The organism is Brevundimonas sp. Root1423, from assembly GCF_001426805.1.
Window position 1 is genome coordinate 1 of sequence record NZ_LMFL01000018.1, and the last position, 40,450, is coordinate 40,450.

The following is a 40,450-nucleotide window of genomic DNA, read 5'->3' on the forward strand; positions in this document are numbered from 1 at the left end:
ACCATGGGCATGAAGAAGTCGGTGGTGGCGACCAGAGCCTGATCGTCGTTCAGCCGCCAGACGGCCGCGTCGTCGCTGGTCTCGTTCCCGACCATCAGGTCGGCGAAGGGGGCCGTCTGAGGGACGCCCTTGAGGATATCCTGCAGCACCGTCGGAGCCAGCTTGCAGCCGCAGCCGCCTCCGTGGGCCAGAGAGGTCAGGCGGGGCTCGGGCGTGTCCATGCGTCGGGTTTGGGCGAAACCGCTGGCGAACTCAACAGTCGCGCGGCGGCGCGCCCGCCCCTTTTGCGTTGCCAACCTCCGATGCGCGGACCAAGCTCCGGTCGTTCATGACGGGGCAAATGATGCGACTTCCTGCAACAACGGCCGCGCTGGCCCTGCTGGCGTTCGGCCCGGCCCATGCGCAACAGGACGACGACCTCCGGCTGGCCGTGGCGCGCGACTATGACGCCAACCTCGGCGCCCTGTTCGACGACTTCCACCGCAATCCCGAACTGTCGGGGATGGAGGTCCGCACCTCCGGCATCATGGCCGCCCAGCTGACCGCGCTCGGCTATGACGTCACCACCGGCGTCGGCGGCACGGGCGTGGTCGCGGTGCTGCGCAACGGCGACGGCCCCACGGTCATGATCCGCGCCGACATGGACGGCCTGCCGCTGAGCGAACAGTCGGGCCTGGCCAACGCCTCCACCGTCAAACAGGTCGACAGCGACGGCGTCGAGAAGCCGGTCATGCACGCCTGCGGCCACGATGTTCACATCACCGCCCTGATCGGCACGGCCCGCCAGATGATGGCGCGGCGCGCGGACTGGTCCGGCACCCTGGTCCTGATCGCCCAGCCGGCCGAGGAACGCATCTTCGGCGCCCGGGCCATGGTCCAGGACGGCCTCTATTCCCGTTTCCCCAAGCCCGATTACGCCCTGGCCTTCCACGTGTCGGCGGATCTGGCCAACGGCCTGATCGACCTGCCGCTGGGCATCACCTCGTCAAGCTCGGACAGCGTCGACATCGCCGTCCACGGGGTGGGCACGCACGGGGCCTATCCGCACATGGGGATCGACCCGATCGTGGTGGCCTCGGCCATCGTGATGAACCTGCAGACCCTGCCCAGCCGCAGCATCAACCCTCTGGAAGGCGCGATCGTCACCGTCGGGGCCATCCACGGCGGCATCAAGCACAACATCATCTCCGACCGGGTCGACATGCAGCTGACCGTCCGCGCCGACAATCCGGAGACGCGCCTGGCCCTGCTGGACGGGATCGACCGCGTCGCGCGCGGCACGGCCCTGGCGCTGGGCGTGCCCGAGGACAGGCTCCCCACCGTGGTTCGCTCGACCACCGAAACCACGCCCGCGACCATCAACGACGCCGCCACCGCCGCCCGCCTGCGAGCCGCCGTCGGCGCGGCCATGGGGGCCGACCGCGTGGTGGATGTCGACCGCACCGGCATGGGGGCCGAGGATTTCGCCTGGTTCGTCACCCCCGAAACTGGCGTGAAGGGGGTGTATTTCAGCGTCGGCGGCACGCCCGCCGATCAGGTGGACGCCGCGCCGGGCCATCACTCGCCCCTGTTCCGCATCGATCCCCGCCCGTCGGTCACGACCGGAGTCGAGGCCATGGTGGTCTCGGCCCGGGCCCTGATGCCGAAAGGCTGAGCCGGGCCTGAACCGTTCCCGACGCTGTCCGTTTCACCTCCGAACCGGAGAGCCTCATGCCCATTCCCAAGCTCGCGACCCTGATCGGCGGCCTGCTGCTCAGCAAGGGCGGACGGCGCATGGCTGGCCGCCACGCCGGCAAGCTGGCCCTCGCCACACTGGCCTTCCAGCTGTGGGAACAGCGGCAGGCGGGGAAACATCCGGAGCGTCCGCAGGCCGGAAAGGCCCACCCTCGCCAGCGCTGGAGCGGTCGGCGCGTCTGAATCCGCTGGACCGACGCGGCGTCAACCGCGTTCACTGCGCCGGCCAAACGGAGCCGACGCCATGATCACCGTCCATCACCTCAACGATTCCCGGTCCCAGCGCGTGCTGTGGCTGCTGGAGGAGCTGGGCCTTCCCTATGAGGTCAAGCGGTACCAGCGCGACCCGAAGACCATGCTGGCCCCGCCGGAGCTGAAGGCCATCCACCCCTTGGGCAAGTCGCCGGTGCTGGACGACGGCGACGCCCGCTTGGCCGAAACCGGGGCGATCATCGAATATCTGCTGGAGACCCATCCCGAGTCCGGCCTGCGCCCGGCGCCCGGTACGGAGGCCGCGCGGCGCTTCACCTACTGGCTGCACTATGCCGAGGGCTCGGCGATGACACCCCTGCTGCTGAAGCTGATTTTCAGCGCCATTCCGAAACGCGCGCCCTTCCTGGCGCGCGGCGTGGCCCGGGGGATCAGCAAGGCCATGAACGCCAATATGATCGACCCGCAGCTGGCGGCGCACACCGCGTACTGGGAGGCCGAGCTGACGCGGTCAGCCTGGTTCGCGGGCGACGCCTTCTCGGCGGCCGACATCATGATGAGCTTCCCGGTCGAAGCGGCGGGGTCGCGAATGGGCTACGGCGCCGACAAGCCCCGGCTGAAGGCCTTCCTCCAAGCCATCCACGCGCGGCCGGCGTACCAGCGGGCGCTCGAACGGGGCGGGCCGTACAGCTACACGTGAGACGATGGCATGGGCGCCACAACCGCTCCTGAACCGGGCGGGAGGCTGGAAAGGGCGCAACCCTCGTTCCGCACAAACGTTAATCGCTCCATGCGCCCGAGAACCGTTCAAGTCATCGCCGCCCTTGTGGCCGCCGTCGCCTTCATCCTCGCCTTCATGGCGGCGGGCGTCGTTCTGCTGTCCAGCCTGTTCATGGCCCTGGGCCTGGCCGCCGTCGCCTGGCTGGCCTGGAGCCTCGTCGGCAGGGTGAAACTGTGGGGCAGCATCCAGCAGATTCGCGAGCGTCGCCGCAAGGCTGTCACATAACGACAATCTGTCGGAAACGTCTTGCCTCTTGAACCTTGAGGCCGGGCGCCCTACCCTCTTGGGCCGGTCGCGAGCGCCCAGCGACCCTTGGCGTCACCAACCTCTAGTCGGGCGATAGCTCAGAAATTCACGACATATGGAAAAAGTGCTCTTGGGCCGGTCGCGAGCGCCCAGCGACCCTTGGCGTCACCAACCTCTAGTCGGGCGATAGCTCAGAAATTCACGACATATGGAAAAAGTGCCGATGACGGCCGAGGGCTACCGTGTCCTCGACGATCAGCTGAAGCAATTGAAGTCCGTSGARMGGCCGAGCGTRATCTCGGCCATYTCGGARGCGCGCGAGCATGGCGATCTKTCTGARAACGCCGAGTATCATGCGGCCAAGGAGCGGCAGGGCTGGATCGAAGGCCAGATCGCCGACATCGAGGACAAGATCAGCCGCGCCCAGGTCATCGACGTCTCCAAGCTGAACGGCGACCAGGTCATGTTCGGCGCCACGGTCACCGTGGTCGACGAGGACACCGAGGAGGAGAGCCGCTACCAGATCGTCGGCGAGCACGAAGCCGATGTGAAGGCGGGCAAGGTTTCCGTCGCCTCGCCGATCGCCCGTTCGCTGATCTCCAAGGAAGTCGGCGACGTGGTCGAGGTGAACACCCCCGGCGGCGTCAAGGCCTACGAAATCCTCAAGGTCGAGTGGAAGTAGGGGCAGACCAGCCCCCGCTCTCCGTCTGGGTCGTCTCCGACGGCCGCGCCGGCATGGAAAATCAGGCGCTGGGTCTGGCGGAAGCCGTCCAGCGCCTTTTTCCATCCGACATCACCGTCAAACGCATCCGCTGGCGGGCCGCTTTCGACAAGCTGCCCTCGGCCATGAAGACGTCGTGGATGCTGGACCTGTCCTCCGATCCCACGGAACCGGCCGCGGGCGAGGCCTGGCCTGACCTGTGGATCGCCACCGGGCGCGCCACCCTGCCGATATCCGCCCGCGTCCGGGCGGCCTCGGGAGGGCGGACCTTCGTGGTCCAGACCCAGGACCCCCGCTGGCGCAACGCCGCCTATGACCTGATCGTCGCCCCCGCCCATGACCCGGTCGAAGGCCCGAACGTGCTGTCGATCACCGGATCGCCGCATCGCGTCACGCCCGACCGGCTCGCCGAGGGCTCGGCCACCTTCGCGGACCAGCTGGCCGCCCTGCCCCATCCCCGTGTCGCGGCGCTGATCGGGGGGCGTTCCAGGGCCTTCGACCTCACCGACGCCCATGCCGCCGATCTCGCCGACCGGATCGCCAGGGCGGTCGAGGCGACGGACGGCTCATTGATGCTGACCTTCTCGCGCCGCACCCCCGGGACGGCGAAGGCGGCGATGATGGAACGGCTGGCCCGTCTGCCGGGCCTGATCTGGGACGGCGCGGGCGCGAACCCCTATTTCGCCTTCCTCGACCAGGCCGACCATGTGCTGGTCACAGAGGACAGCGCCAATATGGCGGCCGAGGCGGCCTCGACCGGCAAGCCGGTGCACATCCTGCCGATGATCCCGCTGAAGCCGGCGGACAAGTTCGCTCGCCTGCACGCCGACCTGCATGCGCACGGCGCGGCTCGGCCGTTCGACGGGACGCTGGAAGCCTGGACCTATGCGCCGTTGGACGAGACCGCGCGCGCGGCGCGAACCGTGCTCGAGCGGATGAAGCGCGCCTAGTCGCCTCCCCCGCCGCCGTCTCCGCCGCCCCCGTCCGAGCCGCCGTCGGAGCCGTTCCCGTCCGAACCGTCATCCTTGCTGCGCCCGCCGTCCGAGCCATAGACACCGGCGTTCGAGCCGTCATTCCGGCGATCGCGCTCCGCGCCCCCGGCCTTCTTCTGCTGGGCGGCGTCCAGGGCCACGCCCAGCCCCATCCCGATGGCCACGCCCATACCGATGCCGATCGCCAGATTGTCCATGGCTATGCCGATGGCTGTGCCCACGGCGATGCCGATCGCCAATCCCACCCCGATGAAACTGCGGCCTTCCATATCGTCCCCTCCATCACACCTGTGAACAGTCGGAACCTACCATCGCGCGAGACGGAATCAGCGCCTAAATAGGGGCATGAGCACCTTGAGAACCGTCCGCGTCGCCATCATCGGCTCCGGCCCCGCCGGCTGGACCGCGGCCATCTACGCCGCGCGCGCCATGCTGAAGCCCGTCGTCATCGCCGGCCTGCAGCCCGGCGGGCAGCTGACCATCACGACCGATGTCGAAAACTATCCCGGCTTCGCCGACGTCATCCAGGGCCCCTGGCTGATGGAGCAGATGCGCGCCCAGGCCGAACACGTCGGGACCGAGATCATCGAGGACATCGTGGTCAAGGCGGACCTGTCGCAACGGCCCTTCCGCCTGACGCTGGATTCCGGGACGGAGATGCTGGCCGAAACGGTGATCATCTCCACCGGCGCCCAGGCCAAATGGCTGGGGCTGGAGAGCGAGGCCAGATACCAGGGCTTCGGCGTCTCCGCCTGCGCCACCTGCGACGGCTTCTTCTACCGCGGCAAGGACGTGATCGTGGTCGGCGGCGGCAACACCGCGGTCGAGGAGGCGCTGTTCCTGACCAATTTCGCCTCGAAGGTCACCGTCGTGCACCGCCGCGACGAGTTCCGGGCCGAGCGCATCCTGCAGGACCGGCTGTTCTCGAACCCGAAGGTCGAGGTCGTCTGGGACAACGCCATCGACGAGATTCTGGGCGAGACCAACGCCATGGGCGGGGTCAACGTCACCGGGGCCCGGCTCAAGAACGTCAGGACGGGGGAAACCCGCGACCTGTCGGCGGACGGGGTCTTCATCGCCATCGGTCATGCGCCGTCGTCGGAACTGTTCGCCGGCCAGCTGGAAACCAAGCAGGGCGGCTATCTGGTAGTGAAACCTGGCACGACGGCCACGGCCATCGAAGGCGTCTGGGCCGCGGGCGACGTGACCGACGACATCTACCGCCAGGCCGTCACCGCCGCCGGCATGGGATGCATGGCGGCTCTGGAAGCCGTCCGCTTCCTCGCCGAGGAAGACCACGCGAAGGCGCACCAGCCCATTTCGCACAAACAGGCGGAAAAGATCGGCGTCTGGTAGCCGGCGTCAGCCGAACAACTGCAGTTCAGGCGGCGCGTATTCGACCGGCCGTCCGGCCCGGCGGCGCAGGGCGTAGTCGACCGCCGTCTGCACGGCGCGCTCGTCGGTCGGCTTGGACAGCACGCCGATCGTGCCGGCCACGCCGCTGCGCACCATGCCGGGGTTGGCGGTCATGAACAGAACGGTCACGCCCAATTTCTGTCCGAGCTCGCGACCCAGTTCGATTCCGGTCGGACCGTCGGACAGATGGATGTCAACGAGGGCGAGATCGACGTCAGTCTCGTGAACCAGGCGGAGCGCGGTCTGCGCGTCGGCCGCGGTCCCGACCACTTCATGGCCGAGATCTTCCAGGACGAAGCGCAGCTCCATGGCCACCAAGGCTTCGTCTTCAATGACAAGGATACGCGCACTCATCGGTGTTCAGACGTTTCAATCTCGTTCGGCCGTCCGTAACCGTACGGACTAACTGGTTAAATCAACGCGACCCGCCGATGGCGGTTGCGACGAATCGCGGTTATGCGACAATTTGTGCAGCGCGGCGTCGTGACAGGGCGGTGGCCGGCAGGTCGGCGGTCACGCGCAGTCCCTCCGGCGCCCATACGCGTTCCAGACGCCCGCCGAGCTGGTTTTCGACCGACAGGGTGGCCAGCGAGGAGCCGAACCCCACCCGCGTCGGCTCGCCCCCGACCGGCGGCCCGCCCCGCTCTTCCCACACCAGGATGAACCGGTCCCCCTCGGTGCGCGTGTCCAGGGTGACCGTCCCGTCCTCGGCGGACAGGGCCCCGTATTTCGCGGCGTTGGTGGCCAGTTCGTGGAACAGCAGGGCCACCGAGGTGGCGGCCTGGTCGTCGAACACGGCGTCGTTGCCGGTCACCGACACCCGCATCCGGCCATCAAGCGCCGCATAGGGCTTGAACAGGTCGTTGAGGAAGGCATGCAGCGTCATCGTCCCCACGGTGGGACGCGAGGCGTCCGTATGCGGCCGGACGAACTCATGCGCCCGGGCGAGGGCGTTGATGCGCGTCCGCACCGCCGCCGCGAACGCCTTCGCCTCGGGGAACTGGCGCGCGGACAGGGCGATCAGGGCCGAGACGACGGCGAAGATGTTCTTGATGCGATGGCTCAGCTCCTGGCTCAGCAGGTCCTTGGAATCGACCATCCGCTTGAGATCCTCGATGTCCGTGCAGGTGCCGAACCAGCGCGTGATCTCGCCCTTGTCGTTGCGGATCGGCGAGGCGCGGCCCAGCGTCCAGCGATAGACGCCGTCGGCGCGCCGCAACCGGTATTCGATCTCGTAAGGTTCGCCGGTTTCCAGCGAATGGCTCCACCGGGCCCAGGCCCGCGCCTGATCGTCGGGATGGAACATGCCGTTCCAGCCCTCGCCGTCAGTCGATCCCGCGGGCACGCCGGTGAATTCGTACCAGCGCGCATTGTAGTAGTCGTGGAAGCCGTCCGGCTGCGTTGACCAGACCATCTGCGGCATGGAGTCGGCGATGGCGCGGAACCGGGCCTCGCTTTCCGCGAGGGCGGCGGCGGTCGTCACCAGATCCGCGTCGGCGCGACGGCCCGCCGCCAGCGCCTTGCGCAGGTTCAGCAGATTCATCACCTGGCGGGCCAGCACCTCCAGCGCCTCGGTCTGGAGCGGCGTCAACCCCTCGGGCCGTGGCCGGGCGTCCAGCACGCACAGCGTGCCGAGCGGCAGGCCGGACTCGTCCTTCAGCAGGACGCCGGCGTAGAATTTCAGGCCCTGGGGCGCCGTCACCAAGGGATTGCAGGCGAACCGCGGGTCCTGCGTCGCGTCCGGGACGACCAGCCGGTCCTGTTCCAACAGGGCGTGGCGACAGAAGGAGGTTTCCAGCGGCGTCTCGCGCACGCCCAGGCCGACCTCGGACTTGAACCATTGCCGGTCGGCGTCGATCAGGTTGACCACGGCGATCGGGGCGTCGCACAGCCGGGCCACCAGGGCCGTGATGTCGTCAAACGCGGGCTCACGTTCTGAATCGAGGATGTCATAGGATTTGAGGGCCGCTAGGCGATCCGTCTCGGTCCAGGCGGTCGTGGTCATCCGCAGGTAATGCCCAAATGCCGTCGCCGTTGCAAAGCTTGAAGGCGTGGCGGACGTCAGGCGCCCGGGCGACCGACTTCCTCGACCGCCATGGGCGTCACGCCTGGAGCAACCGCACCCGGCGTCTCGGGTGAGGGTGCGGCCGGGGCTTCGAAGGCTGCCAGCCGCTCGTTGATGGCCGCGATGTCGGACGCCGAGGCCTGACGGCGTCCGCCCAGGGAGGCGACGCCGACGACGCGGGTCTGGCCGTCGATCTCGACGGTCCGCATCGCGGTTTCCCCATTGGCGGCGGCCTCGGCCAGCGCCTTTTCGGCTTCCGCGGCGGTGGCGAGCTGGATGCGCGGCCGCGAGAAGCGGGCTTCGTCGATCAGGGGCTCGCGGCCGGAATAACGCTGGCTGAAGGCGGCGGGTTCTCCGTAGACGCCCTTCCAGCGGTAGAAGATGTGCGCGCCGATCTGGGTCAGCTTGTTCAGCGTCGGCGACCACCACGGATGCACATAGTCGGCGTGATAGTGGGTCGCCGTGCCGACCGCGGCCGACACATGACCGGCCAGGGCCTGTTCCGCGACCCGTTTCGCGCGCTGCCACGCCCAGCCGACCGGGGCCTGGCCCAGGGCGCCGTCGCAGGTGAAGCTGAACTGACAACCCGTCGTCCGCTCAGCCCCCTCGAACACCACGCCGCAGATGGTGTTGGCGTAGTTCGGGTCACGCACGCGGTTCAGGATGACCTGGGCCACGGCCTCCTGGCCCGCGGTGGGTTCCAGCGCCGCCTCGTAATAGACGCCCTGGGTCAGGCAGCGCAGGGCCCGGCGGCGATCCTCGGCCGTGGCGGGCTTGAAGATGAAGGGGGCGGCCACGCGCAGATACTGCGAGGCGTTCGGCGTCGCGGCGTTCAGCTTCATGGCGTCCAGGCCCGTGGCGCCGAACTCCAGCGTCGGCCGGCCCGCCAGGGTCAGGCTTTCCCAGCCCGGCGTCAGGCCGTACAGCGCGGGCTGGCGCTCACCCGGATCGTGACGCAGCGCCACGGCCAGTTGCGACGGATCCATGCGGCCCGTGATGGCCGCCATGCCGTGGGCCCCCAGGTCGCCCCTTGTCAGGGCCCGGACGACCTCGGCGCGGCGGTCGATTTCGGGTCGGGGAGTCGAGCTGGCGGCCATGGCCACGCCGAAGGCGGCCACCACCACGGGCGCGCCGGCGGCCAGCCGTCGCGTGCCTTTCAGCATCGATCTCCAGTCGATTGCGGCCAAATCCAGCTCCAGAGGCGGCCTGGGCCACCCAATGTCTTCCATGCCCGGCAAGCGGGGCGCTTTTCAGGCGGAAAAGCGCCGTTAGGTCAAGCCTCAACGTCCCCCGAGGGTGGACCGCAGCATCCAGGCGAACTTCTCATGCGCCGCCAGCCGCTGCGTCATCAGGTCGGCCGACGCCTCGTCGCCGGCTTCGTCGGCGACCTCAAGCGCCTTGCGCGTGGTGGCGATCAGGGTTTCGTGGTCCTGCATCAGCTCCTTGAGCATGGCGGTCGCCTCCTTCTCGGGGTCTCCATCCTTGATCGAGGTCAGGTTGCCGAATCCCGAAAAGCTTTGCGGCGCCAGGACGCCCAAGGCGCGGATGCGTTCGGCGAGGTCGTCGAGCGCGGCCCAGATGTCGCGGTACTGCTGCTCCAGCAGATTGTGGAAGCTGAAGAACTCGGGCCCGCGGACGTTCCAGTGATAGCCGTGGGTCTTCAGATAGACGGCGAAACTGTCGGCCAGCACCTTGGTCAGTTCCTGGGCGACGTCGGCGCGCTCGGTCTTTGTCAGGCCGGTGTCGATCGTGGCGGTCATGCGGGCTCCTCGGGGGATTGAAACGGTCAGTACGCAGGTGGGCATGGCGGGGGCATTCGCCAAGACCGGGCGTTCGTGCGACAGCGGGGCGAATGGCGACGCTTGAGGGAACGTGATGCTTCCCAATACGTTGCAGCGGATCGCGCAGGGCGCGAGCGGGGGCTGTTGAGTGAGCGGGGCCGGGTTTCCCAAACATTTGTCGAGTGCTGACGCCGCCCTGAGCGGACTGGCGCGGATTCCGCCCCGGCCGTGGTGGATCAACATCCTGATCGGCCTGGCCTTCGCGGCCCTGGTTCTGGCGCTGCGCTGGGCGCTGTCCGGCTTCTATGGCCAGATAAGCGGCTTCATCATTCTTCTGCCCGGCGTGGTTCTGGCGGCTCTGGCGGCGGGCCGGCTGGCGGGCGCGACCACGGTCGTCGCCGCGCTGCTCGGCGGCTGGGCGATCGCGGGGCCGGGCGCCCAGGGTGTGGGCATCTCGACGCCGATGGGCGTGATCGCGACGACGAATTTCATCGTCGTAGGGCTGTTCGTCGCCGTCGTCGCCGCCTCCCTGCGCAAGACGGTGGCGCAGCTGAACCAGTCGGTCGCCGAGCTGTCCGCCGCGGACGTCCGCGTCGGCGAGAGCGACGCCCGCTTCCGCCTGATGGCCGATACGGCGCCCTCTCCGGTGTGGATGACCAATGCGAACGCCGAGGTCGAATTCGTCAACACGGCCCTGGTGGAATATTACGGCCGGCCCGCCGAAGAGATACTGGGCCACGTCTGGAAACAGACCGTCCATCCGGACGATCAGGCCGCGGTCGAGGCGGTGATGGCGGCCCATCGGCCGCAGCATCTGCCCTATGGCTTCGAGGCCCGGTTCCAGCACGCGAACGGCAAGTGGCGCTGGATGCGCGTCTCCGTCAATCCGCGGTTCGGCTCCGACGGGACCTTCCTCGGCTATGTCGGCATGGCCTTCGACGTCAGCGAGACACGCGAGGCGCTGGATACGCTGGCGGCGCTGGAACGGCGCCAGAGCTTCCTGCTGGAGTTGGCCGACAGGCTGCGCGACCTCGTTTCCCCCGAAGAGATCATGGTCGAGGTCGGGCGAGCGGTGGGCGCCGAACTGGGCGCCGACCGCGTCGGCTACGGCGAGGTGGATGAGGAACGCGGCGTGGTCTCCATGACCCGCGACTGGACCGCGGGCGTCGTCAGCGCCCAAGGGAAATTCCGCCTCGAGGATCTCGGCGGGGACCTGATCGCGGACCTTGCCGAAGGCCGGCTGATTCGCATTCCCGACGTTCAGATGGATGAGCGGACGAGGGACGCCCTGGACGTCTTCCGGCGGCTGGAAACGCGGGCTCTGCTGCGTGCGCCGGTTATTCGGGCTGGACGCCTGCGGGCCTTCATGTACGCCCACCATGCCAGCGTGCGCGAATGGAGCGAGGCGGAAGCCAGCCTTCTGCAGGAGGTCGCGGTCCGCACCTGGACCGAGATCGAACGGGCCCGCGCCGAGGCCGAGGTCCGCGAAAGCGAGGCGCGTTTTCGCGCCATCGCCGACACCGCGCCCGTTCTCATCTGGGTCACCCAGCAGGACCGCACGCGCGCCTTCGTCAACCAGGCCTATGTCGCCTTCAATGGCGGGACCTATGAGGAGGCGCGGCTGGCCGACTGGCGCAGCATCGTCCATCCCGACGACCAGGACCGGATCATCGCCGAGTCGCTCGCCGGCGAGTCGACGGGTCAGCCCTTTTCGATGGAAGCGCGCTACCTGCGTCACGACGGCCAGTATCGCTGGCTGAAGTCCTTCTCCAGACCGCGGCTGGGCGCGGGGGGCGCGGTTCTCGGCTTCGTCGGCGTCGCGTTCGACGTGACGGACATCCGGGAAACCAGCGACCGGCTGGTGGAGTCCGAGACCCGGTTCCGCACCGTGGCCGACAGCGCGCCCGCCCTGATCTGGATGCTCGACGCCGAGGGCAAGCCCAGCTTCATCAACCGCCGCTACCGCACCTTCTTCGGCATCGAGTCGGAACTGGACGTCGCCGAGGGCTGGCGCCGTCTCGTTCACCCCGACGATATCGAAGCCTTCACCGCCGCCTTCGCCGACGCGGTCGACCGGCACGACCGCTTCGAGAGCCTGATCCGCACGCAACACCCGGTCATGGGCGAACGCTGGCTGCGCTGCGAGGCCCTGCCCCGGTTCGACGGCGCCGGAAAATTCCAGGGGTATGTCGGCGCCAACGTGGACGTCACCGAAGCCAAGCGCGCCGAGGACGATCTGAAGCGCATCAACGAACTGCTGGAGGAGCGGGTCGGCGAGGCGATGGCGGAGAAGGCCAAGGCCGAGGCCGACCTGATGCACGCCCAGCGCATGGAGGCCGTGGGCCGCCTGACCGGAGGCGTGGCGCACGACTTCAACAACCTGCTGACGGTCGTCATCGGGGCGCTGGACATCATGTTGCGCTCGCCCAACGACGCCGCCAAGCGCCAGAAGCTCGGCGAGGCCGCCCTGGCCGCCGCCCGACGCGGCGAGGGCCTGACCCACCAGCTGCTCGCCTTCTCGCGCCGGCAGGCCCTGCGTCCCGAGCCCGTCGACCTGAACGCCCAGATTCGCGAGAGCGAGCCGCTGCTGCGCCGGGCCGTCGGCGAGGCGGTCGAGTTCAAGCTCAAGCTGCGCCGCGGCGGGGCCCGGGTCAGCGTCGACCCGTCCCAGTTCGAGGCCGCCCTGCTGAACCTGGTCGTCAACGCCCGCGACGCGGTCGGGGACAAGGGCCGGATCACGGTCCGGACCATGTCCTGCCCCGTTGCGGCCGGGGAGGTCGCCGACCTCCCTCCGGGCGACTATGTCTGCGTGACCGTGTCGGACAACGGGACCGGCATGCCGCCCGACGTCATCGCCCGGGTGTTCGAACCCTTCTTCACCACCAAGGCGGTGGGCAAGGGCACCGGCCTGGGTCTGAGCCAGGTCTACGGCTTCGCCCGCCAGAGCGGCGGGGCCGCCCACATCGCCTCGACCGTCGGGCGCGGAACCGAAATCAAGCTGTATCTGCCGCCGCTGGCGGACGGCGCGACGCCGGCGATCGAACCCGGGCCCGCCGCCGCCCAGGCGATGACGGCGGGGCGCCGTCTCCTGCTGGTCGAGGACGACGTCAGCGTCGCCGTGGTCGTGCTCGAACTGCTGGAGGGGCTGGGACTGGAGGTCCGCGCCGTCGAAACCGCGCCCCAGGCGCTGGATCTGCTCAAGCGCGAACGGTTCGACATCATGCTGAGCGATGTGGTCATGCCCGGCGGCATGACCGGGATCGAACTGGCGCGCCGGTGCGAGCGCGACTATCCGGGCATGCGCATCGTCCTGACGTCCGGCTACGCGGGAGACGACGTCGACGCGGCTCTGTCGAACGCACCCTGGCCGTTCCTGCGCAAGCCCTATTCGGGTGAACAGCTGGCGCACATCCTGGGCGATCTCGCTCCCGGGGATGCGCCGGCCGGCGAATAAATCAGCGGGTGCGGGCCTTGCGGGCGGCGTACCGCGCGTCGCGGGCGGCCTTTTGTTCTTCCTTGGTGAGCGCCTTACGCTCCTTGCGGGCGGCGCGCTTCTCGGCCTCGATGGCTTCCTGGGCCTCGGCGTCGGCCGCCATGCGCGCGGCTTCCTTGTCGGCCTTTTCGCGACGGGCTTCCGCCTTGGCCAATTCGTGCTGCTGGCGCAGGGCTTCCTTCTCGGCGGCGCGCTTCAGCGCCAGCTTCTCGAATTCGGGGTCGGGAGCGGCGGGCTTGGCCTTGAAGCGGGCGAGCAGGGCCTTCTTGGCCTCCTGCTGGGTGGTGAGGCGGTCGGCGAAGCCGGTTTGTTTCAGATCTCTCATGCGGAGGTCGTCGATGTCCTTGATCGGTTGTCGGAGTACGCGGAACGGCCTCGGGGCGAGCATCACCCGGCCCCGGGCCGTCGGCTAACCCTATATAGGCGGCGAAATCAAGGTTGCGAGGCGGGATCCGACCCGCCTCGCTCACTCGACGAGGAAGTGTGTCAGTTCGGCTTCTCGGCCTGGCCGACGGCCGCGCCCGCCGCTCCGCCCACTGCGGCGCCGACGGGACCGGCGACCAGTGCGCCGGCGATCGCGCCTGTGGCGGCCTTCTGTTCAATGGTCTGCCCGCAGGCGGCGGCGGAGACCGCGGCGAGGGCGAGGACGAGGGTGACAGCCATGCGTTTCATACGAAATTCTCCCGGTAGTGCAGGCGGAACGCGGTTGCCGCTCCGCCGGTTCCGGCTCCGAGAGCAAAGTTAAAATCGTCAACGAAACCATAACGACGACAATAGATGCTAGTCCTGTTAATCGTCATTATGCAGATTCATCGGATGATCATGTTGTTTCTGTGTTCCGCAATACAGATCACGTGAGATAGATTATCAACCTCATACATAGCCAGCTCATCAGAAACACTGGACGTTGCACATTGCGTCCCTCGCGATGTTGCGTCGCACGCGAATCTTGCGAATCAACCACATTGGCGCCACAAACGGCTGGCTTAAGGCGCGTCCTCGACGGCCGGCCCCATTCGCCGACCGCCGATTTACCGCAAACGGATCGCGACGCCGATCTCCACGAGATTGGAGAGGGTCGCCCGGTTGCGAGACTACCCGGGGGCGGCATTGCGCCCTGCCGAACAGGACTGAGCCCTTGCCGAACGCCCCGCACACGTGCGCGAAGACCCCTGTCGAACGTCTGGCCCGTATCCGGCCCGGCTCGGCGGCTGCGGCTTTCGGCGTTGTGATGGGGCTGGCCGTGGGCTGCGCCTACCTGGGCGGCACGGCGGCGAAGGCCACAACCGTGCGGAATCAGGCGGAACGGATCGAGGGCGCCACGGCGGCCGGATTTACCGAGGAAGCCTTGGCCGCGGCGGCCGGCGGTCTCGACGAAAGCGCCCTGGCCATCGCCCGGCGCCACGATCCCTACACCGTCGCCGGCGGCGCCCAGCGCGACCGCCAGGCCGAACTGATGACCGCGCGCCTCGAACAGCTGCGCGCCCAGCCCGGCAACGCCGCCCTGCGCCAGGTCAGCCTGACCGGCCCCGTCGCGGCCCAGCCCTTCCGCCTCGGCGGCGCCCTGGACGCCTCGCGCGATCTCGAGTGCCTGACCCAGGCCGCCTATTACGAAGCCCGCGGCGAGGGCCGCGATGGCATGCGCGCCGTGACCCAGGTGGTCCTGAACCGCGTCCGTCACCCCGCCTTTCCCAAGAGCGTCTGCGGCGTCGTCTTCCAAGGCGCCGGCCGCCGCACGGGTTGCCAGTTCAGCTTCACCTGCGACGGCTCGATGCGCGGCGCCGTCAATCGCGCCGCTTGGAACCGGGCCCGCGAGGTCGCCTCCAGCGCCCTGTCGGGCGGCGTCTTCGCGCCCGTCGGCAACGCCACCTTCTTCCACACCACCGGCGTCTCGCCCGGCTGGCGTCATGCCATGGTGCGGGTCAACCAGGTCGGCGACCACCTGTTCTACCGCTTCGGCGGCCGGACGGGCTCGCGCGGAGCCTTCACCTACGCCGCCCGTCCCTCAGCCCCCGTCGAAGGTCCGCGCCTGATCCAGGCCAGCATGGACCCGACCGGCACGGTCCGCGAGGCCGGCGCCGTGGCCTACAATCTGCTGGTGTCGCAGGACAGCCGCAGCGCCCCGGCCGAGGCGCCGCCCGCCCCCACGTCGTCCCCGGCCCCCGCTCCGGCCGAATCCGCGGTCGTCACGGTCGAAGCCGCCGCACCTTCGTCTCCCGCCTGATCCGTCAGGCGTCCCGGTCGCCCTTCGACGAGCGATGCGCGTCGTCGTGACTGTGTTTCAAATCCCGCTCGCCGCCGCCGCCGGAGACCTTGCTGTTGCGCGGATTGGTAGGACCGCCCTGTCGCGGGTCGCTGAACGTCGGCGGCTCCCTGTCGGCGTTCTGATGGCTTGAGCCGGGACCGCCCCAGCGCTTTTCATCGACCGGTTCGGGTGTGTGCTGGTTGTTGGCCATGATCAGCGATCCTGCACCTTCCACTGGTTGGTCAGGTTCTGCTTCAGATTGCCGAACCGTCCCTGCTCATCGAGATTGACGTCCGAGTCGCCGGGCTGGCCCGTCTGGATTTCGGTCTCGAGATCGCGGCGGTCGCTGTCGCCGGCGTCCGGGGCCGCATTGGCGCCCTTGTCGGCGTAGCTGCGCTGTTCCTTGGGAATTCGGGGGGCGTGGGTCATCGAAGTCTCCTTCTGTCCCCGGATAAACCCCGTGCCGAACGCGCCGTTCCGTAGCGGCGTTCGCCGTCCGGTCAGATGTCCAGACCGATATCCAGCGACGGGGCCGAATGGGTCAGGGCGCCGACCGAGATCACGTCCACGCCCGTCTCCGCGATTCCGCGCACCGTTTCCAGATTGACCCCCCCCGACGCCTCAAGCACCGGCCGGCCGAAGGGCGAGACCTTGGCCCGCTCCACGGCCTCGCGCAGCATGGGCAGGGTGAAATTGTCCAGCATGATCACGTCGGGCCGCTCAGCCAGCGCCTCGTCCAGCTGATCCAGCCCGTCGACCTCGATCTCGACCTTCATCAGATGGCCCGCCGCGGCCCGGGCCCGGCGGATCGCCTCGCCGACGCCGCCGCAGACCGCGACGTGGTTGTCCTTGATCAGGATCGCGTCATCCAGGCCGAAGCGGTGGTTGACGCCGCCGCCGCACAGGACGGCGTGCTTCTCCAGCGCGCGCAGGCCGGGCGTGGTCTTGCGCGTATCGGCGATGCGCGCCTTCGTCCCCGCCACGGCCTCGACATAGGCCCGCGTCAGGGTGGCCACCCCGCACAGACGTCCCAGAAGATTCAACGCTGTCCGCTCGGCGGCGAGGAAGGCCCGCGCGTTGGCCTCGACTTCGGCCAGCACGGCCCCTGCCTCGAAGGCGTCGCCGTCCCGACGTTTCAGCTCGATCGTCGCCTCGGGATCCATGGCCAGCACGGTCAGGCGGACGCAGTCGATCCCGGCCAGAACGCCCGGCTTGCGCGCGACGAAGGCCGCCCGCATGTCGGCGCCTTCCGGGATACAGGCCTGGGCCGTCACATCGCCGGCGCGGCCCAGATCCTCGGTCAGGGACATCAGGATCACCGGCTCGATCAGCAGGTCGGGCAGTTGTCGGATCATGGCTCTATCCTGCGGCGGCCAGAACGCCGGACTCCACAGCGGAGTCGGGCGCGTGAGTCAGGCGGGTATGCCGCGCCGCCGCGACCGGCGCCGGATGGTCGCGGCGGAAATGCCCGCCCCGGCTTTCGCGCCTGGCCAGCGCCGCCCCGGCGATCAACCGCGCCGTGACCAGAGGCAGGGCGGGCCCCGCGATCCGCTCAAGGTCGGCGATGAGCCTCAGCGCCCGCGTCAGCCCGGCCGCATCGCGCACCACGCCGACGTCGGCGCTCATGGCCGCGCGCAGACGCTGCAAGCCGGATTCGGACAGGTCAGGCGCCGGCGCGACCGCAATCGGCGCGCCGGCTGCGCCATGTTCAGCCGCCGCGGCCCGGCCGGTGCGCCGGCCGAAGGCCGCCGCCTCCAGCAGCGAGTTGGACGCCAGACGGTTGGCCCCGTGCACACCCGTCGCGGCGCATTCGCCGACCGCGAACAGCCCGGGCAGCGTCGTACGGCCGTCCGGCCCGGCGACGATTCCGCCCATGTGATAGTGGGCCGCCGCCGCCACCGGAATCGGCGTCTCGCGCGGGTCCAGCCCGGCGCGCATGCAGGCGGCGAAAACGCCCGGGAAGGCTTCGGGGAATTCGTGGCCGACGGCTGTACGGGCATCGAGGAAGGCGCCGCGGCCCTCGGCGCAGGCCGCGTGGACGGCCCGGGCCACGATGTCGCGCGGCTGCAGGTCGGCGTCCGCCGCCGGGCCCAGCAGGAAGCGGCCCTCGCGGTCGATCAGCCGCGCCCCCTCGCCGCGGAGGGCCTCGGTCGCCAGCGGCATGGGGTCCAGCCCAACATCGATGGCCGTTGGGTGGAATTGCACGAACTCGGGATCGAGAATCTCGGCGCCTGCCGCCCAGGCCAGGGCCATGCCTTCGCCCAGCAGGGCCGCCGGGGTGGTGGTCTGCGCATACAGACCGCCCGCTCCGCCGGTGGCCAGCACCACGGCGGGGGCCGTGACCTCGACCATGCGACCGGCCCGCCGTTCGATCAGGGCGCCGCAGACCCGGCCCGAGGCGTCCTGGATCAGGCCGCGCAGGCGCGCGTCTTCCCACACCTCGATGTGCGGCGCGGCGCGCACCGCCGTCACCAGCGCCGACAATATGGCCCGCCCTGCCCCGTCGCCGCCGACGCGGGCGACCCGGGCCTGGGAATGAGCCGCTTCCAGACTGACGGCGAAACCACCGGCGGCGTCGCGGTCGAAGGGCGCGCCAAGCGCGGCCAGCCATTCCACCGTCTCGCGCCCGTCGCCGGTCAGGGCGCGCGTGGCCTCGATCTCGACCAGGCCGGCGCCGGCCGCTGCGGTGTCGGCCGCATGCAGGGCCGGCGCGTCGTCCGCCGACAGGGCCGCCGCCACTCCGCCCTGGGCCCAGGCCGAGGAACAGGCCTCAAGCAACGGCGCGGGCGTGACCAGCAGCACCTTGCGCGGCGCCGCTTCCAGCGCCGCCGACAGGCCCGCCAGACCGCCGCCGATGATCAGCGGTCCGTCATGACGGATGCGGTTCACCGGCCGAACTCGAAATAGCTGGCGCCCAGCGCCAGCGCCTGCTGCAACGATCCGGCGCCCGGCATCAGCCCGGCCAGGGCGACGCCGGCGCAGGCCGCGGCGACCAGCAGGAACAGGCCCACGCTGCGCCCCGCCTCGGGCCAGGTCAGCGGACGCCCGTCGGGACGCCATGCCCCACGCCGCAGATGGCCGATCAGGGCCAGGGCCAGGAAGGCCGCGAAGATATAGCTGCCGTTGGTCACGCCCCAGATCACCACCACCGCGCCGACGACGACCATCGCCGCCTTCTCGACCATGGGATGGATGAGCGCCAGCACGGGTCCCAGCGCCTTGGAGCCATCAAGCGGCGGCGCGGGCGCGAGGTTCACCAGATTGATGATGGCGATGATGAACACCCCTTGCAGCCACAGCCCCTGTCCCGTCGCGATGTACAGGCCGAAGAAGGGAATGGCGGCCAGCAGGCCGAACGCGGGACCGGCCAGCGAGACCAGCACGCCGTGCCATTCGCTGACCGGCAGGCGCTGGCTCTTCGCCACGCCGCCGAGGAACGGGATGATGTAGATTTTCGCGGGGCCCATGCCGAGCGCGTTCATCGCCAGCACATGGCCGTACTCATGCACCAGCAGGCCCCAGATCGCCGCGACGGCGATGACCCAGCTGCCCGAGACCCACCAGATGAAGCCGCCCAGAAGCAGGGTCGAAACCACCGCCCAGACGGGATGCTGACCCTTGTCCAGAGGCGGTTCGCCAGCCTGCGGACGCGCGATTTCCCGCTCGGCCGGCGCGGCCGGGGGCAGGTTTTCCCAGGGACCGGGGCGGCGCGTCTGATCCGAATCTGTCATCGCGAAGACGTGGCCTTCTCCGTCCTCAGCCACAAGGCCAGGAGGGCGAGAAGCCGCAGGCTCTTCGGATCGACATTGGCGACCATCCGCACGGGCGCGACGTAGTGCATCAGATCAGCTCCACCGCGACGTGGTGTTTCGCCTTGAACAGGTCGTAGCGGGCCGGGACCGCCGGCGGCGGCAGGTCGATCATCCGCTGCACGGCCAGACGCGCGCGCTCGGCCATCTCTTCCGGCACGGTCACCTCGAACTTCATGTCCCGCAGACAGTCGCGGATGTTCTCCAGCGTGATCCGCTTCATGTAGGGGCACAGGTTGCACGGGCCGATGAAGCTGACCTCGGGCACGTCGCCCTGGATGTTGGCGGCCATCGAGCATTCGGTGAGCAGCACCACCTGCTTCGGCTTGTGACGGGTGATGTAGTCCGTCAACGCCGCGGTCGAGCCGGCGAAATCGGCGGCCGACAGAACCTCCTCGGGACATTCCGGGTGGGCCAGGATTTCCGCGCCCGGATAGGCCTCGCGCATCTCGGCGATGTCCGCGGCGGTGAACCGCTCGTGGACGATGCAGCGGCCCTTCCAGGCGATGATGCCGACATTGGTCTGGGCCGCCACATTGCGCGCCAGGAACTCGTCGGGGATCAGGATGACCCGGTCGACGCCCCATTCCTTCGCCGCCCATTCCACCACCTGGACCGCGTTGGCGGATGTGCAGCAGATGTCGGTCTCGGCCTTCACATCGGCCGTGGTGTTCACATAGGTCACCACCGGCAGGCCGGGATAGCGCTGCTTGATCAGCCGCACGTCCGCGCCAGTGATCGACTCGGCCAGCGAACAACCGGCCTTCAGGTCGGGGATCAGCACCGTCTTGTCGGGCGATAGGATCTTCGAGGTCTCGGCCATGAAATGCACGCCGGCCTGGACGATCACCTTCGCCGGCGACCGCGCCGCCTCCTTGGCCAGGCCCAGGCTGTCGCCGACATAGTCGCCGACGCCATGGAAGATTTCCGGCGTCATGTAGTTGTGGGCCAGGATGACGGCGTCACGCGACTTCTTCAGCGCGTTGATCTCGCTGATCAGCGCGGCCTGCGCCGGCCACTCCATCGGGGTGACGTGATCCTTGACCTTGGCCCAGACCGGCGCGGTCTCCCGCTCCAGTTCCTTCGACAAGCCAAACATGCCGTCCGCCATCGCTCGTTTCCTCCACTTATGCTCAAAGTTAGCATAAGTCGGGATGAATGTAGGCGGCTGGCCGGAAAACGCAAGCGCGATGCCGGGTATGCCGATTATGGGAAACGCGATCTTAACCGGAACCGGCTGCAAGGGATGAAACTGCCTGAGAAACCCCCATGCGCCTGATCCCCGTCGTCGCCGTCGTCCTGCTTCTGTCCGCCGGATCGGCGATGGCGCAATCGTCCGAGCCCGGCATCGCGGTCGGGGCCACGGCGGGAACCACCGGTCTCGGCGTCGAGGTCCAGGTCAAGGTCGGTCCCATCTTCACGCTTCGCGGATCCATCGACCGCCTCACCCACAGCGCCGACGAAAGCTATGACGGGGTCGACTACAACGCCGACCTGGCCTTCGACACCATCGGCGGCTTCATCGACATGCACCCGATGGCCAACGGCCTGCTGATCTCGGGCGGCGCCTATATGGGCGACCGCGACATCGACCTGGCCGCGACACCGACCGGGCCTGTGGAGATCGGGGGCCAGACCTATACGCCGTCCCAGGTCGGAACCCTGAACGGCGCGGTCAAGCTGCGCGACGTCGCCCCCTTCGTCGGCATCGGCTGGGACGACACCTTCTACCGCCGCGGCCGCTGGGGCTTCCGCGCCGTCGCCGGCGTCGCCTGGAGCGACGAGCCCGAGGTCGCCCTGACCTCGACCGGCGGCAGCCTGTCCAACGACGCGGCCTTCCAGGCCCGGCTGCGCGACGAAAGCCAGCGCATCACCGAGGAAACCGAAGGCTACGGCCTGTTCCCGGTCGTCCAGGTCGGCCTGAACTACAAATTCTAGACGGCGGCGCGGGCGCTGGCCCGCTCGTGCTCCAGCAGCCAGCGCTTGCGCTCGATTCCGCCGGCATAGCCGGTCAGCGTTCCGTTGGCCCCGATCACCCGGTGGCAGGGGACGATCACCGCGACGGGGTTCTGGCCGTTGGCCAGGCCCGCAGCCCGCACCGCCTTCGGCGAGCCGATCGCCGCCGCAAGCTGGCCGTAGGTCCGCGTCTCGCCCGCCGGAATGGCGCGCAGGGCGTCCCAGACGGCGCGCTGGAAAACGGTGCCGCCGGTCTTGACCGCCAGTCGGTCCAGGGCGGTCAGATCGCCGCCGAAATACGCCTCGACCGCCGCCCGCACCCTCGCCGGCGCCCGGCCCTCAACCAGCGCCGCCTCGCCCCAGTGGCGGCGCAGCAGCCGCATCATCCGCTCCTCGTAGCCGGCGAAGTCCAGCGCCCTCACGACGCCCTCCGCATCGGTGACCAGCAGCACCTCTCCGGTCGGCGTGGCGACCCGGTCGAGCGTCAGGGTTTCAGGCTGCGCGTTTCGCATCGTCTCTCTCCATCAACTGGGCGCCGTTGATCCCCGCCATCGCGAGATACAGCGCGCCATAGGCCCGCCACGGACGCCAGGCTTCGGCGCGGGCGGTCAAGGTTTCGTCCTTCAACCGGTCGCTCGGCGCCTCGACTCCGTCATCGATCCACTGGCCCGGCAGCCTCAGCCCCGGCCGCGCCTCGACCAGCGGCTTCAGCACCGCATCGGCGGACAGGTCGCGGGCGATGGCCTCCGGGTCGGCCGACAGGTCGAACACCCGCCGCACCCGCGCCAGCACCCCCGGCAAGGCCTTCAGATCGGTCGCCTCGATACAGATCGAGACCTTGCCGGCCTCGGCCGGTTCGACCGTGACCGAGCCGTCGGCTCCCTCCCCATCGAGCGTCAGCCGCCGCGACCAGCGCGTCCCCGCGACCATGTCGCCGCGCCCGGTCAGGGCCGCGAACATGGCGTCCCAGTCATAGGGCGGGCGGTAGGACAGGCTCAGCTTGACCCCGCCCTCATGCACCCGCTCGCCGCGCCGGCGCAGGGCCGAGGGCGGGCGGTCGTAGAGGGCCTGGAACGTCTCGTTGAACCGCCGTACGCTGCCGAAGCCCGAGGCCAGGGCCACCTGCGCCATGCTCAGGTCCGTCTGGTGGATCAGCGCCTTGGCCAGCAGCACCCGCCGCGTCTGGGCCACGCTGACCGGCGCGGCGCCCAGATGCTGGCGGAACAACCGCCGCAGGTGCCGCTCGCCCACCCCCAACCGCGCGGCCAGACCGTCGACGTCGCCCTCATCCAGCGCCCCCGCCTCGATCAGGGCCAGGGCCCGGCTGACCGTGTTCGAGGTTCCCCGCCAGGCCCCCATGTCGGGCGCCGTCTCGGGCCGGCAGCGCAGGCAGGCGCGGAAGCCCGCCTCCTCGGCCGCCGCGGCGGTGACGACGAAAAACATGTTCTCCCGGTTGGGCGTCCGCGCCGGGCAGACCGGGCGGCAGTAGATGCCCGTGGTCTTGACGCAGCCGAAGAAGCGCCCGTCGAACCGCGCGTCCCGCGTCAGCACCGCGCGGTAACAGGCCTCCTGATCGAGCTCGCCAGCGTTTTCCATGCCCGCAGAATGAGCCCGAGCAGGCCGGATGTCTCGCGGTTTTCGGACATTTGAGTGGGATCACCCCCGCGCCAGCCGCCACAGATTGGCGAAGAGGCTGAAGATCAGGCTGATCGCCGAGAAGGCCAGGGCCCAGACCATCACCACCGAAAGGGTGTCCGCCACCCCGGCCAGATCGCGGGCGCCGTCGCCCAGCGTTCTCAGGCGCTCCGCGTCCAGCATGCCCCAGTCGCCGGCCACGCGCGCGGTCTCGCCGTCGTCGGCGGTCAGGGTGAACCAGTGTCCGGCCTGCAGGATCATCCACGTCAGCCACAGGCCGCCGGCCGCGATCCCCAGTCGCGCCGCGGCCCGCAGCCGCACCGCATGGGGACGGAACAGGCTGTTCAGGTCGACCGTCATCTGCATCAGGGCGTAGATCAGGATCGGCGCGAACAGGGTGGTCCAGACCGGCGCGGGCGTCACGGTCGCATCGGCGCCGAGCAGTTCGACATGCACCAGGCCCGGGAAGTGCAGCAGACCGACCCACCACAGGCAGAACATGCCCACGGCGATGAACGAGAAGGCGTATTCCGCGCCAGGCCAGGCCTTGGCGGGCCGGAGCCTCCACGTCTGTTTCGCCGTCTCGGTCCCCGCCACCGAAGCGCCCCAGGCGGCCGGATCCGACAGACCGAAGGCCCCCAGATCCTTGACCCGCCACTGCGTCATCCATTTCGGCCGGATATCGTAGTGTTCGAACACCGCGGCGGCGACCGTCGCCACGCCGATCAGGGTCAGGCCCGAGCCGAAGAAGCCGTGGAAGGCCTGCGCGATCGCCTGACCCGAATCCGCCGTCCCGCTGATCAGATGGATGAACAGGCCGATCGCCTGCACCGCCAGCAACACCAGCAGTCCCGCCTTCACTCCGAACAGCCAGTAGGGAAACAGTTCGGGCCCCACCAGATGGTCCGGCCCCTTGCGATATCGCGCCGCCACGACCAGCGGATGGCCGATCTCCCTCAGGATGGCCTCCTGCTCGTCCTCGGTCAGCGGCCGGCCCAGTTCCTCCTCCTTCGCCTCGAAGCGGCTCAGGATCAGATCGCGCAGCTCGGCGACGATGTCGGCCCGTTCGTCCTGCGGCAGTTGCGCGGCGACGGCGTTCAGATAGCGGTCGATCATGTCCATGGCTTTTCCCCTTCAGCCCGGTTTCAGAGAATCTTGTCGAGCGAGGCGTTGATGCCCCGCCATTCGTCGGTCAGGGCGGCCAGCATCGAGACGCCGCCCGGCGACAGGACGTAGAAGCGCTTCTTCCGCTTCTCCTCCTCGCGCCATTCGCTGTTCAGCAGGCCTTGGCTCTCGAGCCTTCGCAGCAGCGGATAGAGGGTCGATTCCTCCATCTCCAGCCCGTCGGCGGCCAGGGCCTGACGCAGGGTGTAGCCGTACCGCTCGGTCCTGAGGCAGGCGAGCACCGCCAGCACCAGCGACCCGCGCCGCAGCTCCAGCCGCATGGATTCATAAAGGTCCGGATCGAGGCTCATGCCGATTCCCTGCATCTCACATAGTGTGTCACGCACAGTGTATGCCGCATACTGTGTGAGCGAGTCAAGAGCTCCCGCTGTCCGTTATCCTCGGGCTTGACCCGAGGATGACGGCCGGACCCGCACCTCACTCGGGAATGCGCGCGCCGTCCCAGGCGAAGACGCCGCCGCTGTCGGCGGCCGTCAAACCGTCGATCACCGCCAGCAACCGCTCCGCGGAATAGTCCGCGGTGAACAGCGTCTCCGGCTTGACGCCGCGCTGGAACGGCTGGCTCAGCGCCGTGTCCACCGTCCCCGGATGCAGCCCCGCGACCACCGCCTGCGGATGGGTGCGCCCCAGCTCGACCGCCAGATTGCGCAGCACCATGTTCAGCGCCGCCTTTGACGCGCGATAGCTGTGCCACCCGCCCAGCCGGTTGTCCCCGATCGACCCGACCCGCGCCGACAGGGCCGCAAACACCGCCCGCCGGTCGCGCGGCAGCAGCGGAAGGAAATGTCTGGCGACCAGCGCCGGCCCCACCGTGTTGATGCGATAGTCGCGCATCATGTGGTCCGCCGTCAGGGCACGATAGCCGCGTTCGGGCTCGAATCCGTGGTGAAGCACGCCGGTGGCGACAAAGACCAGGGTCGGCGGCGCCCCCTCCGCGACCCGCCCGGCGGCCTCCGCGATCGACGCCTCGGCCTCCAGGTCGAGGCCGGTCTCCGATCGCGACAGGGCGTGCACGACGGCGAACCGCCCGGACGCCCGCAGCAACCCGGCGACGGCCGCGCCGATGCCGCCCGAGGCGCCGATGACCACCGCCGCCTGATCCTGTGTATCCGTCATGGCGCGATCAGCGACCCGCACCGCCGAATGGTCAAGCGGCGCAGGACGGCGAGGCGTTATGCCGCCTTCGTCTTCGCAGCGGGCTTCTTCGCCGCCGCCTTCTTCGCCGGGGCGGCCTTGCCTCCCGCCGAGCCCTTCAGGCTGGCCCGCAGCGCCGCCATCAGGTCCACCACATTGGTGTCGTCGGGCTCCGGCGCCTCGACCAGGCCCTTGCCGCCCTTCTGCTTGGCCTTGATCATCTCCTTCAGGGCGTCGTCGTAGCGGTCGGTGAATTTCGACGGATCGAACGCCGCCTCCTTCTGGCCGATGATCCGGGTGGCGATCTCGACCATGTCCTGATCGGCCTTCACCGCCGGGATGTCGTCGAAATACTCGCCGGCGTCGCGCACCTCGTCGTGGGGCCGCAGGCTGTAGGCGACCAGTCCCTTGCCTCGCACCTCCAGCGCGATCTGCCGTTCGCGACCGCGCAGCACCAGACAGCCGATGGCGATCTTGCCGGCGGCCTTCATGGCGTCGCGGATGACGGCGAAGGCCTCGGCCCCCACCCCCTTCTCGGGCACCACATAGAAGGGGTCGTCCCAGTACAGCCGGTCGATCTCGTCCTCGTCGACGAACTGGTTGATGTCGATGGTGCGGGTCGACTCCAGCTTGACCTTGTCGAAGTCGGCGTCGTCGAACAGGACGTATTCGTCCTTGGACACCTCGAACCCCTTGACCAGGTNGGCGCGCCGCTGGCCTTGCGTCCTCGTCGACGAACTGGTTGATGTCGATGGTCCGGGTCGACTCCAGCTTGACCTTGTCGAAGTCGGCGTCGTCGAACAGGACGTATTCGTCCTTGGACACCTCRWASCCCTTGACCAGRTCSGASCGYTCGACCGGCCCGGTSTCSGGATCGGTCGGCACCATGCGGATGCGGTTGTTGGTGTCGGGRTTGATCAGGTGGAAGCTGACGTGGCTSGCGCTSGACGTCGCYGTGTAGAGGGCGACCGGACAGGTCACCAGCGACAGCTTCAGATGTCCCTGCCAGGTGGGTCGGGCGGCCATGGTGCAGACTCCGTGTTGCGGCGGCAGAACGCAGGTGGGCGGGAGGGGTTCAGCGGGCTCGTCTCCTCACTGTCGGCGAAGCCGATGGGGAGGGGGACCGCGAAGCGGTGGAAGGGTAGAAGCAGGAACGCGGTTGGCGCCCCTCCACCCCTCCCCATTCGCTGCGCGAACAGGGAGGAGACAACCTCAAGCCCTCTGGACAGCGAGTCGCAACAGGTGTGTCCTGCAGAGTCCGGCCCAAGAAAAACAACAAGCCGGCATCGAGTGAGGAACCATGTCCAACCGACCGAGCCACATCCGGCTCAACTCCCACCCCGGCGCGGGGACCGTCAGCCGCTTTCCCCTGAACTGGGGCGCGGCGACCGCGAAGGAACGCGGGCCCGTCATCGGCACCGTCAACTCGGGCAGCGACCGCAACGCCATCGGCGCCCACGGCGGGGCCTATTCGGTCTACCGCGCGCTCGCCGTCTCTTCGGGCGCCATGAGCGCTGACAACCGGCCCGACCTGACCAATACCTCGCCGACCACGCCCATGGGCCCGTTCCCACAGTGGACCGACGCGTCGAAGATCGTCTCGCTCGACCCCTGGGGCGCCCGCGTCGCCGAGGATTTCGCCGACGAAATTCGCGACGGCGTCGACATCCGCCCCACCATCGCCGTCACCCGCGCCCGCCTGCAGCTTGGTGAGATCGGCGAGGCCCTCGCCGCCGGCCGGCTCAAGGCCGACGGCCAGATCGTGCATGAGAGCGGCGACGTCGCCGTCACCAAGGCCGCCATCGACCCCGTCTGGTACCTGCCCGGCATCGCCGAACGCTTCGGCGTCACCGAGACSGCCCTGCGCCGCACCCTGTTCGAACAGACCGGCGGCATGTACGCCGACCTCGTCACCCGGCCCGACATCAAGGTCTTCCTGCCSCCGATCGGCGGCATCACCCTCTACGTCTTCGGCGACCCAGCCGCGATCGCCGACCCGCACCGCCGCCTGACCTGCCGCGTCCATGACGAGTGCAACGGTTCGGACGTCTTCGGCTCGGACATCTGCACCTGCCGCCCCTATCTGACCCACGGSATCGAGGARTGCATCCGCGAGGCCCAGGACGGCGGCGCCGGCCTGATCGCCTATAACCGCAAGGAGGGCCGCGCCCTCGGGGAAGTGACCAAATTCCTCGTCTACAACGCCCGCAAGCGCCAGCCGGGCGGCGACCAGGCCGCCACCTATTTCGAGCGCACCGAATGCGTCGCCGGGGTGCAGGACGCGCGCTTCCAGCAGCTGATGCCCGATGTGCTGCACTGGCTGGGCATCACGAAGATCGACCGCTTCGTCTCCATGTCGAACATGAAGCACGACGCCCTGACCGGTTCGGGCATCGAGATCGGCGAACGGGTGCCGATCCCCGACTATCTGATCCCGCCCGACGCCTCGGTGGAGATGGAGGCCAAGAAGGCCGCCGGCTATTTCACCCCCGACCCAAGGCGGCGAGTTATTTTCNGGCGAGGTCACCAAATTCCTCGTCTACAACGCCCGCAAGCGCCAGCCGGGCGGCGACCAGGCCGCCACCTATTTCGAGCGCACCGAATGCGTCGCCGGGGTGCAGGACGCGCGCTTCCAGCAACTGATGCCCGACATCCTGCACTGGCTGGGGATCACCCGGATCGACCGCTTCGTCTCCATGTCCAACATGAAGCACGACGCCCTGACCGCCTCGGGCATCGAGATCGGCGAGCGGGTGCCGATCCCCGACTATCTGGTGCCGCCCGACGCCTCGGTGGAGATGGAGGCCAAGAAGGCGGCCGGCTATTTCACCCCCGACGCGCCGCCCTCGGCCGAGGACCTGACCCGCGTGGTGGGCCGCGACCTTGAGCAGTTCTGAAACCGCGCAGGCGCACAGCCTGCTCAGCGCCGCCGCCGTCCGCGAACGGGCGCACGAGATGCTGGAGATCGGGGTCGCCGGCGGCCTCGATCACTGGACCGTCGACCTCGACCGCCTGCCCGAGGTCGCCCGCTACGTCGCCGCCGTGATCCGCGACCAGTATCCGACCCTGGCCGTCCCCTTCCACGCCCGCTGGCGGCATTTCGCCGTGGACGGCGTCGATCTCTGGGGGCCGGCGGCCGAGGCCCGCGACTGGCTCGACCCGGCCTCGCGCGCCCGGGCCGAGTTCGACCTGGCCATTGTCTCGGTCCTGCTCGACGCGGGCTCCGGCCCGGACTGGTCGTACAAGGACAAGCAGACCGGCCGCGTCCTGACCCGGTCAGAGGGTCTGGCCATCGCCTCCCTGCGCATGTTCGAGGCCGGCGCCTTCTCCATCACCGAGGGCGATCCCTGGCGCGTCGACGCCGTGGCCCTGACCTTCCTCACCGCCGCCGATCTGGCGAAGGGTTTTCAGGTCACGGCCGACAATCCGCTGGTCGGCCTCGAGGGCCGCGCCGCGCTGCTGCGCCGCCTCGGTCAGGCCTGCCTCGCCGAGCCCGACCTGTTCGCGCTCGAGGACGAGCCCCGTCCCGGCGGCCTGTTCGACGCCATGGTCGACCGGGCCGACGATCAGGACCGCCTGCCCGCCCCCGTCATTCTCGAGGTCCTGCTGGAAGCCCTCGGCCCCGTCTGGCGCGACCGCCTGACGCTCGGCGGCGTCGACCTCGGCGACTGCTGGGCGCATCCGGCCCTGAAGCGCGGCGACGCCACCGACGCCCTCGTGCCGATCCACAAACTGTCGCAGTGGCTCAGCTATTCGCTGGTCGAGCCGCTGCAGACGGCGGGCGTCCAGGTCACCGACCTCAACGGCCTGACCGGACTGGCCGAATACCGCAACGGCGGCCTGTTCATGGACCTCGGCGTGCTGACGTTGAAGGACCCCGCCGACGCCGCGAAACCGTGGCCCGTGTCCGATCCGCTGGTGGTCGGCTGGCGCGCCATGACCGTGGCCTTGCTGGACAAGCTCGCGCCTCTGGTTCGCGCCGAGCTCGGCGTCGGCGTCCCGGCCATGCCGCTGGCCAGCGTGCTGGAGGGCGGCACCTGGGCCGCCGGCCGCCGCGCCGCCGCCGAACGCAGACCGGGCGGCGGACCGCCCCTGATCATCCTCTCCGACGGGACCGTATTCTGATGCCGGGCAAGACCTTCAAGATGGACGGCGTCACCGTCGTCGCCCACCCGCTGGTGGCCCACAAGCTCAGCATCATGCGTTCGAAGGACACCTCCACCGCCCGTTTCCGCCAGCTGCTGCGCGAGATCTCGACCCTGCTCTGCTACGAGGTCACCCGCGATCTGCCGCTGGAAGATTACCCCGTCGAGACCCCGGTCGGCCCGACCACCGGCCAGCGCATCGCCGGCAAGAAGATGGTCTTCGTCCCCATCCTGCGCGCCGGCCTCGGCCTGGTCGACGGCATGCTGGAGCTGGTCCCCTCGGCCCGGGTCGGTCACATCGGCCTGTACCGCGAGCCGGTGACGCTCGACGCCGTCGAATACTATTTCCGCGCGCCCGACGACGTGGCCGAGCGCCTGTGCGTGGTCATCGACCCGATGCTGGCCACCGGCAACACCGCCGTCGCCGCCCTTGAACGGCTCAAGGAGCGCGGCGTCACCAACCTGCGCTTCGTCTGCCTGGTCGCCTCTCCCGAAGGCCTGGAACGGCTGCGCGGCTGGCACCCGGACGTGCCGATCTGGACCGCCGCGGTCGATGAACGCCTGAACGAGCACGGCTACATCGTGCCCGGCCTCGGCGACGCCGGCGACCGGCTGTTCGGGACCCGCTAGATCAGCCGGCCAGCCGTTCGCGCGGCGCGGCCTCCGCGGTCTCCGTCGCACATGCGGTCGCTTCGGCGATGACGGTCAGCAGGACCGCCGGCGATATCGGCTTGGTCAGGTGCCGGTCCGCGCCGGCCGCCCGCCCCGCCGCCACATGCTCGGGCCCGGCGTTGGCGGTCAGCATGATGATCGGCGTCCGGCGCCCGCCCGCGGCGGCTTCGGCGGCGCGGATCGTCGCCACGGCCGTCAAGCCGTCCATCACGGGCATCTGCATGTCCATCAGGATCAGGTCAAAGGTATGCAGGGCATGGGCCTCCACCGCCTGGAGGCCATCCGTCACGGCGGTCACCGCCACCCCGCTCTGGGCCAGGATGATCTCCACGACCTTCAGATTGGTCGGGTGATCGTCGGCGACCAGCAGGTTGAGCTGATCCGTTTGCGCCGGTTCCGGGACCACCTCGGCAGGGGCCGCCGCGGCCGGCTCGGCCGCGCCGCTCCGGGGCAGTGGCAGATCGAACCAGAATCGGGATCCGAGGCCGGGCGTGCTGTCACAATCCAGCGATCCGCCCATCATCTCCACCAGACTGCGCGAAATCGCGAGACCCAGACCGCTGCCGCCGAACCGGCGCGTGATCGATCCGTCCGCCTGTTCGAAACGTTCGAACAGGCGCGCCTTCATCACCGGATCAAACCCGACCCCGGTGTCCGAAACGGTGAAACGCAGGGTCCCGCCCGGATTGACCCCCAGCCGGACGCGAACCTCGCCCCGGCTGGTGAATTTCACCGCATTGGCCAGCAGGTTGCTCAGCACCTGCCGGACTCGCACGGTGTCGCCCAGATAGTGACCCTCGGCGGCGGGGTCGATTTCGACATTCATGTCGACCTGATTTTCTTCGGCCCGCGTCCGGCACAAGGCCACGACGCTGCGGGTCAGATCGGCCGCGTCGAAGGGCGCGGCCTCGATGGCCATCTGGCCCGCTTCGACCTTGGCGAGGTCGAGCACGTCGGACAACAGCCGCTCCAGCATCTCCCCCGATGCGCAGATGACGCCGGCGGCCTCCTTTTCCCTGGGCGGCAGGTCGGCGCGGTACAGCACATGGGCCATGGCGAGGACCCCGTTCAGCGGGGTGCGGATCTCGTGGCTCATATTGGCCAGGAACTCGCTCTTGGCGACGCTGGCCGCTTCGGCCTCCTGCTGCTTCTGGACCAGGGCCAGGGTCGTCAGCTGCAGCCGGCGGTAGCCGCGCCAGGCGTTGACGCCGGAACTGACGGCGTAGGTCACCAGCAGCGCAAGCGCGGTGAAAAGACCGATCTTGGCCGTGGTCACGCCGCCGACGAACGGAAGGGTGACAAGGGCGATGACCGGAGGCAGGCCCGAGACCAGCATCTGGGCCAACGACCGGTGGCACCCTCTCACGACGTACAACAGCACGCCCGCGATCAGCCCGACCCCGGCCGCCTTGGCGTAGTCCCCGGGCGACATCCACCACAGCGCGCCGATGGTGACCCACGCGCACGTCGAGAGCAGGGTCGCGGCCAGTCTCAGCGTCCGGAAAAGCAGCGGCCGCCGCAACTGGTTCGCCGGATTCGTCGCGATCCACAGGGTCAGATCGCCGGTGACATACATGGCCGCCCAGATCAGCAGGGCGGACAGGGGAATGGCCGTCAGCCCCGACAGGAACACAGCCACCCCGATGGCGGCGCGGGCGCCAGCCTGACTCCGCGTCTCGACCGCCGTGCGGTCGAACGCTTCGTCAAAGCCCAGCAAATCCTGACGCATGGCCTACGCCCCCTCAGGCGCAGCAAACGCCACAAGCCATGAAGTCAACGTTAAGCTGCGGATCCCGGGCCAGACAAGCGGGGCGTCAACCCGCCTGTTCCACTGCCCGCAGATTGTCGTCCGAGTTGCGGTCGATCCACTTGTTGTAGGGATCGACGCCGCCGAAGCTGGGCGCCCGCGTCGTCACGAACCTCAGCGTCTGAACGCCCGACCGGATCGGCCGCCGCTCCAGGAGCACGACGTTGCGCGCGTTGAACGCGCCCTTGCCGGGCTCTGCGGTGAACAGGCCGATGTCGAAGGTCTCGTTCAGCGGAGCTTCGGTCTCGACCCCCTTGCCGTCGACATAGAGCTTGCGCGCATCGACGGTGACCGTGACGTCCCACCGGCCGTCGGCCCTTTTCGTCGAGGTCATCCCCGTCGTCTTGACGTCATACACGGTGATCTTCTCGAACAGATCGGTGATCAGGGCCTGCTTGTCCGCCGGCGCCTCGGCGCGGATGGCCGCCACCAGATCCAGCGACCGCGGATAGGGCGCGCCCTTGAAGGCGTACTGCGCCAGCACCCGGCGCAGGGCGCGGTTGACGGCGTCCTCGCCGATCTGGTCGCGCAGCAGATACATGACCAGCCCGCCCTTCTGGTAGTGGATATACTGCTGGTTCTCGACCCGCATCAGGGGCAGTTCCTCCAGCCGTTCGGTCCCGCGCGATCGGAGATAGCGGTCCAGCTCCTGTTTCAGGAAGCGACGGATCTGGTCCTTGCCGTACGTCTTCTCCATGACCATCAGGGCCGAGTACTGGGCCAGCGTCTCGGACAGGGACGTGGCGCCCTGCTGGTTCGAGCCGACGATCTGGTGCGCCCACCATTGGTGAGCGAATTCGTGCGCGGCGACATAGGTGACGTAGTCGATCTTCTCCGGATCGCGCAGGTCGGCGATGAAGCCGAGCCCTTCCGACCAGGCGAAGGTGTTGGGATAGGACTGGGCGAAACTGGCGTAGTCCGGGAATTCGACGATCCGCGCCTGGGTGAACTGGTACGGGCTGAAGTTGGCCTGGAAATAGTCCAGCGAGGCCGACAGGGCGTCCAGCATCCGCGGCACGTTGCGATCGTGGCCGGGGTCGTGGAAGACCACCAGCTCGACGCCATTGTGCATGCGCCGGGTCTGCTCGTAACGAGCGGACTGGATCGAGAAGAAGTTCAGCACCGGGGACTCGGTGACGAACCGGCTGGTGCGGCGGCCGTCGCGCACCACGTCCGACACCATCCGGCCGGGCGCGACCAGGGTCTGGTCGGCGTCGGTCGAGACGGTGATGTCGGCGGTGACCCAGTCGGCGCCGATGTAGTTGCGCGCCTGGGCCGCGGTGTCTTCCAGCTTCGCCGGACGCAGTTCAGCCGGCAGTCCCGCCTTGCGGCGTTTGGTGCGGTCGGTCAGCAGGCCCTGGCGGTCCATGCCGATCATCGGTGCGAACTCCATGTTGTTCACGAAGCTTCCGTTGTCGACCAGCCGGGTGGTGTTGCCACGGGCCTTGAAGCCCCGCTGTTCCAGCACCGTCTCGAAGGTTACGTTGCGCCGCTCGCCCGGCTGCATCGGCGTGGCGAAGCGGTAGATGCGGTACTCGAAATCCTCCCACTCGCGGGCCACCGAGGCGCCCTCGACGGTCAGACCGACCATGTCCAGATCGTCCTGCCAGCGCAGGTGAACCTCGGTCAGCGGCGCATCGGTGTTGTTCACCAGCACATAGGCGCCGCGCGTCGTCAGCTTCGGCTGATGCGGCCGCAGGTCCATGACCAGCCGCACGTCGGCGACCGAAGGCTGGGGCGTGGCCTCATAGCGCAGCAGCGCCTTCTCATAGGCCGCCTGTTCCTTCTCCTGCGCGCTCTGCGTGCGATACTCGTTCCAGACGTTGGTGTTGGTGTAGATGAAGACCCCCAGGCCGATGAAGACCGCCAGGGCCGCGCCGCCGATGACGCCCGCGGGCCCCATCAGTCGATGCGGCAGCCGCTTCAGGCGGGGCCATAGCCGCTGCTCGGTTCCCCGACGCCACAGGCCGTAGGCAAGGACCAGCAGGATGATGGCGAAGGCGGTCCAGTAGGCGTCGAGCCAGCCCGAGAAGACGACAAAATCGCCCTGGCCGTTCATGTCGGACAACGGCACGCCGATGCCCGCGCCATAGCGGTACAGGACGTGGTCAAAGCCCAGGTTCGACAGCACGATGGTCGAGATCAGATAGACCACCATGATGGCCCAGCCGATGAATTTGTTGGGCGACAGGGCTTGGATGAAAATGGCCAGCACGGCCAGAAGCCCGAAGCTGACGGCCTGCGGGAAGACGTACCAGAGCAGGTATTTCTCCAGCTCATAGTCGGTGTAGCCCTTGATCGTCTGGGTCACGACGCCGGCCAGCACCCCGGCGAGGGCGGTCGAGACCAGCACAAGGGCCAGGGCCAGGGTCTTGGGCACGAGGAAGGTCCAGTCCGGCGTCGCCGAGGCGTCGACGATCTCGTGCACCTTGCGGTCGCGGTCGCGCCAGACCAGTTCGCCGGCGTAGTAGATGGCGATGACGATGGAGATCAGGCCGAAGGCGCCGGTCAGGCCCGTGATCACCACCCGGGTCACCAGCAGGATCGGGGCTCCATAGATTTCCCCGGTGAAGAACAGCGTCGCCATGGCGAAGGCGAAGCCCAGCAGGATCAGCACGACATAGGCCGGGCTCTTGAAGATCAGGACCGTCTCGAAGACGGTGCGCGACCACAGCTGGGTGAGGGCGCTCGACAGACCATAGGTCGGGCGCGGCAGGGCGCCGACGGGCGTGACGGCGACGTCCTTCTCGACCAGCGCCTTGAGCCGCTCCTGCTTCCTCAATTTCGCGCCGCGCGGGGACGGCCGGTACAGCACGTAGGACGCGGCCAGCAGCAAGGCGCCGACGGCGGTCCAGATGACCCGGTTCCACAGCAGCACGCCTTCCAACGGCGCGTTCAGCGTGTTTCGCTCGGCTGCGGTCCAGTATTTGGTGACCAGGGCGTAGGCGCCGGAACCGAAGGGCTCGGCCCAGGCCATGGCGGTCTCGAACTCGGGCCGCTGGCCGAGCACGCCGGTCGAGGCCAGGTAGGCGATCAGCACGGCGACGACGCCGATATAGGTGGCCATCATCGACCGGGTGACGGTCGCCAGCATGAAGAACAGGGCCGAGGTCAGGAACAGACCCGTCAGGCCGAAGACGCCATAGGCATAGGCGTAGTCGCCGACGCGCAGCGGCCCGATGGTCTCCGGATCGACCCACGGCATGAAGGTGCCGATCAGTGTGCCCAGCGCGATGCTGAGATAGCAGAGCGCCACCGCGGCGAAGGCGCCGAAGAAGCGGCCGTAGAGGTAGGCCCCCTTGGTGATCCGCGTCGACAGGATCATCGGCCCGAACCCGGTCTGGGTGTCGCGGGCCACGACGTTGGCGACGATCGCGGTCGTGGCCAGCATGAAGAACACGTTGAAGACGATGTGGGCCCCGGCCAGGGCGTAGGGCGCGTTCTTGAGGACGTTGCCCCCCGAGCCCAGCGAGACGTTGTCGCTGGCCACGGCGCCGAAGGCCAGCAGGCCGAAGACGATGGCGATGACCCAGAAGGCCGGCTGGCGCAGCTGGTAGCGGAATTCGAAACTGGCGATCTTGGCGAACATGATCCGTCCCTCAGGCCGCGCGGCGCGAGGCGTTGACGGTCGCCAGATAGACATCTTCCAGACCGCCCGGCGCCCGCTCGAACCCGTCGCCGGGGTTGGCGTCGGACAGGACGTGAATCACGGTCCGGCCCGCGAACAGGCGGGTCGAGATGACATTGTAGCGCGTCTGGTGGTCGGCCAGCTCGGCCTTGTCGATGGTCTTGCGCCACACCCGGCCTTCGAGCGCATGGGTCAGTTCGAGAGGCGAGCCCTCCAGCTGGATCTTGCCGCCGGCCAGCACCGCCATGCGGGGGCACAGGTCGGTGACGTCCTCGACGATATGGGTCGACAGGATGACGACGACATTCTCGCCCACCTCGGCCAGCAGGTTCAGGAAGCGGTTGCGTTCTTCCGGATCGAGGCCCGCTGTCGGCTCGTCGACGATGATCAGTTCGGGGTTGCCGATCAGCGCCTGGGCGATGCCGAAGCGCTGGCGCATGCCGCCCGAGAAGCCGGCCAGCGCCTTGCCGCGCACCGGCCACAGATTGACCTGGTTCAGCAGGGCCTCGACCGTCTGCTTGCGGTCCCTGCCGTTGGAGACGCCCTTCAGCACCGCCATGTGGTCCAGCATGTCGTAGGCCGAGACGCGCGGATAGACGCCGAAGTCCTGGGGCAGGTAGCCCAGCACGCGGCGCAGCTGCTCGGGGTCCTTGATCACGTCGATGTCGCCGAAGCGGATCGAGCCCGAGGTCGGCGTCTGCAGGGTGGCGATCGAGCGCATCAGGGTCGACTTGCCCGCGCCGTTCGGACCCAGCAGGCCGAACATGCCCTTCGGGATCGTCAGACTGACGTTGTCCAGGGCTCGCACGCCGTTGCCATAGACATGGGTCAGGTTTTCGATCGTCAGCATGGAAGCCCCCTCGTGAAGTAAAGGAACCTTGTCATCGCGGCCTGCCACCCGCAAGTTACGGTTCTGTCAGGTTGGCGTCCGGCCCGATCAGCCGGCGTCCTTGGCCATCCGCCGGAACTGATGAAGCAGCGGCTCGGTGTAGCCGTTCGGCTGGGCGACGCCGTCGAACACCAGGGCTCTCGCGGCGCGGAAGGCCAGACTGCCCGCGGGGTCCGGCGCCATCGGGCGGTACAGCGGATCGCCCGCGTTCTGGGCGTCGACCTTCGCCGCCATCCGCAGCAGCGCCGCATCGACCTGTTCGGCGGTGCAGACGCCGTGCAGCAGCCAGTTGGCCATGTGCTGGGACGAGATGCGCAGGGTCGCCCGATCCTCCATCAAGCCGACATCGTGGATGTCCGGCACCTTGGAACAGCCGACGCCCTGATCGATCCAGCGCACGACATAGCCGAGCAGCCCCTGGGCGTTGTTGTCCAGCTCCTCGGCGATCTCGGCCTCCGACCAGTTGCGGCCCGCGGCCAGCGAGGGGGTCAGCAGGTCCTCCAGACCCGGGATCGGGCGCGCGGCGATCGCGTCCCTCAGGGCGAAGACGTCGGTCTGGTGATAGTGCAGGGCGTGCAGGGTCGCCGCCGTCGGACTGGGAACCCAGGCGGTGTTGGCGCCGGTCTTCGGGTGCGCCGCCTTCTGCTCCAGCATCCCGGCCATCCGGTCCGGCGCGGCCCACATGCCCTTGCCGATCTGGGCCCGGCCCGACAGACCGCACTTCAACCCGATGGCGACGTTGCGGGCCTCATAGGCGGCGATCCAGGCGGACGACTTGATCTCGCCCTTGCGCACCACCGGCCCGGCCTGCATGGCGGTGTGGATCTCGTCGCCGGTGCGGTCGAGGAAGCCGGTGTTGATGAAGACGATCCGGTCCTTCACCGCACGGATGCAGGCCGCCAGATTGGCCGAGGTGCGGCGCTCCTCGTCCATCACCCCGACCTTGATCGTATGGCGGGCCAGTCCCAGCAGGTCCTCGACCGCGTCGAACAGGGCGTCCGTGAAGGCGCACTCCTCGGGTCCATGCATCTTGGGTTTGACGATATAGATCGAGCCGGCCCTGCTGTTGCGGAACCGCCCCTGCCCCTTCAGATCGTGCATGGCGATCAACGAGGTGACGATGGCGTCCAGCACGCCCTCGGGCGCGTCCGACCCGTCGGCCAGCCGAACCGCCGGCGTGGTCATCAGATGGCCGACGTTGCGCACGAACAGCAGCGACCGCCCCGGCAGGGTCACCGTTGATCCGTCCGGCGCGGTGAACGCCCGATCGGGCGCCAGGGCCCGCGTCATCGACCGCCCGCCCTTGTCGAAGGTCTCTCTGAGATCGCCCTTCATCAGGCCCAGCCAGTTGCGATACGCCGCCGTCTTGTCGGCGGCGTCCACCGCCGCAACCGAATCCTCCAGATCGACGATGGTGCTCAACGCCGACTCCAGCACGACGTCCGAGATGCCCGCCGGGTCGGTCGCGCCGATCGGATGGTCCGGATCGAACACGACCTCGATATGCAGTCCGTTGTGCCGGAACAGCCGCGACCGTTCGCTGCGGCCCACATACTGACCGGGGTCGCGGATCGCGATGCCTCGGTGCGGATCGGTCAGGTCGGCCCAGCGGCCCTCGGCCAGCGGAACAGCCTCGTCGAGTAAGGCCTTGGCCCGCGCCACCACCCTGGCCCCGCGCGCCGGGTCGAACCGCCCGGGCGGCGGCAGGTCGCCCAGCGCATCCGTCCCGTAGAGGGCGTCATACAGACTGCCCCATCGCGCGTTGGCGGCGTTGAGCACGAAGCGGGCGTTCAGGCTCGGCACGACCAACTGCGGCCCGGCCAAGGTCGCCACCTCTGCGTCGACGTTGCGCGTGCCGATGGCGAAGTCGCCGGGCTCGTCGGCCAGATAGCCGATCTCCCGCAGGAAGGCGGTCGCGGCGGGAAGGTCATAGGGCTGGCCGCGGCGCTGAACATGCCAGGCGTCGATCCGCGCCTGCAGGTCGTCGCGAACCGCCAGCAGCCTTCTGTTCTCTGGCGCGAACCGGGCGAAGACGGCGGCGACGCCGGTCCAGAAAGCCTCCGGCTCGACGCCGGTCCCGGGCAGCGCCTCGGCTTCGATGAAGGCGGCCAGTTCGTCAGCGACCCGCAATCCGGCGCGCGGCGTCATCGCCATGGAGCACTCCCTCGGAACAAGCCTGAAACATTCCGTGATGACCCGGGGGAAGTCGAGCGCTTTTCGCAGGCGCGAAGAACACGACGCTTGCCGAGGCCGGGAACAGGCGCAACATCGCCCCATGAAAGCATACGCCTGGCTGCGCCTGCACTAGCCGCTGATCCTCCTCCTGCTTATCGCCCTGTCGAGTCTGGCCTGGCCCATCGGCGGCGGCGGGCTGTCGCGGCTGGCGCTGGGCTGGGACGTGGGCGTCGGCCTGTTTCTGGTCGAGTGCGTCTTCAAGCTGATGCGCGAGCGATCCGCCGACGACATCCGCCAGCGCGCGGCGGCGCTGGACGAGGCTGGCGGAGCCGTCCTGCCGCTGGCGCTGCTGGCTGCCCTCGCCAGCATCGCCGTCGTCGTGGGCGAGGCCGTCCAGGTCGCCGGCGACAGGGATCGGGCGGGCCGCGCGGCCGTTCTGGCCCTGGCGACCGTGGCCCTGTCCTGGACCTTCGTCCACGCCATCTTCGCCTTCCACTACGCCCACATATTCTATGCGCCGGCTGCCGCCGGCGGCAGCCGCGCCAGGGGCGCGACGCGGGATCGGGGCGGCCTGATCTTCCCCGGCGGCGAAGCGCCGGACTACTGGGACTTCGTCCACTTCTCCCTGATCATCGGCGTCGCCCAGCAGACCGCGGACATCCAGATTTCGGACAAGGGGCTGCGCCGCACCGCGACGGTTCACAGCGTCACGGCCTTCCTCTTCAACACCGTGATCGTGGCCCTGACGGTGAACATGGCGGTCAGCCTGCTGGGCGGCGGTTAACCTCCGCGCCTTGACTTGGCCGCATTGGAAGCCCATTTGCGCTGCGTCGCACAATTGCGATGTCCGGCGCCTCCAGCGCGTGTGGGTCTTGTCCAACGACGAAGACCTGACTGTAGCAGTCGCCGGCTCCTCAAGATTCATTCGCTGCCCGGACACGCGGGGCGGCGCCCGATCCACCCCGTCGCGGCTCCCTTTCCGGAGCCAAATCGGGACTGGCGGTGCGCGGCCTTATCGGCGTTGAGCCATGGCTGATGCGCGTCGCCGCATACGCGAAAGACATCCGCTCCCATGAGCAAGACATTCGACTCCTTCGGCCTGAACCCGGCCCTGCTGCAGGCGCTGGCCTCCGAAGGCTACACCACCCCGACCCCGATCCAGGCSCAGGCCATCCCTGACGTCATGGCCGGCAAGGACCTGCTGGGCATCGCCCAGACCGGCACCGGCAAGACGGCGGCGTTCGCCCTGCCGATCCTGCACCGCCTCGCCGCCAACCGCATTCCGCCCGTGCCCCGCACGACGCGCGTCCTGATCCTGTCGCCGACCCGTGAACTGGCCAGCGCCATCCCTGACGTCATGGCCGGCAAGGACCTGCTGGGCATCGCCCAGACCGGCACCGGCAAGACGGCGGCCTTCGCCCTGCCGATCCTGCACCGCCTGGCCGCCAACCGCATTCCGCCCGTGCCCCGCACCACGCGCGTGCTCATCCTGTCGCCGACCCGCGAACTGGCCAGCCAGATCGCCGAGAGCTTCAAGAGCTACGGCAAACACCTCGGCTTCCGCGTCGCGGTGATCTTCGGCGGCGTGAAGTACGGGCCGCAGGAACGCGCCCTGCAACAGGGCCTCGACGTYCTGGTCGCCACCCCSGGCCGCCTGCTGGACCACATGCAGCAGAAGACGCTGGACCTGAGCCAGACGGAAATCTTCGTCCTCGACGAGGCCGACCAGAT

General features: G+C 68.8%; 38 protein-coding genes and 2 pseudogenes. 15 read left to right on the forward strand and 25 right to left on the reverse strand.

Annotated features, from left to right (window positions below):
• Positions 1–221, reverse strand: a pseudogene (locus ASD25_RS12205) (selenide, water dikinase SelD); the annotation flags it as partial.
• Between the two features lie 122 nt (positions 222–343).
• Here ASD25_RS12205 and ASD25_RS12210 point away from each other — a divergent pair.
• The 6 genes from ASD25_RS12210 to ASD25_RS12235 all read left to right on the forward strand — a co-directional run bounded on the left by ASD25_RS12210 (position 344) and on the right by ASD25_RS12235 (position 4,642).
• Positions 344–1,654 (forward strand): amidohydrolase, encoded by a 1,311-nt coding sequence (locus ASD25_RS12210; protein WP_235561703.1) that lies wholly within the window; start codon positions 344–346, stop codon positions 1,652–1,654.
• 56 nt (positions 1,655–1,710) lie between these two features.
• Entirely contained in the window at positions 1,711–1,917 is a 207-nt protein-coding gene (locus ASD25_RS12215) for a hypothetical protein (RefSeq protein WP_055828075.1), read from the forward strand.
• A 61-nt stretch (positions 1,918–1,978) separates the two neighbouring features.
• The gene (locus ASD25_RS12220; RefSeq protein WP_055828070.1) at positions 1,979–2,644 is read left to right on the forward strand and encodes a glutathione S-transferase family protein; all 666 of its coding nucleotides are present in this window, start codon (positions 1,979–1,981) and stop codon (positions 2,642–2,644) included.
• Positions 2,645–2,734: 90 nt separating this feature from the next.
• Complete coding sequence (locus tag ASD25_RS12225; protein WP_055828067.1) at positions 2,735–2,950, forward strand: hypothetical protein; 216 nt, start codon at positions 2,735–2,737, stop codon at positions 2,948–2,950.
• 229 nt (positions 2,951–3,179) lie between these two features.
• Complete coding sequence (gene greA / locus ASD25_RS12230) at positions 3,180–3,653, forward strand: transcription elongation factor GreA (RefSeq protein WP_055828064.1); 474 nt, start codon at positions 3,180–3,182, stop codon at positions 3,651–3,653.
• Positions 3,644–4,642 (forward strand): mitochondrial fission ELM1 family protein, encoded by a 999-nt coding sequence (locus ASD25_RS12235; RefSeq protein WP_055828061.1) that lies wholly within the window; start codon positions 3,644–3,646, stop codon positions 4,640–4,642. Before greA ends, ASD25_RS12235 begins: the two co-directional genes overlap by 10 nt.
• On the opposite strand, the gene ASD25_RS12240 is transcribed toward ASD25_RS12235, so the two are convergent.
• Positions 4,639–4,953, reverse strand: a complete 315-nt coding sequence (locus ASD25_RS12240; protein WP_055828058.1) for a hypothetical protein — start codon at positions 4,951–4,953, stop codon at positions 4,639–4,641. The genes ASD25_RS12235 and ASD25_RS12240 overlap by 4 nt on opposite strands.
• 76 nt (positions 4,954–5,029) lie before the next feature.
• On the opposite strand from ASD25_RS12240, the gene trxB reads away from it, so the two are divergent.
• Positions 5,030–6,040 (forward strand): thioredoxin-disulfide reductase, encoded by a 1,011-nt coding sequence (gene trxB, locus ASD25_RS12245; RefSeq protein ID WP_055828055.1) that lies wholly within the window; start codon positions 5,030–5,032, stop codon positions 6,038–6,040.
• A 6-nt stretch (positions 6,041–6,046) separates the two neighbouring features.
• Here trxB and ASD25_RS12250 read toward each other — a convergent pair whose 3' ends face one another.
• From ASD25_RS12250 to ASD25_RS12265, 4 genes are all read right to left on the reverse strand, one after another.
• Complete coding sequence (locus tag ASD25_RS12250) at positions 6,047–6,454, reverse strand: response regulator (protein ID WP_055828052.1); 408 nt, start codon at positions 6,452–6,454, stop codon at positions 6,047–6,049.
• A gap of 100 nt (positions 6,455–6,554) precedes the next feature.
• Positions 6,555–8,105: a PAS domain-containing protein gene (locus ASD25_RS12255; RefSeq protein ID WP_055828048.1), complete on the reverse strand. Its 1,551-nt coding sequence runs from the start codon at positions 8,103–8,105 to the stop codon at positions 6,555–6,557.
• A 56-nt stretch (positions 8,106–8,161) separates the two neighbouring features.
• Positions 8,162–9,328 (reverse strand): cell wall hydrolase, encoded by a 1,167-nt coding sequence (locus ASD25_RS12260; RefSeq protein WP_055828044.1) that lies wholly within the window; start codon positions 9,326–9,328, stop codon positions 8,162–8,164.
• A gap of 117 nt (positions 9,329–9,445) precedes the next feature.
• Positions 9,446–9,925: a Dps family protein gene (locus tag ASD25_RS12265; RefSeq protein WP_055828041.1), complete on the reverse strand. Its 480-nt coding sequence runs from the start codon at positions 9,923–9,925 to the stop codon at positions 9,446–9,448.
• A gap of 196 nt (positions 9,926–10,121) precedes the next feature.
• On the opposite strand from ASD25_RS12265, the gene ASD25_RS12270 reads away from it, so the two are divergent.
• Positions 10,122–13,400: a PAS domain S-box protein gene (locus tag ASD25_RS12270; RefSeq protein WP_235561702.1), complete on the forward strand. Its 3,279-nt coding sequence runs from the start codon at positions 10,122–10,124 to the stop codon at positions 13,398–13,400.
• Position 13,401: 1 nt separating this feature from the next.
• Here the strand turns inward: ASD25_RS12270 and ASD25_RS12275 are convergent, their stop codons facing one another.
• A complete protein-coding gene (locus tag ASD25_RS12275) occupies positions 13,402–13,764 on the reverse strand; it encodes a DUF6481 family protein (protein WP_055828033.1) in 363 nt (120 codons plus the stop codon).
• A 161-nt stretch (positions 13,765–13,925) separates the two neighbouring features.
• A complete protein-coding gene (locus tag ASD25_RS12280) occupies positions 13,926–14,111 on the reverse strand; it encodes a hypothetical protein (RefSeq protein ID WP_055828030.1) in 186 nt (61 codons plus the stop codon).
• A gap of 466 nt (positions 14,112–14,577) precedes the next feature.
• On the opposite strand from ASD25_RS12280, the gene ASD25_RS12285 reads away from it, so the two are divergent.
• Entirely contained in the window at positions 14,578–15,663 is a 1,086-nt protein-coding gene (locus ASD25_RS12285; protein WP_235561701.1) for a cell wall hydrolase, read from the forward strand.
• 4 nt (positions 15,664–15,667) lie between these two features.
• On the opposite strand, the gene ASD25_RS12290 is transcribed toward ASD25_RS12285, so the two are convergent.
• From ASD25_RS12290 to nadA, 6 genes are all read right to left on the reverse strand, one after another.
• Positions 15,668–15,895, reverse strand: coding sequence for a hypothetical protein (locus ASD25_RS12290; RefSeq protein ID WP_055828028.1), 228 nt, complete (start codon positions 15,893–15,895; stop codon positions 15,668–15,670).
• A gap of 2 nt (positions 15,896–15,897) precedes the next feature.
• Positions 15,898–16,113: a hypothetical protein gene (locus ASD25_RS12295; RefSeq protein WP_055828025.1), complete on the reverse strand. Its 216-nt coding sequence runs from the start codon at positions 16,111–16,113 to the stop codon at positions 15,898–15,900.
• 71 nt (positions 16,114–16,184) lie between these two features.
• Positions 16,185–17,039, reverse strand: a complete 855-nt coding sequence (nadC, locus tag ASD25_RS12300; protein ID WP_055828022.1) for a carboxylating nicotinate-nucleotide diphosphorylase — start codon at positions 17,037–17,039, stop codon at positions 16,185–16,187.
• 4 nt (positions 17,040–17,043) lie between these two features.
• Positions 17,044–18,573 (reverse strand): L-aspartate oxidase, encoded by a 1,530-nt coding sequence (locus ASD25_RS12305; protein ID WP_055828019.1) that lies wholly within the window; start codon positions 18,571–18,573, stop codon positions 17,044–17,046.
• The gene (locus ASD25_RS12310; RefSeq protein ID WP_055828016.1) at positions 18,570–19,415 is read right to left on the reverse strand and encodes a metalloprotease; all 846 of its coding nucleotides are present in this window, start codon (positions 19,413–19,415) and stop codon (positions 18,570–18,572) included. The genes ASD25_RS12305 and ASD25_RS12310 overlap by 4 nt, the downstream gene beginning before the upstream one ends.
• Before the next feature lie 109 nt (positions 19,416–19,524).
• The gene (gene nadA, locus ASD25_RS12315) at positions 19,525–20,604 is read right to left on the reverse strand and encodes a quinolinate synthase NadA (protein ID WP_055828013.1); all 1,080 of its coding nucleotides are present in this window, start codon (positions 20,602–20,604) and stop codon (positions 19,525–19,527) included.
• A 158-nt stretch (positions 20,605–20,762) separates the two neighbouring features.
• On the opposite strand from nadA, the gene ASD25_RS12320 reads away from it, so the two are divergent.
• Positions 20,763–21,431, forward strand: coding sequence for a hypothetical protein (locus ASD25_RS12320; RefSeq protein WP_055828009.1), 669 nt, complete (start codon positions 20,763–20,765; stop codon positions 21,429–21,431).
• On the opposite strand, the gene ASD25_RS12325 is transcribed toward ASD25_RS12320, so the two are convergent.
• The 7 genes and pseudogenes from ASD25_RS12325 to ASD25_RS29375 all read right to left on the reverse strand — a co-directional run.
• Positions 21,428–21,961 carry a methylated-DNA--[protein]-cysteine S-methyltransferase gene (locus ASD25_RS12325; protein ID WP_055828007.1) on the reverse strand — a complete coding sequence of 178 codons (534 nt, stop codon included), beginning with the start codon at positions 21,959–21,961 and terminating at the stop codon, positions 21,428–21,430. The two genes, ASD25_RS12320 and ASD25_RS12325, sit on opposite strands and share 4 nt — an antisense overlap.
• Positions 21,942–23,045, reverse strand: a complete 1,104-nt coding sequence (locus ASD25_RS12330) for a bifunctional transcriptional activator/DNA repair enzyme AdaA (protein ID WP_055828004.1) — start codon at positions 23,043–23,045, stop codon at positions 21,942–21,944. Before ASD25_RS12330 ends, ASD25_RS12325 begins: the two co-directional genes overlap by 20 nt.
• A 60-nt stretch (positions 23,046–23,105) precedes the next feature.
• Entirely contained in the window at positions 23,106–24,206 is a 1,101-nt protein-coding gene (locus tag ASD25_RS12335; RefSeq protein WP_055828001.1) for a hypothetical protein, read from the reverse strand.
• Between the two features lie 23 nt (positions 24,207–24,229).
• A complete protein-coding gene (locus ASD25_RS12340; RefSeq protein ID WP_055829658.1) occupies positions 24,230–24,559 on the reverse strand; it encodes a PadR family transcriptional regulator in 330 nt (109 codons plus the stop codon).
• Positions 24,560–24,686: 127 nt separating this feature from the next.
• A complete protein-coding gene (locus ASD25_RS12345; protein ID WP_055827998.1) occupies positions 24,687–25,385 on the reverse strand; it encodes an SDR family NAD(P)-dependent oxidoreductase in 699 nt (232 codons plus the stop codon).
• A 56-nt stretch (positions 25,386–25,441) separates the two neighbouring features.
• The gene (locus ASD25_RS12350; RefSeq protein ID WP_255356156.1) at positions 25,442–26,104 is read right to left on the reverse strand and encodes a Ku protein; all 663 of its coding nucleotides are present in this window, start codon (positions 26,102–26,104) and stop codon (positions 25,442–25,444) included.
• Between the two features lie 3 nt (positions 26,105–26,107).
• Positions 26,108–26,429 (reverse strand): annotated as a pseudogene (locus ASD25_RS29375) (Ku protein); the annotation flags it as partial.
• Positions 26,430–26,703: 274 nt separating this feature from the next.
• Here ASD25_RS29375 and ASD25_RS12360 point away from each other — a divergent pair.
• From ASD25_RS12360 to upp, 3 genes are all read left to right on the forward strand, one after another.
• The coding region (locus ASD25_RS12360) for a GTP cyclohydrolase II (protein ID WP_156389293.1) at positions 26,704–27,918 on the forward strand (1,215 nt) is incomplete at its 3' end.
• Between the two features lie 368 nt (positions 27,919–28,286).
• Complete coding sequence (locus ASD25_RS12365; RefSeq protein ID WP_055827989.1) at positions 28,287–29,528, forward strand: URC4/urg3 family protein; 1,242 nt, start codon at positions 28,287–28,289, stop codon at positions 29,526–29,528.
• A gap of 20 nt (positions 29,529–29,548) precedes the next feature.
• Positions 29,549–30,178, forward strand: a complete 630-nt coding sequence (gene upp / locus ASD25_RS12370; protein WP_055829656.1) for a uracil phosphoribosyltransferase — start codon at positions 29,549–29,551, stop codon at positions 30,176–30,178.
• A gap of 1 nt (position 30,179) precedes the next feature.
• On the opposite strand, the gene ASD25_RS12375 is transcribed toward upp, so the two are convergent.
• From ASD25_RS12375 to ASD25_RS12390, 4 genes are all read right to left on the reverse strand, one after another.
• Positions 30,180–31,949, reverse strand: a complete 1,770-nt coding sequence (locus ASD25_RS12375) for an ATP-binding protein (RefSeq protein WP_055827987.1) — start codon at positions 31,947–31,949, stop codon at positions 30,180–30,182.
• 85 nt (positions 31,950–32,034) lie between these two features.
• Complete coding sequence (locus ASD25_RS12380; protein WP_055827983.1) at positions 32,035–35,616, reverse strand: M1 family aminopeptidase; 3,582 nt, start codon at positions 35,614–35,616, stop codon at positions 32,035–32,037.
• Between the two features lie 10 nt (positions 35,617–35,626).
• Positions 35,627–36,505, reverse strand: a complete 879-nt coding sequence (locus tag ASD25_RS12385) for an ABC transporter ATP-binding protein (protein WP_055827980.1) — start codon at positions 36,503–36,505, stop codon at positions 35,627–35,629.
• A gap of 87 nt (positions 36,506–36,592) precedes the next feature.
• Positions 36,593–38,698: a malate synthase G gene (locus ASD25_RS12390; protein WP_055827977.1), complete on the reverse strand. Its 2,106-nt coding sequence runs from the start codon at positions 38,696–38,698 to the stop codon at positions 36,593–36,595.
• A gap of 175 nt (positions 38,699–38,873) precedes the next feature.
• On the opposite strand from ASD25_RS12390, the gene ASD25_RS12395 reads away from it, so the two are divergent.
• Both ASD25_RS12395 and ASD25_RS12400 read left to right on the forward strand, forming a co-directional pair.
• Positions 38,874–39,503, forward strand: coding sequence for a DUF1345 domain-containing protein (locus tag ASD25_RS12395; protein ID WP_369816584.1), 630 nt, complete (start codon positions 38,874–38,876; stop codon positions 39,501–39,503).
• 288 nt (positions 39,504–39,791) lie between these two features.
• On the forward strand, positions 39,792–40,450 hold a 659-nt coding region (locus ASD25_RS12400), incomplete at its 3' end, for a DEAD/DEAH box helicase (RefSeq protein WP_156389292.1).

What these genes read in the sequence shown, in the direction of transcription:
- trxB (WP_055828055.1), top strand. Translation starts at nt 5,030, where the DNA reads ATGAGCACCTTGAGAACCGTCCGCGTCGCCATCATCGGCTCCGGCCCC.
- ASD25_RS12250 (WP_055828052.1), bottom strand. Translation starts at nt 6,454, where the DNA reads ATGAGTGCGCGTATCCTTGTCATTGAAGACGAAGCCTTGGTGGCCATG.
- ASD25_RS12225 (WP_055828067.1), top strand. Translation starts at nt 2,735, where the DNA reads ATGCGCCCGAGAACCGTTCAAGTCATCGCCGCCCTTGTGGCCGCCGTC.
- nadA (WP_055828013.1), bottom strand. Translation starts at nt 20,604, where the DNA reads ATGGCGGACGGCATGTTTGGCTTGTCGAAGGAACTGGAGCGGGAGACC.
- ASD25_RS12340 (WP_055829658.1), bottom strand. Translation starts at nt 24,559, where the DNA reads ATGAGCCTCGATCCGGACCTTTATGAATCCATGCGGCTGGAGCTGCGG.
- ASD25_RS12375 (WP_055827987.1), bottom strand. Translation starts at nt 31,949, where the DNA reads ATGCGTCAGGATTTGCTGGGCTTTGACGAAGCGTTCGACCGCACGGCG.
- ASD25_RS12380 (WP_055827983.1), bottom strand. Translation starts at nt 35,616, where the DNA reads ATGTTCGCCAAGATCGCCAGTTTCGAATTCCGCTACCAGCTGCGCCAG.
- ASD25_RS12240 (WP_055828058.1), bottom strand. Translation starts at nt 4,953, where the DNA reads ATGGAAGGCCGCAGTTTCATCGGGGTGGGATTGGCGATCGGCATCGCC.
- ASD25_RS12210 (WP_235561703.1), top strand. Translation starts at nt 344, where the DNA reads ATGCGACTTCCTGCAACAACGGCCGCGCTGGCCCTGCTGGCGTTCGGC.
- ASD25_RS12265 (WP_055828041.1), bottom strand. Translation starts at nt 9,925, where the DNA reads ATGACCGCCACGATCGACACCGGCCTGACAAAGACCGAGCGCGCCGAC.
- ASD25_RS12335 (WP_055828001.1), bottom strand. Translation starts at nt 24,206, where the DNA reads ATGGACATGATCGACCGCTATCTGAACGCCGTCGCCGCGCAACTGCCG.
- ASD25_RS12290 (WP_055828028.1), bottom strand. Translation starts at nt 15,895, where the DNA reads ATGGCCAACAACCAGCACACACCCGAACCGGTCGATGAAAAGCGCTGG.
- nadC (WP_055828022.1), bottom strand. Translation starts at nt 17,039, where the DNA reads ATGATCCGACAACTGCCCGACCTGCTGATCGAGCCGGTGATCCTGATG.
- ASD25_RS12310 (WP_055828016.1), bottom strand. Translation starts at nt 19,415, where the DNA reads ATGACAGATTCGGATCAGACGCGCCGCCCCGGTCCCTGGGAAAACCTG.
- ASD25_RS12275 (WP_055828033.1), bottom strand. Translation starts at nt 13,764, where the DNA reads ATGAGAGATCTGAAACAAACCGGCTTCGCCGACCGCCTCACCACCCAG.
- ASD25_RS12215 (WP_055828075.1), top strand. Translation starts at nt 1,711, where the DNA reads ATGCCCATTCCCAAGCTCGCGACCCTGATCGGCGGCCTGCTGCTCAGC.
- ASD25_RS12295 (WP_055828025.1), bottom strand. Translation starts at nt 16,113, where the DNA reads ATGACCCACGCCCCCCGAATTCCCAAGGAACAGCGCAGCTACGCCGAC.
- ASD25_RS12255 (WP_055828048.1), bottom strand. Translation starts at nt 8,105, where the DNA reads ATGACCACGACCGCCTGGACCGAGACGGATCGCCTAGCGGCCCTCAAA.
- upp (WP_055829656.1), top strand. Translation starts at nt 29,549, where the DNA reads ATGGACGGCGTCACCGTCGTCGCCCACCCGCTGGTGGCCCACAAGCTC.
- ASD25_RS12385 (WP_055827980.1), bottom strand. Translation starts at nt 36,505, where the DNA reads ATGCTGACGATCGAAAACCTGACCCATGTCTATGGCAACGGCGTGCGA.
- ASD25_RS12220 (WP_055828070.1), top strand. Translation starts at nt 1,979, where the DNA reads ATGATCACCGTCCATCACCTCAACGATTCCCGGTCCCAGCGCGTGCTG.
- ASD25_RS12330 (WP_055828004.1), bottom strand. Translation starts at nt 23,045, where the DNA reads ATGGAAAACGCTGGCGAGCTCGATCAGGAGGCCTGTTACCGCGCGGTG.
- ASD25_RS12390 (WP_055827977.1), bottom strand. Translation starts at nt 38,698, where the DNA reads ATGGCGATGACGCCGCGCGCCGGATTGCGGGTCGCTGACGAACTGGCC.
- ASD25_RS12260 (WP_055828044.1), bottom strand. Translation starts at nt 9,328, where the DNA reads ATGCTGAAAGGCACGCGACGGCTGGCCGCCGGCGCGCCCGTGGTGGTG.
- ASD25_RS12320 (WP_055828009.1), top strand. Translation starts at nt 20,763, where the DNA reads ATGCGCCTGATCCCCGTCGTCGCCGTCGTCCTGCTTCTGTCCGCCGGA.
- ASD25_RS12280 (WP_055828030.1), bottom strand. Translation starts at nt 14,111, where the DNA reads ATGAAACGCATGGCTGTCACCCTCGTCCTCGCCCTCGCCGCGGTCTCC.
- ASD25_RS12345 (WP_055827998.1), bottom strand. Translation starts at nt 25,385, where the DNA reads ATGACGGATACACAGGATCAGGCGGCGGTGGTCATCGGCGCCTCGGGC.
- ASD25_RS12325 (WP_055828007.1), bottom strand. Translation starts at nt 21,961, where the DNA reads ATGCGAAACGCGCAGCCTGAAACCCTGACGCTCGACCGGGTCGCCACG.